The organism is Shinella zoogloeoides, assembly GCF_003574625.1.
GTDB classification, from domain to species: domain Bacteria; phylum Pseudomonadota; class Alphaproteobacteria; order Rhizobiales; family Rhizobiaceae; genus Shinella; species Shinella zoogloeoides_A.
The window spans coordinates 280,653-337,056 of sequence record NZ_QNUJ01000001.1 but is presented as its reverse complement, the minus strand read 5'-3'; the positions used below and the strand labels follow the sequence as shown (position 1 = coordinate 337,056).

Sequence of the window (56,404 nt, the reverse complement as noted above, 5' to 3'; positions counted from 1 at the left end):
CGGGAAAGCGCTTAACGTCGAAGAAGTCCGCCATCGTCGACGGCTTCTCGCCCGGGAACATGTCGTTGTTGTAGGCGATGATCATCGACCAGACGATAGTGCCGACGCCGCAGTCGTTCAGCGTACCGTCGATGAAGTCAGCCTTGCCATCGCTGCCATCGGCCGCCTTCGGCAATTCGACGTCGCTCACGGATTCGAGCAGACCGTCGTCGCAGGCGCGCACGAGATCCTGCATTTCCATATCGACGACGTCCCAGGTGACGTTGTTGGTTTCGACCTGGGCGCGCAGCTCTCCGAGCCCGCCATTATAGTCGACCATATTGGCCTTGATGCCGGTCTCCTGCTGGAAAGGGGCGAGATAGGCCTTCTTCTGGGTGTCACCATAGTGACCGCCGAAGGAGGCGACCGTGATTGACGCATCCTGCGACATTGCAGGCGCAGCCATGGCAGCGACGAAGGTTCCGAATACGCAGGCCTGAAGCACCGATTTCAACGACATGACATTCCCCTTTTTTGGTAGAGCCGCGATCAGCTATATACATCCTTACCATCTTTCCTTTTTCAGGCAAGAATATTTCGCTGATTTGTGGTGCATTTTTTATTATGCCCCATCAATCACGCTCAAGCTGTGTATAGGTGTCAGCACTTTAGGAGTTGCCACTATTGCGGACGGAGTGCCCCGCCCGCCGCTTGCGGCTCGGCGGCAAGCCGTATTTCTCCGTAAAGCAGCGAGTGAAATGGGCGGCGCTGGAAAAGCCGGTCAGCATGGCGATCTCCAGCAGCGAGAGCGCGCTCTGCTGCAGGAGCTCGTCCGCCTTGGCAAGCCGCAGGTCGCGGTAGAACACCATCATCGACACGCCGAACTGGCCGGCGAACAGCCGGTGGAGCTGGCGCACGCTCATGCCCGTCAGCGCGGCGAGCTGGGCGGGGGAGAGAGGATCGGCGAGATGGCTCGCCATCAGCTCCACCGCCGCCTCCAGTGTCGGGTGATGCAGGTTGAAGCGCTGGCCGGCTCCGGCCTGCTGCGGCTCGTCGGCCATGCGCAGGCGCGGATGGATGAACCAGTCGCTGACCTCACGCGCGAAGGCCACGCCGTGCTCGCGGGCGATCAGCGCGCCCATCATGTCCATGGCCGCAACGCCGCCGGCGCAGGAATAACGGTCACGGTCGATGACGTAGAGCGCCCGCTCGATCAAAAGGTCCGGCGCATATTCGATCAGCGCGTCGATATGCGCCCAGTGCACCGTGAAGCGCCGTCCCGCCATCAGCCCCGCCTTGGCGAGGATCGCCGCGCCGCCGGAAATCCCGCCGAGCCGCACGCCGCGCTGCGTCAGCGCCCGGAGCCCGCGCACCAGCACCGGGTCCTCGTAGAGCATGGGATTGCCCCCCGCCACGACGAAGGCGAGATCGAGTCCGCTCTCCTGCGACCGCGACAGCGGCAGCGTCTCGAACCCGCCGCCGGAGGTGGAGGCCGCAAAGCCGCCGACCACCGAATGGAATGAGCAGGGATAGAGCGTCCTGCCCGCCAAGTGGTTCGCCGCGCGCAGCGGCTCCACCGCGCTCGCCAGCGACATCAGGGCATAGCCGGGTGTGAGGATGAAACCGATCTTCATGGCCCGGCCCTTCTAGCAGCGACGGCACGCAAGGACAAGAAAATGTCCGCTCCGTGCAAATGCTTCACGCCGCGCCACGCTACAACAGTCGGCGACACCCTGCTATTCGAGGATCATCGCCCGTGCGCTACTCGGCCTTGCGAATATTGAAGGAAGCCCTGACCGGCCATCGCGGCTGGCGCCCGCTGTGGCGCAACCCCGATCCGCAACCGGCCTACGACTATGTCATCGTCGGCGGGGGCGGGCACGGGCTCGCGACCGCCTATTACCTCGCCAACACGTTCAAAAAAGCGAAGATCGCCGTTCTGGAGAAGAGCTGGCTCGGCTCGGGCAATATCGGCCGCAACACGACGATCATCCGCTCCAACTACCTGCTGCCCGGCAACGAGCCCTTCTACGAGTTCTCGATGAAACTCTGGGAGGGGCTGGAGCAGGAATTCAACTTCAATGCCATGGTGAGCCAGCGCGGCATCGTCAACCTGATCCACACCGACGCCCAGCGCGACGCCTACCGGCGGCGCGGCAACGCCATGCTGCTCGCCGGCGCGGATGCGGAGTTGCTCGACCGCGAGCAGGTGCGGGCGATGATCCCCTTCCTCAACTTCGACAATGCTCGCTTCCCGATCAAGGGCGGCCTGCTGCAACGCCGCGCCGGCACCGCGCGCCATGACGGCGTCGCCTGGGGCTATGCGCGCGGCGCGGACCTTGCCGGCGTCGACCTCATCCAGAACTGCGAGGTCACCGGCTTCCGCATCGAGAACGGCCGCCTGCTCGGCCTCGAAACCTCGCGCGGCTATATCGGCGCGAGCAAGGTGGGCGTGGCGGTGGCCGGCTCCACGGGCCGGGTGATGGCGCAGGCCGGCATGCGTCTGCCGATCGAGAGTCATGTGCTGCAGGCCTTCGTCTCCGAGGGGCTGAAGCCGACCATTCCGGGCGTCATCACCTTCGGCGCGGGCCATTTCTACGTCAGCCAGTCCGACAAGGGCGGCCTCGTCTTCGGCGGCGATATCGACGGCTACAATTCCTATGCCCAGCGCGGCAATCTTCCCGTCGTCGAGGACGTCGCCGAGGGCGGCATGGCGCTGATGCCGATGATCGGCCGCGCCCGGCTGCTGCGCATCTGGGGCGGCATCATGGACATGTCGATGGACGGCTCGCCGATCATCGACCGCACGCCGATCGAGGGCCTCTACCTCAATGCCGGCTGGTGCTACGGCGGCTTCAAGGCCACCCCCGCCTCCGGCTATGCCTTCGCGCATCTTCTGGCCACCGACACGCCCCACGACACCGCCCGCGCCTACCGGCTGGACCGCTTCCAGCGCGGTTACGTCATCGACGAAAAGGGCATGGGCGCCCAACCGAACCTGCACTGAGGTTTCTCCCGATGCTGATCCCCCATCCCCTTCTCGGGCCCCGCGACGCGCAGGAATTCACCTATCTCGGCGACGCCGCGCTCCTCAACCGGCCGGACGGCATGGCCGAAGGCGCGGCCGAGGCCTTCAACACTTACGTCTATCTGCGCGACAACCCGGCCGGTATCCATCGCGAACTCTGGTTCCATGAACAGGGCGATCGAAGCTGGCTGGTCGTCACCCGCAACACCGTGACCCATGAAATCCTCGGCGCGGAACTTGCCCGAGACGTGGCGTTCAGCGCCAAAGCAGGTGCGGCATGAGGCTCAAGGGCGGATTGATCGACCGCAGCCGGACGCTGTGCTTCACCTTCGACGGCAAGCCCTATCAGGGCCATCCCGGCGACACGCTCGCCTCTGCACTTCTGGCGAACGGCGTGCGCCTCGTCGGGCGCAGCTTCAAGTACCATCGCCCGCGCGGTGTCTTCACCGCCGGCTCCGAGGAGCCGAACGCGCTGGTCGAGCTGCGCGCGGGCGCGCGGCACGAGCCGAACACCCGCGCCACCGTCGTGGAACTCTTCGACGGGCTGGAAGCCCGCAGCCAGAACCGCTGGCCCTCGCTTTCCTTCGACGCGCTGGCGGTGAACGACTACTTTTCGGATTTCCTGACCGCCGGCTTCTACTACAAGACCTTCATGTGGCCCCGCGCGCTCTGGGAGAAATTCTACGAGCCGGCCATCCGCCGCGCGGCCGGCCTTGGAAGCCTGTCCGGCGAGGCTGATCCCGACGCCTACGACAAGGGCTTTCTGCACTGCGACTTGCTGGTGATCGGCGGCGGCGCCGCGGGCCTCGCCGCCGCCCTGACCGCGGCGCGTGCGGGCGCCCGGGTCATCCTCGCCGACGAGGACAATCGTCTCGGCGGCCGGCTTCTCGCCGAGAGCGAGACATTGGATTACGCCCCAGCGTCGGACTGGATCGCCAAGGTCGAGGCCGAGTTTGCGACCCTGCCTAATCTCAATATCCTGCGCCGCACCACCGTCTTCGGCGCCTTCGACCATGGGGTCTACGGCGCGGTCGAGCGGGTGAGCGACCACCTTGCCGAACCAGGCAAAAGGGTGCGCCAAACGCTGTGGCGCATCACCGCGAAACGCACCGTGCTGGCGGCCGGCGCGACTGAGCGGCACATTCCCTTCCGCAACAACGACCGCCCCGGCATTATGCTGGCAGGTGCGATGCGCGCCTATGCTAACCGCTGGGCCGCAAGCCCCGCCGAGACCGTGGCGATCTTCACCAATGGCGACGACGGTCATCGCACCGCCCGTGACCTACTGGCGAAGGGTGTACGGATCGCCGCCGTGGTAGATTCACGCGCCGATGCCAAAGCAACCGGCGACTACCGCCTGATCGCCGGCGCGGCCGTCTCCGACAGCAAGGGCCGGCTCGGCCTTTCCGCAATCGAGGTGACGCACGGCAATACGAAGGAATGGATCGCCTGCGGCGGCCTCGCCGTCTCCGGCGGCTGGAACCCGAACATCCATCTCGCCTCGCACCATCGCGGCCGCCCCGTCTGGGACGAGGCACGGCAAACCTTTCTGCCCGGCGACAACTTGCCGGACGGCATGACCGTCGCCGGTGCGGCGGCCGGCAAGGGCGGCACGGCGGCGGCCATGGCCTCCGGCGCGGAAGCCGGCGTGGCGGCGCTCCGCGCTTTAAATGTTAGGGCGGCAATGCCGTCGCTGCCGCGCAGCCGTGACCAAGAGGCGAAGATGGAGGCGCTCTGGCATGTGCCGGGCAAGGGCCGCGCCTGGGTCGATTTCCAGAACGACGTCACCGTCAAGGATATCAAGCTGGCGCATCAGGAGAACATGCGCCCCGTCGAGCACCTGAAGCGCTGGACCACACTCGGCATGGCGACCGATCAGGGCAAGACGGCGAACGTCACCGCGCTCGCCGTGATGGCGGAACTGACCGGCAAAGCGATCCCTGAGACGGGCACGACGATCTTCCGCCCACCCTATACGCCGGTCTCGCTCTCGGTGCTCGGCGGCGGCGATACGGGTCAGCATTTCCGCCCCCGCCGGCTCACCCCGAGCCATGAATGGGCGAAGGCTGAAGGCGCAGTCTTCGTCGAGGTCGGGCAATGGATGCGGGCGCAATATTTCCCGAAGCCGGGCGAGGCCCATTGGCGCGAGACGGTCGACCGCGAGGTGCTCGCCACCCGCAAGGGCGTCGGCATCTGCGATGTCACCACGCTCGGCAAGGTCGACGTGCAGGGCGCGGATGCGGCCGAATTCCTCGACCGGCTCTATTGCAACGCCATGAAGAGCCTGAAGGTCGGCATGGTGCGCTATGGCCTCATGCTGCGCGAGGACGGCCATGCCTATGACGACGGCACCTGCGCGCGGCTCGGCGAGCAGCACTATGTCGTGACCACCACGACGGCGCAGGCCGGCCCGGTCTATCGCCATATGGAATTCGCCCGCCAGTGCCTGTGGCCGGAGCTCGACGTGCAGCTCATCTCCACCACGGATGCCTGGGCGCAGTTCTCCGTCGCCGGACCGAACGCCCGCCGCCTGCTGGAGCGGGTGGTGGACGGCTTCGACCTCTCCAACGCGGCCTTCCCCTTCATGGCCTGCGCCGGCCTGACGGTCTGCGGGGGCTTGAGGGCCCGGCTCTTCCGCATCTCCTTCTCCGGCGAACTCGCCTACGAGATCGCCGTTCCCGCCCGCTACGGCAATGCGCTTATGGCGCGGTTGATCGAGAATGGCGCCGACCTCGGCGCTACCCTCTACGGCACCGAGGCGCTTGGCGTGATGCGCATCGAGAAGGGCCATGCCGCCGGCAACGAGCTGAACGGCCAGACCACCGCGCAGATGCTCGGCATGGGCCGCATGGTCTCCGCCAAGAAGGATGCAATCGGCACGGTCATGTCGCGGCGCGAGGGGCTGGTCGCGGAAACGCACAGCCTCGTCGGCCTCCAGCCGGTCGACCCCGCCGAGCCCGTCGTCGCCGGCTCACACCTCTTCACCGCGGATGCGGTGCAGAACACCGGAACCGACCAGGGCTGGATCACCTCGGCCTGCTACTCGCCCCATGTCGGCTCGGCCATCGGCCTCGGCTTCCTCGCGAACGGCGCCGAACGGCTCGGCGAGGTGATCGTCGCCGCCAATCCGTTGCAGGGCCAGTCCGTCCGCCTGCGTGTCGTGTCGCCCCATTTCGTCGATCCCGAGGGAGAACGCCTCCGTGCCTGACCTGAAACCCATCACAGCGCTCGGCGGCGCGACCGCCCGCACCGTGAAGCACGGCGCGCTGACGCTTGAGGAAAACACCGGCCTCGCACTCGCCTCGCTGGCGCTACGGCGTGGCAGCGCGGAGCCCGCCCCCTTCGGCCTCGCCCTCCCCGGCCCCGGCCTGTGGACGGAGAACGATAGCGCTGCCGCGCTCTGGACCAGCTCCGGCCAATGGCTGGTCGAAGGCCCCGGCCGCGCCGAAACGGACTTCGCCGCCGAAGTGGCCGCCGCCGGTCCCGGCTGCTCCGTTACCGAGCAGACCGATGGCTTCGTCGCCTTCGAGGTCCGCTCCGCCGCCGGCGAGGCGCCGATCCTCGCGCTGATGGCAAAGCTCGTGAACCTCGATCCGGCCCGCTTCGGCCCCGGCACGGCTACCCGAACCGGCCTTGAGCACATGAGCGTCTTCGTCATCCGCCGCGCGGCGGACCGGCTCGCCGTGATCGGCATGCGCTCGGCCGCCGGCACACTGTGGCATGCGCTGGAAACCTCCGTCCAGCGCCTCGCGGAACCCCGCGCATGAGCGCGGCGATGATCGACGGCAAGGCCTTCGCCGGGGCGTTGCGCGAAAAGATCGCCCGCGAGGTCGCGGAACTCAAGGCGGCGCACGGTCTCGTTCCCGGTCTTGCGGTGGTTCTCGTCGGGCAGGACCCGGCGAGCGAGGTCTATGTGCGCAGCAAGGGTACGCAGACGCGAGCGGCGGGCATGGCGAGCTTCGGGCACAGGCTGCCGGAAACCGCGTCGCAGGCGGAGTTGGTCGCGCTTATCGAGCGGCTGAACGCGGACCCGGCGGTGCATGGCATCCTCGTGCAGCTTCCGCTTCCCGGCCATATGGATGCGGCGGCGGTGATCGACGCCATCGCGCCCGCCAAGGATGTCGACGGCTTCCACATCTCCAATGTCGGCTTGCTCGGCACGGGGCAGAAGGCGATGGTGCCCTGCACGCCGCTCGGCTGCCTCATGCTGCTGCGCGACCGCCACGGCTCGCTTTCCGGGCTGAACGCCGTCGTCGTGGGGCGCTCCAACATCGTCGGCAAGCCGATGGCACAACTTCTGCTGGCCGAGGATTGCACCGTGACCATCGCCCATAGCCGGACGAAGGACCTCGCCGATCTCTGCCGCCGCGCCGATATCCTGATCGCCGCCGTCGGACGGCCCGGCATGGTGAAACGCGACTGGATTAAGCCGGGCGCGACGGTCATCGACGTCGGCATCAACCACGTCGAGCGCGACGGAAACTTCCGGCTGGTGGGCGACGTGGACGCCGCCGCCGCCGAGGTCGCGGGCGCGCTCACGCCGGTTCCTGGCGGCGTCGGCCCGATGACCATAGCCTGCCTTCTGGCCAACACCCTGACGGCATGCCGCCGCGCGCACGGCCTCGCCTGAACCGACACCCCTTCCGAGCGGAGCACCCCATGACCAAATACACCCTCACCGTGACCTGCCAGTCCAGGCGCGGCATCGTCGCGGCGATCGCCGGCTACCTTGCCGAGAACGGCTGCAACATCACCGACAGCGCCCAGTTCGACGATGCGGAGACCGGCCGCTTCTTCATGCGCGTGAGCTTCGTCAGCGAGACGGGATGCGGGCTCGCGGCGCTGCGCAAGGGTTTCGCGCCGGTCGCCGAAAGCCTCGGTATGACCACCGCCTTCCATGACGAGAGCGAGAAGATGAAGGTCGTGATCATGGTGAGCCGCTTCGGCCACTGCCTGAACGACCTGCTCTACCGCTGGCGCATCGGGGCACTGGCCGTCGATATCGTCGCGGTGATCTCCAACCACATGGATTACCAAAAGGTGGTGGTGAACCACGACATCCCGTTCCACTGCATCAGGGTCACGAAGGACAACAAGCCGCAGGCCGAGGCCGAGCAGGTGCGCATCGTGCGCGAGGCGGGCGCGGAGCTGGTCGTGCTGGCGCGCTACATGCAGGTGCTGTCGGACGAGATGTGCCGGGAGATGTCAGGCCGCATCATCAACATCCACCACTCGTTCCTGCCGTCCTTCAAGGGCGCGACCCCCTACAAGCAGGCCTTCGAGCGCGGCGTGAAGCTGATCGGCGCGACCTCGCACTACGTCACCGCCGACCTCGACGAGGGGCCGATCATCGAGCAGGACATCATCCGCGTCACCCATGCGCAGAGCCCGGAGGACTATGTCAGCCTCGGCCGCGACGTGGAGAGCCAGGTGCTCGCGCGGGCAATCCATGCTCATATCCACCGCCGGGTCTTTCTCAACGGCAACAAGACCATCGTCTTCCCGCCCTCGCCCGGCTCCTACGCCTCCGAGCGCATGGGCTGAACACGTCAGAAGATCTTCCGTGCAGCGATAACCGGAGAAATATATGAAACTTCCGCTCTATATTATCGATGCGTTCGCCGATCGCCCTATGCAAGGGAACCCAGCGGGCGTCTGCCCCTTGGAATCTTGGCTACCAACCGACATCATGCAACGGATAGCTTCAGAGATCAATTTATCCGAGACGGTCTTCTTTGTACCGAGCGAAACTGCTTCTCATGGCACGCAAGTGAGCTTTGACGTCCGCTGGTTCACCCCGACTCGAGAGGTGGACATGATCGGTCATGCCACATTGGCCGCTGGGCATCTGGTCTTGGAAAAGATATTCAAATCAGCCAATGTAGCGACATTCAATTCAGCAACATCCATTATGCGCGTTCGTCGGGTCGCTGAGCGGCTCGAGATTGAGATGCCGGCGCTTATCCCACAAAGCCTGAGCAGAAATGAAGGGCTCGCCGACGCTTTGGGCGCAAAACCAAAAGAGGTGTGGGCAGCCAAGCACTATCTAGCCGTATTCGATTCGCCCGAAGAAGTGCGAAATCTACGTCCCGATTTTGCGGCAGTCGCTGGGCTCCCGCTACCTGCGGTCATCGTCACCGCGCAGGATACCAAGTATGACTTCGTATCGAGATTTTTTGCGCCGGCGAACGGAGTACCAGAGGACCCTGTCTCGGGCGTCGCCCATTGCTGCTTGGCGCCATATTGGTCAAAGCGCCTCGGAAAAGAAGCTCTTATAGGTCGTCAATTATCGCCTCGAGGGGGAACGGTCTACTGTAAGATGTTGGCCGATCGCGTGGCTCTCAGCGGCTCCGCGTCGATATTTCTCCAAGGTGAGATTGATGTAGCGGATTGAACTGATTCTGTTTGCTCTTGAAGAGATTCGAACCCGCGACATACGAATTAAAGCTTGTGTTCTTTCAGATGGATAACCGGCATTAGGCTAACTAACATAACTGACCCGCTTGCATCGTCGTCTTCCAGCCTATTATGGACTGGATTGCCTCAAAGTCGGGTTTGGCCAGCCGGTTCGGTCCTCATAGCCAGCAACGCTACGCGAGCGGGATAAAATCGACGCTGTTTTGTATGCCCAGCTTTGGGTGCGGAGAATACCGATGATAATCTCCGCAAATATGCGGAGATAAATCTTGCTATTCTCCGCAGACGAGCTTTATCGTGGGATATGACTTATATCTGGCAAGCCACCCTATGGCCGAAATTCGATTGGCGCATTGACCGCCTTACATCAAGGATTGCGGCCGTACGCCTCGATCAAGGAAGGCTTATTGGCCGCGCCGAGAGTCTCGGATTTCGTACGCGCGAGGCAACATTTCTACGAGCGTTGACGGACGATGTTGTAAAATCGTCAGCGATCGAGGGAGAGCAACTGGATGAGCAACAGGTTCGATCCTCGCTCGCCAGGCGGCTTGGCATCGATATCGATGGATTTGTGACGCCAAACCACTCTGTTGAGGGCATCGTCCATATCACGCTCGATGCCACGATCAATTGCGCAGACCCACTGACAGCAGAACGACTGTTCCAATGGCATGCAGCTCTTTTCCCGACTGGTCGCAACGAATGGGGTCATAAGCTTCGCGTCGGCGATTGGCGTGACGACTCTGGCGGCCGCATGGAAATTGTTTCCGGCGCATTCGGGTACGAGAAAGTCCACTATGTTGCTCCGCCCGCAGACCGCGTGGAAGCTGAGATGTCAGCTTTCCTTGAGTGGTTTAACGGATCGCACGAACCGGATCCTCTCATCAAAGCAGCCATTGCTCATCTCTGGTTCGTTGCTATCCACCCTTTCGGCGATGGAAACGGCCGCATAACTCGCACAATCGCCGACATGACGCTTGCACGCAGTGGTGGGGGCGCCCAGCGGCTTTATTCCATGTCCGCAGCAATCGAGCGATCCCGCATCGGGTACTATGAAGCCCTGCAATCAATCACCAGGAAGGATAGCCTCGACATCACGAATTGGATCGAGTGGTTCCTCGATCGTCTGGGCAATGCTGTTGGCGAGGCGCTGTTGACCCTCGACAACGTGATCCTGAAAAATGATTTCTGGCAGATGCATGCCGCAAGCAATCTTAATCCGCGACAAGCCAAGGTCCTCAACCGGCTGTTAGAAGGAAACTTCCAAGGCAATCTCACATCGACCAAGTGGGCAAAATTGACAAACGCATCCCAGGACACGGCATCTCGCGACATTGCAGACCTGATGGCGAAAGGCGTCCTGCAAAAAGGCGAGGCTGGCGGACGAAGCACAGCCTACGAATTGGTCTTGAAGTTTTCTACGAACCACGCTTCTGAATCCGGGTAAATTCAAACCGGTAGGAAGCGAGGCCCACTGGATTCGAACCTTTCACCGTACCAAGGAGGTACAAAGCTAGCGGAGAACCGGCCCGCTAACATCTTGGTGGTGACCCGACAATTTGTCGCCAGTCCTGGCATCAAACACATGAGCTTGTTGTTCGTCCAACAGCAGAGCCAAGTGATCGCCAGCCTTGAAGCGTTCCTTGCCACGATAGGAAAGTGTGATGTTTCCTCCTTCAAAATGCGCCTGAATCAGTGTCTCCGCACCCATCGGTTCGACGATCGCGACCGTGGTCCTCAATGTGGGTGTCTGGTCATCCTTGGCGATTTCGATGTGCTCCGGCCGAATACCATAGACCGCGGTGCGTTCGGTCGATGCCTCGATGTCCGGCGGCAGTGGCAGCGTTTCCCCGCCGGAGGCACGGAATCCGTGTCCCGGCTCGAGTGTGCCTTCGATGAAGTTCATCGCCGGCGAGCCGATGAAGCCTGCGACAAACAGATTGGCCGGGTTGTCGTAGAGCTCGAGCGGGCTACCGACCTGTTCGACCCCGCCGCCGTTCATGACCACGATCCGATCGGCCATCGTCATTGCCTCGACCTGGTCATGCGTCACATAGATGCTCGTCGTCTTGAGCCTTTGGTGCAAGGCCTTGATCTCAGCCCTCATCTGCACACGCAGCTTGGCGTCAAGATTGCTGAGTGGCTCGTCGAACAGGAAGACCTTCGGATCTCGAACGATCGCGCGGCCCATGGCCACCCGCTGCCGCTGGCCGCCCGACAACTGCTTGGGATAGCGATCCAGCAACTGAGTGAGGTCCAGCATGTCGGCCGCAGCGCGAATTTTGCCGTCCGCTACGCTCTTCGGCGCTTTTGCAAGCCGGAGCGAGAAGCCCATGTTTTCGGCCACGCTCATATGCGGATAAAGGGCGTAGGTCTGGAAGACCATAGCGATGTCGCGGTCCTTGGGAGACACGCCGATCACGCTGCGGCCGTCGATCCGGATATCACCGCCGGTCGACTGTTCGAGCCCGGCCAGCATCCGCAGAAGCGTCGACTTTCCGCAACCCGATGGCCCGACAAGGATCACGAACTCGCCGTCGGCGACATCGAGCGTAATGCCCTTTAGAACCTCATGTGCGCCGAAGGCCTTCCGCGCCTTGTCAAAACTCACCGTCGCCATGTCTTGTCTCCCTTGCGCTGTATTTCGGTCATCCTGGTGTCGCGCCTCACATGAGGAAGACGGCTTTTTCCGTCTTACGCTCGTCGAACAGCCGGAAGGCCGTCTCGGCCTCGTCCAGGGAGAATGTATGGGTAGCCAGCTTTTCGAGATCGATCTTGCTCGTCTCGACGATATGCAGGATGTCGTCATACTCCGACACGCCGAAATACCATGAGCCCATCAGGCTGACCTGCTTGCGGATCAGTTGATCGCTCGTCTTGATTGTCGTTTCCCGGCTCTCGCCGACAAAGGCCACCTTGGCGAAGGGAGCGGCGACATCGAGCGCCATGTTCTGGGCAGCCCCGTTGCCCGAGCAATCGAGCGCCGCGGTCACCCCCCTTCCGCCGGCGAAATCCATGATTTCCTCACGAGCCATCGGCGATGTCGGGTCCAGCACCAGATCGGCGCCGAGGCTCGCCGCGAACTCGCGACGCTCCGCGATCGGATCGAGCGCGATGACCTTGCCGCCAAGCGCCTTGGCGGCAAGCACGCCGGCCGATCCCATCGGACCCAGTCCCCAGATACCCACGGTGCTGAGACCGTTGATGCCGAGTTTTCGCGCCGCGCTGCACAGCGTTCCGAAGGCATCCGTCGAGATCGCGCCCGCCAGATAGGACATGCTGTCGGGGAGACGCAGCAGGTTGCGTTCCGGCACCGCGATATATTCCGCATTGCCGCCATCCGCCGTGAAGCCCAGGCAGGTCCATTCGGCGCAGAGATGGAAGTGACCGGCGCGGCAATAGGCGCAGACGCCGCAGCCAACGGCGAGATGGATCGCCACCCGGTCGTCCTTCTTGAATTGCCGTACCGCCGAACCGACCTCGACAATGATACCCGCTGGCTCGTGGCCTGTGATGCAGCGCCCGGCCGCATCGCCGCCGACGACAGCATTGCCATAATAGAGACTCAGGTCGCTGCGGCAGATGCAGGACGCCTTGACCTGGACGAGCACCTCGTCCTGGCGCGGCTTCGGCACTTCGACGGCGCGGATTTCGACGCGCTTGTTGCCAGGAAGAAAGACAGCTTTCATGAAATGACTCCGGAATTCTCGAATGATTATTTGACGGCGCCGGCTGTAAGTCCGCGGGTGAAGGACCGCTGGAGGATCAGGAAAAGGGCGACGATCGGTGCGAAGGCGATGATGCCTGCGGCAGCGATCCCGCCATAGTCGACGCCATAGCGGCCCTGGAGCGTGGCGGCGCCGACGGTCAGCGGCTTGAGAGCTTCGTCCTGAATCACCACGAGCGGCAGCAGATATTCCTGCCAGGAGAACAGGAAGGCGATCAGAGCCAACGACAGGAGGCCGGGGCGGACCACCGGGAGCACGACCTTCACATAGGTCTCGAACAAGGTCGCACCATCGATGACCGCCGCCTCGAGCAGTTCGTCCGGCACATCCTCCATCACCGTACGCATCATGAAGATGGAGAACGGCAGCAACAGCGCCGCTTGCGGCAGGATGACCCCGATCCGGGTGTTGAGAAGCCCCAAAGCCTGCAAATCACCGTAAAGCGCGACGATCACTGAGGGTGCAGGCACAACTAGGCCCGCAAGAAAGAGCGCGAAGACCGCCTCCTTGCCCTTAAACTTGAGCTTAGCGAAGGCAAATCCCGCCAGCGGCGCCGTCAGCACGACCAGAAGGGTCGAGCCGGCACTGATCACCAGACTGTTGACGATGAATTGCGAGAAGCCGCTCTCGAACCAGACGCGCCTGAAATTCGAGAAGTCGATCGGCCAGGGCAGCGAAAGCGGCCCGGAGAACAGATCGGACTCGCTGCGAACGGAGGCAAGCAGCACCAGATAGATCGGCATCAGCGCATAGAGCGCAAAGACCAGCAGAACGATATGCTGAAGAATACGCGAGGTACGGGTCATGACTGCCTCAGGATGCGATAACTCAGGCTGCCGACAAGAAGCACGATCACCAAAAGCACCACGGAGAGCGCTGCGGCATAGCCGAAATCGCCGACCAGGAAGAACGTCTTGTAGATATGCGTGGTCAGGACTTCGGTGTCGTAGCCGGGTCCTCCCTGCGTGGTGACCCAGACCAGATCGAAGAAGCGCATGGCCTCGATCGCGGAGTAGAGGCTGAGGAACAGGGTCGTGCTCTTAAGCAGCGGGACGGTGATGAAGCGGAAGCGCTGCCCCCAGCTCGCACCGTCGAGCGATGCCGCTTCATAGAGCGACGGATCGATCGACTGGATCGCCGAGAGATAGATCAGGATGCAGAAGCCGTAGAAGGTCCAGGCGCCGGCGGCGTTGAGCGATATCAGCGCCGAGCCGGGCTCGGCGAGCCAGGCGCCGCCCCAAGAGCCGAGCCCCACCATATCGAGAAGATAGTTCAGAAGTCCGAATACCGGATTGTAGATCCATCCCCAAATGATGCCGGCAACGACCAGCGGGATCGTCCGCGGCAGAAAATAGACGGCGCTCATGATCCTGACGAGACGCGGCGAGCGTTCGGCCAGGATGGAGGCGAGGACGAGGCCGATCAGCAGCGGAAAGCACAGGGTGAGCACCGCCCAGATGGCGTTGTGGCCGAGCGCCGTCCAGAAAACGTTGTCGGACATGAGCCGGGTGTAGTTCGACAGGCCGCCGAACGCCTTGATCGATCCATTATCCCAGGAGAACATGCTGTAGGCAGCAACCTGGAGGATCGGGACTGCAACGAAAGCGCCATAGAGCAGCAGTGCGGGAAGCACAAAGAGCCAGGCTTGTCGGCTGCGGTACATCATCATATCCAATGTTTGAGGATGACGGCTCACGCCGCCATCCGGTTTTACTGCGGCGGCGTCAGGGGACCCAGCGCTCCCCCTTGTCGATGGCGGCCTTCCAGGACGCCTGCATGGCGGCAAGGAAGTCGTCCGGGGTCGTCTCGCCGCCGATCAGCTTCTGAAGCTCGGGATAGAGCACCTGTGTCACGCTCTCTGGGACCGTGGTGTGCAGGTCATAGAAGTTCGCGTCCGGAGTCTTGAGACCCTCCGCGTAGAAGTCCTTCACGACTGGCAGGGTTTCCCAGTTCTTCAGTTCGTCGGGCGTCGTGCCGATGGGGACGAGATATCCCTTTTCGACCCAGACCTTCCGGCTATCCTTGGACGTCAGGCAGTCGATGTAGCTCGCCGCGGCGTCTTTGACGTTCTGTGCCGCGGCAGCGGAAATCTGCCACTGCGAACCTTCGCCCCACATCGTACCGGCCGGAACGTCGTCGGCAATCGGCGGTAGCATGAACACGCCGAGATCGAACTTGGCGCCCCGCGCCATGTCCTGCAGCACCCAGGTGCCGGTGATGGTCATCGCCGCACGGCCGCCCAGGAACAGGGCGTTCGCCTCGTCGTAACCGATGCCGTTGAAACCCCGCGGGAAATATCCGTCATTGGCCCATCGCTGGAACGTCTCGGCTGCTAGCTTGAACTTCGGATTGCTCCAGGGCTCGTCGCCGAAGAACACCTTCTCTTCATCCGCACGTCCGGCGGTCAGGCCGAGGATCAGGCTCATCGTATTGGTGGCCGGCCAGCGGTCACGGTTACCGAACGCGATCGGAACGCGCCCGGCCGCCTTGATCCTTTCGACGACATCCTTGAACTCGGCATAGGTCGTCGGCACGGCGAGACCCAATTCCGTAAACATCGCCTTGTTGTAGTATACACCCATCAGGTCCTGCTCCATCGGAACGGCGTAGAGCTTGCCCTGATAGGAATTGCGGCCGCGGTAGAAGGCGTTGACGTTCTCCCAGCCGTACTTCTTGTAGTAGTCGTCGAGCGGTGCCACCTTGCCCGTTCGGGCATATCCTGCCAGCACCGAGGCGGCAGGCCATGTATAGCCGAGGTCCGGCGTCTTGTCGGCGGATACGGCGAGCCGGTAACTCTCGCGGATGCCGATCGACGGGACCACCGTGCGAAGGATCTTGACGTCCTTAAGCGACGCTTCGCATATCTTGATCAGTTCATCCATCGCCGGGCCGGCGGCGGTGATGCCGGCATTGGAAAACTGGTCCCATTGCGTAACGACATTCTCCTGCGCCAGCGCGGTCGACGCGGTGGCCAGCATGATCACCGACGTCGCCGCCTTGGCGAGCCCGCGTCGTCTCAATTCAAGCTTCATTGGGTTTCCTCCTCCCTACACAATCAATCCAGCGTCTTTTCGAGATCCTTCAGGTAACCGATCGCGCTGCGGGCAACCCGATCGGGATCGAAATTGCGGCCGCTGAAGCCCGCTTCCATGGTCAAGTAGCCCTTAAAGCCGATATCCTTGAGCGCCTTCATGACCCCGTACCAGTCAACCGTGCCCTCGCCCGGGGGCAGCCGGTCGGTATCGGCGAAGTGCACATGATCGAGATGCGCGGCCATTTCGTGCACGTAGTCGGAACTGATCTCGTTCCGGTAAAGCGCATGAAAGGTGTCGAACATCACCTTGACATTGTCCGACCCTGCCTGCTCCCGCAGCAGCAGCGCCTGCCCGGGCGTGTCGATCAGATTGGAGTCCGACGAGGTCGGCTCGATGCTGATGCCGATGCCCTTGTCGCGGGCATGCGCGGCAATTTCCCTAAGAGCAGTCAAGCTCCAGTCCCAAGCCTGCTGGTATCCGGTGCCGAAGGAGCGCCAGCCGGCTATATAGAGGACGCGCTCGGCGCCGAGATCATGGGCGAGATCCACCACTTCCTTGTAATGGGCAATCGTGGCCGTGCGTTCCGCCTCGAGCAGCGAGGCCGGATTGTTGCCCGGTCCGCCACCGGGGGCGGGCAGCAGCGAGACGGGCTTGAGGTTGACATCCCCCATCAGCGCCTTCAGGTCCCGACGATGCTCTTGGGAAAGGTGAGACGGCCAGGCATGCGGCGCCGCGCAACCGATCTCGATACCATCATAGCCGATAGCCGCGATGCGCCGGATCGTTTCCTCCAGCGAATAGGATGGAACCCAAGCAGGAAAACTCGAATAGGCCCATGTATTGAAAGCGTATTTGAACGCCATGATGGTCTCTCCTCCGGACGCGACTGTCCACCGGCGCGGCGCCATGCGGCGGCCGCTCCCTGTCTGCCGGCTTCTATTGATAGTGCTTGCGCGGTAATCCTTCCGGCCTCGGCCGTCAGGTCCCTGCCCTTCCCAGTGTCCGCAGCCTCCACTGCGTTCCGCAATATGCGGTTCGAATGAGCACACGCTAGGACGAGCCGCCGTCGGAGGCCAGCCTCAAATATATCCATAATGGATAAAACTGCGGCATTGCCGCATCCGCCGGCGGATGGGTTAGTAATGACCTTCCTGCCGCATCACGGCATCCGCGCGGTTCTGCGCATCGGTCAAGGCCCGCATGACCGCTTTGCGACCGCTCAAGAGATCGTGAATTTCCTCGCCTGCAATTGCGATGATTTCGGGTACGCCGACGATAGGGGGACGCGGCCACATCCCTAGATAGCCTTTCGTGTTGAAATCATCGATGGCGCCGATGAAGGGCGAGATCGAGCGGATTTCCGGATCGCGGCTGACGCTGATGCGCGAACTCGCGAGGCTCCCGTTCATGAGATAGAGCTTGACTGCATTCGACGAGGTGAGCACGCGCAGCGCCTCCCACACCGAGCCGATCCGCGAAGCCGCGATATTGGCGGGTATTCCCAGGGCATAGCCGCCGACCGGTACGATCGGCCGGCCGTTGCGGCCTGTGGGATGCGGCAGATATCCGGTCTTGCGATAGGCCGGCGATTGGGGAACGGCCTCATGCAGGTGGGCCAGCAGCGAATGCGAATAAGCCAGAGCCGCGTTGCCATTGGCATAGATGCTTGCGCGTTCGAACCAGGTGATGTCGAGGATGTTCGGCGGCGACACCTCGATCAACGCCCGCATGTAGTCCACCGTATCCCTTGCCTCCTCCGACAAAAACGTCGGGCGCAGCTCCTCGCCCCGTGCGCCTGCGACTTCGAAACCTCGTTCCGTGCGCGGAAGATCGACGATCGGGCGCCCGAACGCACCCATCATCATGATAAAGCTATGGCCCAGCGCCGTGCCGCGGCCGCCATTCCACACGATTCCGAAAATGCCCTTTGCCGGATCATGGAGCCGCCGAGCGGCTCCGATCACATCTTGCGCCGTGCGCGGTGGCTCCAAGCCCCGCTCCTGCATCAGGTCGGTGCGGTAAGCCAGCACCTCGCCTGTCATCAACATGGGAATGCCGAGCTGCCGGCCGCCATGGCGTGAGCTTGCCAGCGCATCCGGGTAGATATCCTCAAGGTCCACCGGCTTCTCAGCCATCAGCCCGTCGAGCGGCAACAGGCGCCCATGATACCCCATCTCGCCGAACCATGGCAGATCGCAGGCGATAAGATCATAGCGCGATTGCGACCGCCTGCTATTGGCCACGATTTCGGCATGCAGCGGGTCGATGGCACGGGCATGGGCTTCGATCGGCACGCCGAGAATGAGTTCGAGCTGGCGCTTGAGCGCGCTCATCGCCATGAAGGTAGTATCCGCATGCAACAGCACGCGCAGCGCCCGCCCGAGCGAGAGCTTGCTGTCCAGGACGACCGGCGGGGGAATGATGCCGGCGGCAACATCCGGCGCCGCGCGCCGTTGCGAAGGCACCCTTTCCGCATCGGCTTCGGTCGTCACGTCCCGTAACAATCTCTCCCCGCGATGGGAGAAAGCATGCCATCGCGAGATCAGGTCACCGGAAGGATGCAGCGAATAGGAAAGTCCTGTTGATGTCCGCGGTCGCGCGACGATCAGCTTCGCCCCGAGCATGGCGTCGATCGCCCGCATCGCGGTGCCATAAGAGAGCCCGGACGACGCGGCGAGAGACGATTTTGTTACCAGCACGCCCGACAGGTGATTACGCACCAGTTCGATGACGATACGCATGTCACGCTGCGCGATCTGCGCCCCGAATATACGCTCACCTTCGTCATAGAGCGCGACGACGAAATCGAGAAAACGGTTCAGATCCTGCTTCTGGAGGGTGCCCCGGACGAAATTTCCTTCATGTTCATAGGGACCCTCCGGAGACTGAGGCACACGTGTGGAACGCGGTTTCTTCATGGCTGCAGTGTAGATGCCCATGCAGCACTTCGCGAGCGGTTTTCATCATTCGAAGCTCGATGCCGACTTAGCAAAGGAACCGTGGCCGCAAGATAGCTGCCGACATTATCGGAGTTGTGCCAATTATACCGATGAGCATATGAAGATGGCGAATCTTGATCGGTCTTGCGGCAACCGGTCGATCTGAGGCAGAAGCGGCAAGAGGTGCGGCATGGCCAGGCGGGTGTCGAGATCTGCCTGGGTGGCCCGGTTTAGTAGAGCGCGAACGCGCGGGCCTGCCACATCCACATGGAAATCGTAGTTGATGCAGCCCATTTCGGCACGAGTCGGTGCAACTTGCTCACCGGGAAGCGCCGCAAGTTCGTGCCAGCTTTCCGGACGGGCGCTGACGGTTTCCACGATGGTCACGGCCATGCTCAGTTCCTCTTCTGACTGAGCGCGACGGCGAGAATAATGATGCCGCCGCGGGCGATAAGCTGCTGGCTGAATTCGAGCCCCATCAGGATAAGGCCGTTGTTGATGAGGCCGATCATCAGCGCACCGACGATGGTGCCGATCACGGTTCCCTTGCCGCCGAAGAGGCTCGTGCCGCCGAGCACCGCCGCGGCGATCACCGAGAGTTCGTCGCCCTCGCCAAGCTGGAAACGGCCGGATTGCAGGCGTCCGGCATAAAGCATGCCGGCGAGCGCCGCCGCCGAGGAGGAGATGACCAGCACCTTGAACTTGATCGCCTTCGTGTCGATGCCGGAATAACGCGCCGCCGTCTCGCCGCCACCGGTCGCCAGCACCCGCCGGCCGAAGCCCGAGCGGCGCAGCACGATATGGCCGATGCCGCCGAGAACCGCCATCCAGAGAAGCAGCACCGGCACCGGCCCGAGATTGCCGCCGCCGAAGAGCCAGGAATAGCCGGGTGAGAGGATCGGCACGGCGGCCGTCGCCGATATCCACATGGCGACGCCCTTGGCGATGCCCATCATAGCGAGCGTGGTGAGGAAGGAAGGAATGCCGATACGGGTGGTGAGCCAGCCGTTGAACATGCCGACCGCAAGCCCCGTGGCGATGCCGGCGCCGACACCGACGACCGGCCCGCCCGCCGCAATCGCCATCGCGACCGTGACGGTCGAAAGGCCTGCGACAGCACCCACCGAAAGGTCGATCTCGCCCGCCGAGAGCACGAAGGTCATGGCGATGGCCATGACGGCGATCATCGCCGTCTGCCGCACGATGTTCAGCAGGTTGTTGGGGTTGAGGAACCCCTTGTCGGCCAGCGTCACCGCAAAGACGATGAAAATGACGACGAAGCCGATATAGATGATATTCTGGCGCCAGTTGGCGAAGAAGGGGTTAGCCATGGGATATCTCCTGAAGCGCGAGGGCCTTCTGGATTTCGATCTGGAGCCGCCGTTCGGCGGCCTGGAGACGGTGAGCAAGGTCGTCGGCCGGCACGGACGGATCCTCCAGCGCCTCGCGCGGGAGATCCTGATGCACACGTCCCTCGGACATGACGAGGATGCGGTCGCAGGCGGTCAGAAGCTCGGAGAGTTCGGACGAAATCATGATGATGCCCTTACCGGCGGCGGCGAGTTCACGCACGAGCCGAATGATCTCGGACTTCGAACCGATATCGATGCCCGCGGTCGGCTCGTCGAGGATGAGGATGTCGGGATTGGTGGCGAGCCATTTGCCGATGACCACCTTCTGCTGGTTACCGCCCGAGAGCGTCGAGACGGCATGATCGCGGCTCGCCGTCTTTACGCGCAGGCGCTCGATTTGCGCGTCGGTCAGGTCGTTCGCCGCCTTCGTATCGACGAGGCCGCCCGCGGAAAGCCGGTCGATGACGGCGAGGATCATGTTGGAGGCAACCGAATGAGCGGGGATGATGCCCTGGGTCGCGCGTGCTTCTGGAACAAGCGCGACACCCTCCGCAATCGCGTCCCCCGGCTTGCGGATCACGACCGCGCGGCCCTTGATGCGGATTTCGCCCTTGAGGACCGGATCGATGCCGGCGATCACCCGTGCGAGCGACGAGCGGCCGGAACCGAGAAGGCCAGCGAGCCCCAGCACTTCGCCGCGATGCAACGTCAGGGAAATGTCCTCCGGCTTGTGGCGGCCGCTGACATTCTTCAGTTCCAGAAGAACATCGCCCCGCACGGCCGCGCCGCGCTCGACGTCCGACAGCCCTTTGGAGCGCCGTCCGACGATATGCTCGATCATCGTATCGATCGGCAATTCGCTGAGCGGAGCGGTGATGACGTGGCGGCCGTCGCGCAGGATCGTTGCGCGGTCAGCGATGCGGGCAATCTCGTCCATGCGGTGGCTGACATAGATGATCGCCACGCCCTTCGCCTTCAGCTTGCGCAGGAAGACGAAGAGCCGCTCGACATCGGAAACGGCGAGCGCCGTCGACGGTTCGTCCAGCACCAGCACCCTGGCATCCTGCGAGATCGCCTTGGCGATTTCCGTCAACTGCTTCTGCCCGGCGCCGAGATCGCCGACGAGGGCTTTCGGATCGACGAAGACATCGAGCAGCGCGAAAAGGTCCGCCGCGCGCCGCTCGGCCTCCCGGTCGTCGATAAGCCCCGTGCCGACGCGGTATTCGCGCGTGAGGAAGATGTTCTGGGCAACCGTCAGCGTCGGGACAAGGCTCATTTCCTGGTAGTTCATGGCGATGCCGGCGGCGCGCGACGCCTCCGGCGTATGCGTCGTCAGGGGTACGCCACCGACCTCGATTGTGCCCTTGTCAGGGCGATGCACCCCATTCAGCACCTTGAGGATCGTCGACTTGCCTGCGCCGTTGCCGCCCAGCAGCGCATGGACCTCGCCGGGCATGACCTCGAAGGACACGTCGTCCAGCGCATGCACCCCTCCGAAGGTCTTGGATATGCCGGTCATGCGGACGGCAGCGGCGCTCGCACTCATCCCACCTTCTCCCACAGGCCGGTTTCGCCGGAACGGATCAAGGCGTCGGCGACGAGTTCCGTCTTGAGCCCGTCCTCGAAGTTCGGGCTGGGTTGCCGGTTCTTCGCAATGGCCGAGAAGAAATCGTAGCACTCAACGATCTTCGTTTCCGAATAGCCAATGCCGAGGCCGGGGATCGGCCAGAGACCGTTGCCATAGGGGTGCGCCGGGCCTGTATAAACGGTACGAAAGCCGCGCGCATCCGCCGGGTCGTCGGCAAACATCACCTGAAGCTCGTCGCGGCGCTCGTAGTTGAAGTGGATCGAGCCCTTGGTGCCGTGGATTTCCAGCGTGATGAAGTTGTTGCGGCCATAGGCGTTGCGGGTCGCTTCGAGACTGCCGATCGCACCGCCCTCGAATTTCAGCATCGAGACGACCTCGTCATCGACATCAACCTCGCCACGTTCGGCGTCCGCAGCCTTCTCCGCAGCGCCAAGCTTATCCACGCCGCCCTGTTGCAGCGGTCGCGTCTTGTTGTAGGTGGTGGTGATCGCGTTGACCTCGGCGATCCGGCCGACGAGATAGTGGGCGAGGTCGACGACATGGGTGGCGATGTCGCCGACCGAGCCGGAGCCGGCGATCTTCTTCTGAAAGCGCCAGGAAAGCGGCGAATCCGGGTCGGCCGACCAGTCCTGCAGATAGGTGCCGCGGAAATTGAGAATACGGCCGATGCGACCCTCCTCGATATATTTCTTGGCAAGCGCCACGGCCGGCGTGCGGCGATAGTTGAAGGCGACCATATGGATGACGCCGGCGGCCTTGACCGCGTCATGCATCGCCCTCGCCTCCTCGACGGTGCGAGCGAGCGGCTTTTCGCAGATGATATGCTTGCCGGCCTTGGCCGCCGCGATGGCGATCTCGGCATGAACGTTGTTCGGCGTGCAGATATCGACGACATCGACATCCGGCCGATTGACGACCGCGCGCCAGTCCGAGGACGCCTCCTCGAAGCCGTAGCGCCGACGCGCCTCCTCCGCCATGCCGTCGGTCACGTCGACGACGACCTTGCGGTGGGGAATGGCCGGCGCGGGCCAGAAGAACATCGGCATCGCGGCATAGGCCATGGCATGCGCCTTGCCCATGAAGCCGCCGCCAATCATGGCGACGTTCATCACTTTGGTCATCGGTTTTCTCCTGAAAGGGGTCGGCTGCTGGGAGCCGCGTTCCATCTGCCGGCCAAGGCCGGCTCATGCCATGCGGCGCGGGGCACGCTCGTTGCCCCGCACCGCATCCGTCACTGTCCGAGGCTTGACTTGATGTTGTCGGTCGCCTCGGCCGAATAAACGGCCTTCCAGCCGTCGAGCAGCGTCTCGCGCGTCACCGGCAGAGCCGGCAGCGCGACGAAAGCGGGCGCCTGCTTTCCAAGCAGCGCGTAGCCGGCAAGCTTGGCTTCGACCACGCCGGCATCGTAAGGCCGCTGGGCACCGAGCCCCTTGACGAAACCGCCCTGGGCCATCGAGATCGCCACGTTCTCGCCGAGATCGATCGTGGTAATGACAAGATCGTCGCGGCCGGCAACGCGCGCTGCCGAGATCACGCCTTCTGCCGGCACGTCCCAGACCGCCCATATACCCTTGACGTTCGGGTTCGAGGTCAGGATGGCGGATGCCGCCTTTTCCGCATCACCCGAGAAGTCCGGGCCGCCGATACCCTGCTCGGCCACGATCTTGATGTTCGGATAGTCCGACGCGATCGTCGCCTTGAAGCCATCGTAGCGCTGCTTGGTGACGAAGAAATCGGCAGCATGGAAGACCAGTCCGATATCGCCTTCGCCATTCAACGCCTTGGCCATGAGATGAGCCGCAGCGACGCCGTTGCCGTAGTTGTCAGCCGAAACCACGGATACGTAATCCTTCCCGGCCACAAAACCGGTCGGCACGTTATCCATGAAAACAAGCTTGGTGCCGGCCTCCGCAGCCGCCTTGTAAGCTGCGGCGGTCGCCGTCGGATCAGTCGGGATCGAAACGATGATGCCCGGCTTCTGCGCCATGATCGTCTCGAGGTCGGATACCTGCTTTTCAGGCTTGAAGCCGGCGTCGGTCACCGCAAGAACCTTGATGCCCATGGCGGCGAACTGCGTCTGCAGGCCGTTGATCTGAGCCCGCGACCAGTCGTTGCCGCCGTAGTGCATGACGATGGCGGCCGTCGCGTTCATGGTCTGGATCTTGGCCAGCTCCTCATCGGTAAGCGTGACGTCCGAGGCCGGCGATGGAGATTCGCCTGAGGGGCCTTTTGAAAGAACGGTCTTCTGAAGCTCCGCAAGCGCGGTATCCGGATCGGCGACGGCCGGTGCGGCAAAGGCAAATGCGAGCGTCAGCACGGCGGCTGTGCCCAAAAGGCTTCGTCTTGAAATCATAACTTCCTCCTCCCGAAAGTGGGGCTTCGCCCCGGTGCGGCCGTCAGGCCGATTTGAGATAGGCCATGCTGGCCTTCGCCCCCTCCAGCGGATCGGGCCAGCTATCGAGTTCGGCACAGATCCACCCGCCGAAGCCGACTTCCCGGAGTGCGGCGACTATGCCGTCCGTCGGCACGTCACCGCGGTCGATGGGCGTGAAAGCGAAGGGCTTCCTCTGCAAGCCCTTGAGATGCACATAGGAAATGCGGGCCGCATGCTCGCGGATCAGCGCCGCCGGGTCACCGCCAGCGGCAGCGAGATGGGCGGTATCCGGGCAAAAATCGATTCCCGTGAGCGCGAAGATCTTGCGCACCTCTGCCGGTCCCTCGACGATCGTCGAAAGATGCGGATGATAGTGGGCGACAAGGCCGCGTGCCTCGGCGATTTCCTTCACGCGGTCGAGGGCCGCGGCGAGCTTGTGATAATCCGCCTCGCGGATGCCGTCGAAGCGCTTCGCCCCGCCGCCGACGATGAGATGCGGCGCACCGAGTTCGGCAGCGCGATCCGCCGCGCGGACGACCCGCGCCAGCTCCTCGGGAAGGATGTCATCGAAGATGAAGTTGCCGCCGGCATAGGTCGCGACCAGCATCAGGCCATTGTCGCCAAGCAGCGCCCGCATCTCAGCGGCGCTGAAATCCAGCAAATTGCCGTCGAACAGTTCGACACCTTCGTAACCGGCTGACGCGATATCGGCAAAGGCACGGCGCATGTCGCCGAAGGTTCGATAGGCAAGATTGGTGATCGACGTAACGCCAACGGCGTCCCCGCCAAGGTTGCCCCAGCAATTCGCATGATAGGCGAGCTTGAACTCCGACATCGGCGCCTCCTCCCAGTGACCGTCTCGACTTCAGTGGCTCCGTCTTACGGTGACAAAAAATCTATGTCAATAATTTACACGCATATCATCGTAATCTTTTGCAGATTTAATACAAAAGATTAGAGTTGCCAGCCGAAAGCTGGCTAGCTATCACATCGGGCGAGGATCGGAATCGCGGGGAAAGGATGCGGTCATGCCAAGGATGGCATCTGTGGAGGCGGACATCCGCCCGCGACGCAAGGGGCGCCCCAGCGTCTCGGAAACCGCTGCCCCGAGCCTCGTGGACATCCTCAATCTCGTCAGGACCGGCCGCGCGACGACCCGCCAGGAGATCGAGCGGCAAAGCGAACTCGGCCGCGCCGTGGTCGCGGACCGGCTCGGCACGCTGGGTGAACTCGGCCTGGTTGACGAAAGCGAACTGGGCGCCGCCACCGGCGGCCGCGCGCCGCGCCTCGTGCGCTTTGCCGCCGACCGCGGCCGCATTCTCGTCGCCACGCTCGATCAGACCGCGCTTGGCGTCGGCATTGCCGATCTCGCCGGCTCCCTCATTATGGAACACCACGAGGCGACCGAACTCACCCAGCCGGCGCCCGGCCTTGCAGACCGTCTCGTGACGCTTTTCCGCTGGATTCTGGAGCGGCAGGCAAACCCGCCGCTTTATGGCATCTCGATATCCGTTCCCGGCGCCGTGCCCGATGGTGGGGAAGTGTTTTTCCAGCGCACCACGCCCGCCGTATTGCCGGGCTGGGACAGTTTTCCCCTGGTCGAGACGCTCGTCGCCACCTTCGATGCACCGGTATGGCTGCGCTCCAGCGTCGAAACGATGACGATGGGCGAACTGCATGCGGGCGCTGGTGAGAGCAACCGCACCATGCTGTTCGTCAAGGTCGGCAAACGCATCGGCGCCGGCCTCGCCAGCAACGGTGAACTCTTCCGCGGCGCGCAGGGCGCGGTCGGCCTCATCGGCTCCGTACCCGTGACGGCGGGCGAGCGGAGCGGCACGCTCGAGGCCATGGCCGGATCAGACCATATCGCGCAGGAGGGCAGGCTTGCCGCCGAACGCGGCCTTAGCCCCACCCTTGCCGATCATCTGCGACGAGGCAGCCCCGTCACTGCACTCGAGGTCGCGCAGGCCGCGCAGATGGGCGACGTAGCGGCGATCGACATTCTATCCCAGAGCGGGCGCCTGATCGGCCAGGTCGTCGCCACGCTCGCCAATATGCTCAATCCCGAACTCATCGTGCTCTCGGGCTCGATTGCACAGACGAACGACATCCTGCTCGCCTCGGCCCGCGAGGCGATCTACGGCGCCTGTCATCCGCTGGTAAGCCGCGACCTGCAGATCGTGCGCTCCCAGATGGGCAATTCGTCGGGCCTCGTCGGCGCCGCGATCGTCGCCGCCGAAGGCCTCTTCGGGCCTTCGCTGCTGCGCGATTGGATCATGGCAGGCAGGCCGCAGGCCCATCCACTGTTCCAGCAGATGAAGGCCCAGATCATGGACCGCAGGACATTTGAGGGAAATACTGTCCGTCCCCCGGACATGTGAGGAGGATGCAATGACCATTACCGGTCTCGGACCGCATGGAGAGCGGGCCTCGGCGCCCGAGCGGGTCCTGCTTTTGCCCGAGGACATGGCGCGGGCGCGGGCCGGCGGCTTCCGGGTGGCGATTGTGCTGCATACGCTGGCCAGCGACTGGGCGAAACAGCAGATTTCCGGCATCGTCGGAACACTCGGCAATTGCGGTATCGCCGTCATCGAGGTCGTCGACTGCGCGTTCACGCCGGAGGTGCAGATCGAAGCGCTGGACCGGTTGATCGGCGAGGTGCCGGACGCCATCATCTCGCTGCCTGTCGCCAATTCGAAGGTCGCCGCTGCCCACGCCCGAGTCGCGGCGGCCGGCATCAAGCTCGTCCTTCTCGACAATGCGCCGACAGGCCTCCTGCCGGGCAAGGATTACATCTCGCTCGTCTCGGCAGACAATTTCGGCCTTGGCAAAATCGCCGCCGAGGGGCTTTCGCCGCATGTGCCTAACGGCGCCGAGGTTGGTGTACTCGGCTACGACGCCGACTTCTTCGCGACGAACGAGCGCGAGATAGCCTTCGTGAAATGGATGCAAGTCAATCGCCCGGATGTGAATCTACGCATCCGGCGGTTTTCGACCTTGGCGGATGCTGGCCTGACCACCCACGCCCTTCTTACCGAGCGCCCCGACCTCGCAGGCCTCTTCGTCGTCTGGGATACGCCCGCCATCGCCGCGATAGAGGCGCTTCGCGCATTGGATCGTCGCCTTCCGATGGTAACGGCCGATCTCGGCCACGATGCGGCGATCGCGCTTGCGGCGCACGAACCGCTGGTCGCCATCGCCGCCCAGCAGCCTTTCCGCCAAGGAGAAACAGCCGCCTCCATTGTGGTGAGCACCCTCCTCGGTCGATTACCGCCGGCCTGGATTGCTCTTCCCGGCCTCGCCGTAACCTCCGCCAATGTCGTCGAGTGCTTCCAGACCGTTTGGCGCATGCCGGCGCCCCGAGAGGTTCTTCAAAAGCTCAGCCTCGTCCGGACCACAACCTAACGAGCTATTCGCTTCGCTGTTCTCAATGCTCTTGAATAGATCCGAACCGACGTCATCCGTCGGCCCCCCTAACTCGCGATTAGCTAGCTTGCGAGACTTCTGACATCACGCAGTTGCTGCCACCTCCCCCATCAGTTCATCCCGGCTAACGGTATCGACCAGGAACTCCAGAACGGCGCGGACACGCAGCGGGAGATTGCGACGCGAGGCGTAGACGACGGAGATCGGCAACCGTTCGGGTCGAAAGGCGGGCATCACTTCGACAAGGCACCCTGTGGCGATGTCATCGGCTGCCAGAATGTGGGACAGCACAGCCAGCCCGCCGCCGGCGAGCGCGGCCCGGCGCACCGCTACCGTATTGTTGAACATCAACCTGGGAGTGAGCTTGACCCTCTCGATGTCGGCCCCGTTCGAAAAGCTCCAGGACCGTTCCTCGCCGCCCCGGTTGTAGCAGATGCAATCATGGCTCGGGATTTCAAACGGATGGCCCGGAATACCGCGCCTTTGGAGATAGCCGGGCGCCGCGACGAGGAAGGCGGTCGTCCAGCCGATCCGGCGACAGATCAGACTGCTATCGGATACATCGCCTATGCGAACTTCGAGATCGATGCCCTCGCCAACGAGGTCAGAAGAATGTTCGCGAAAGACGATATCGACTGACAAACCAGGCCGGCCCGCCAGGAAGGCGGGAAGCTGATCGCTGATGTAGAGGCCAAGCGCTGCTGGCAGGCTCATCTTGACCCTACCAGAAGTCACGATGCCGTCCGGCGAGGCCGTTTCGCCAAGCGCTTCCACCGCGTCGATAACCTTTTGCGCCATCGGGATCATCTGCTCTCCCTCGACGGTCAGGCGCAGTGCGTTGGTTGTCCGGTGAAACAGTCGGGTGCTGTAGTGCTCCTCGAGCGAAGACACCTGCCTCGACACCGCCGGCTGGGTCAGCCCGAGATCAAGCGCTGCAGCAGAGAACGACCCGGTCTCCGCAACTCGGAGGAACGATCTCAGCGCTGAAACGACATCCATCCCGATCGCCTTTCTGTGCCCCATACCAATACGAATAAGCGTTATGCCGAAACCTTAGACCGGTTTCGATTGCGCGTCCATCCATTACGGATATTCTATATCCATAAGGATATTTTAAGTCCTTAATAGAGGAGAACGCCATGACGCAGCGCCTGAACTATGCCGCCCAGTCGCCTGAATTTTTCAAGAAAGTCTCTGAACTCAGCATGTCGTTGAAGGACAGCGTGATCGAGCAGTCGATCCGCGACCTCGTCAATATTCGTGCTTCCCAGATCAATGGCTGCGGCTTTTGCCTCGACATGCATGTGAAGGAAGCGAAGATCCACGGCGAGAGCGAACTGCGCCTCTATCACGTCGCGATCTGGCGTGAATCCAACTTGTTCGCGCCCCGTGAGCGGGCGGCGCTGGCCTGGACCGAAGCCGTCACCGAGCTGCCCAAGGGCGGCATTCCCGACGAACTGTACGAACGGGTCCGTGGCCAGCTTTCCGAGAAGGAAATTTCCGACCTGACTTTCTCGATCATGGCCATCAATGCCTGGAACCGCGCCAGCATCGCCTTCAAGGCCGTACCCGGCTCGGCGGACAAGCTTTACGGCCTGGAAAGGGCCGGCCTCAACTGAGCATTTCCAGTCGACACGGTGGCGCTTCTGCGCCGGATAATGATGTAAAAACAGCAGACAGAGGGAAGATCATGAAAATCGTCATCATCGGCGGAACCGGCCTGATCGGTTCGAAGACCACGGAACGTCTGCGGGCAAAAGGCCACGACGTGATCGCTGCCTCGCCGAACACCGGGGTCAATACAATCACCGGCGAAGGTCTCGCCGAAGCGCTCGCCGGGGCCGAGGTCGTCCTCGATCTCGCCAATTCCCCGTCGTTCGAAGACAAGGCGGTGATGGAGTTTTTCGAGACTTCCGGTCGCAACCTGCTTGCAGCAGAAAAGCGCGCCGGCGTGAAACACCACGTCGCGCTGTCCGTCGTAGGGACGGAGCGCCTGCAGGAAAGTGGCTACTTCCGGGCCAAACTCATTCAGGAAAAGCTGATCCGCGAGGCCGGCATTCCCTACACGATTGTCCACTCCACCCAGTTCATGGAGTTTCTCGCCGGGATCGCCCAGTCGGCCCTGATCGAGGGCAAGGTTCATCTGTCCCCGGCCTTTGTTCAGCCGATCGCCTCCGATGACGTCGCGGACGCGATGGTCGACGTGGCGCTTGGAAACCCCATGAATGGACTGATCGAGATTGCGGGCCCCGAGCGCTTCCGGCTCAACGAGCTGGTCGCCCGCTATCTGGAATCGACGGGTGATACCCGGCAGGTCGTTGCCGATCCGCAGGCCAGATATTTTGGCGCGCACCTGGAAGATGGCTCGCTCGTCTCCGACGACAATCCACGCCTAGGCAAAATCGGCTTCGAACAGTGGTTCGCCACCGCGCCACGCAAATGACCCGTCTTGAAAGGAAGAATATCATGATCAGTAAGACATTTGCCGCGATGGCCATCACGGCGCTCGCCGCTGGTGGCGCCGCCGCGCACGATGCACCGGGCGGTTCGGCATCCAAGGTCACCCTTGTCTATGAGCATCAATTGCCCACTGTGCCGGGCAAGAGCCTCAAAGGCGTTCTCGTCGAATACGGTCCGGGTGGCTATTCGGACGCGCACACGCATCCTGAAAGTGCCTTCATCTATGCCACGGTGCTGGAAGGATCGATCCTCAGCCAGGTCAATGACGGTCCGGTCAGGGAATACAAGGCCGGCGAAAACTTCTCCGAGATGCCGGGCGACCGCCACGGCGTCAGCAAGAATGGCAGCGACGAGAAGCCCGCCAAGCTCCTTGCCGTCTTCGTGGTCGACACCGATCAGAAGGACCTGACCTTCCCGCTCAGGAAGTGACGGCCTCAGCAGGGTCGGATGCAACAACCACATCCGGCCCTTCTTCCTCATCATCCCGGAGCGACCCGCATGGCCGGCGACCTGCCCTCTCTCACATTCCCAATCGTCGATCTCCTTGGTGTGATCGGCATCATTGTCTGGCATGCGCAGGGCAAGGGTCGACCGACGGCGCGCCTTATCGTTCAAATCCTTTTTTTTACAGCGATGACAGTCACCCTGCTGTCGTCCGGTATTCTTCCGCATCGGGGAACGGCAGGTGAACTGGACGGCGTGAATGCCTATCTCGGCACATCCGCGCGCATTCTCTGGTGGGTTCATCTCGCATGGGCGACGATCGGATTTGTGCGCCTCTACATCGTCCTCGATCGCAGGCCGCAGGAGGCGAGGTTGATCCAGGATCTGATCGTCGCCGGCGTTTACCTCGGCGTCACTCTCTCCATCATCGGCTTTGTATTTGGCGCACCGATCGGGACACTCGTCGCGACCTCCGGTGTCGTCGCCATCATCCTGGGCCTTGCATTGCAGAACACCTTGGGCGACCTGTTTTCAGGCGTGGCCCTCACGCTTGGCCGCCCGTTTTCGATAGAGGACTGGATCCAGCTCGCGGATGGTACAGAAGGACGCGTCATCCAGAACAACTGGCGCTCGACGCAAATCCTCACGCCGGCACACAACGTCGTCATAGTGCCCAACAGCGCTCTCGCAAAACTCAGCCTCACCAATCTCACGCGCCCGGATGAATCGCATCTCGTCACGCTGGTCATCCGCATTGTGGCCGACCGGCATCCTTCTGCAATCGGTGCTGTTCTGACATCCGCACTCAAGGATTGCCGGTACATCGTCCAGGAACCGCCTCCTGTGGCCGCGTTGAAGGGCATCGATGCGATCGCGGTGGATGTCGAATTGCAGTTCCGCGTTCTCAGCCCGGCCGATCGCACACCGGCGCGCAACGAGGTCATCGATGTCGTCAGCCGCCATTGTGGGTCGCATGGTCTTCACTTCGCCGTGCCGGCCCACGCCTACCTCGTTGTCCCGAACGAGATGCGTGATGACAGCCAGGCAAGACCACTCGCCATTCTACCCGGCGCGTTTTAACACCCAGTCGAAGGTTCCGGCCCAGATGCCCGGATCGATCTCCTGCTCCAGTATCGTCGCAAGGTCGGCAAGCGTGACCCTGCGAAGAGCTGCCCGCCAGGCTTCGTCAGCCTCCCACATGATCCTCGCCACGGCGCATGGGCCACTCTCGCAGTAGCCTTTCGGTCGGCAGGGATTGTTGGCCCGGATGTTTTGGCAAACGAATGTCCGCCCGGTCCCCTCGACCGCCTCGACGACATCCAGAAATGTAAGCTCTGCCGGCGGCTTCGCCAGACGGTAGCCCCCCGACGGGCCAAGCGTCGTGTGAACAAGACCTGCCTGTGACAGGCTTTGCAGGGCTTTGGAAAGATATTCCTTTGGAAGCCCGTGGAATTCCGCCAGCGCTTTGGTCGACAGATATCGCCCTTCAGGCAGGCCAGCGAGAATGGCGCAACAGTGGAGCGCCCATTCGACTTGGCTCTTGAGAATCATGCGGGAGCGCCCAAGCTTTTGAATTACGGATAAATCTTATCCCTATTTGGTAGCCTTGTAAATGAGCGCGTCCCGTCCGGGGTTTCCGAGTTTCAGCCCGCTCTTGAAAGGAATCGAACCGGCGACCAGCCGATTAGAACCGTAGCCGCATTGAAAACCTGCTTCAAATCATCGGCTAAGGAGAAACCGAAACGTCACGCCTGCACCCGCCACGACCGTTAGCACGCGAACAATGTGATGCAGAACGACGAAGGGCACCTCGACATTGAGCGAAAGCGCGATCAGGCTCATCTCAGCAACGCCACCGGGGGAGTAGGCCAGCACATAGGCAATGAAGCGATCCCCGCCGACAAGGGCGAGTGTCGAGGCGAATGCGGCTGTGCCGAGCAACATAATGAAGGTGGCGCCCACCGAGAACACCATGGCCTGCAGCACGATGCGAGGCGAGGCCCCCGCAAAGCGGCAGCCGATGGTCGCGCCGATGACGACCTGCGCGCCCGCGAGCGCCACTGCCGGCAACTCGAAATCCGTGACGCCGGCAAGATGCAACGCTGCACTCAGGAGCATGGGGCCGACGAGAAAGCGGGCCGGCAACCGCAGGACAGTTCCGAGTGTCACCCCTCCGATCACGGCGGCGGCGAACCACAAGAGATCGTCAAACGCGACGGTCGCCGAGGCCGTAGACGTTGCGCCCGTGCGGCCGATGTCGAAACCGGTCAAAGTCTCGATCAGGAACGGCAGGGTCAGGACCACCAGAAAAATCCGGGCGGCATGGATGAGCGCAATCATACGCTCATCGCCACCCTTTTCAGAGCCAAGCGTTATCATCTCCACAAGCCCGCCGGGCATCGCCGAGAAATAGGCGGTGACCGGATCGAGCCGGGCGACACGTCGGAAATAGAGGAAGGCCAGCCCACCGGTCACAGCAATGAAAACGACAAGGCCGGCAAGAGAAACGATCCAAGAGCCAGCGTGCTGGAAGATGTCCGGGGAAAACGACGTGCCAAGCATCGCACCGATCACCGCTGTCATGGGTGGCCGGGCATGTTTCGGCAAGGACACCGGGATTCGCAGGAATGCGGACAGAGCCGTGACCAGCATTGCCCCGATCAACCACGCGAGCGGCATATGCAACAGCCACATCAGGTAACCGCCAATGGCGGCTATGGCGAGCGTCAGCGCAAACAGACCCGCTGACCTCATGACGTTCGGCCTCATCACCTGTAGCACGCGACCTCTTGCGTGTGCGTGACGACCGGGGGCGCGGCAAAATATGTACCGACCAATCCACGCCATGTCTGAAAGTCGGCAGAACTGCGAAAACCGATCATATGGTCCTCGACGGTCTCCCATTCGACGACGAGACGATAGATGCCGGGGTTTTCCATCACGCGCTGAAGCGACACACCGTGGCACCCTTTCGCGCGCAGAAAGAGTGGTGCGGCTTTTTCGACGCCGCGCTCGAAATCGATCTCCTGTCCCGTCGTGATTGTCAGTTCGGCGATTTCTCGGATCATTCCGTTTCTCCCCGCCTATGACCATGCTCAGCATCGATCGAGTGCTCCTCGCCAGTCGCGATCATCGTGCGGGTGGCATCGATCGAGGCATAGACCCAGAAGATCCGCATCGGTTCGGTGTCCGACGCGTTGATGAAGCGATGCGGCACGTTCGCAGGGATCCATGTCGTGTCATTGGGGCCGAGCGGATAGCGGACGCCATCGATCTCGGCGATGGCCTGACCGTCGAGGATCGTCACGCTTTCCTCGCAATTGTGTTTGTGCAAACCAATTGCCGCGCCCGGATCGAAGGCTGTAATGCCGTTGATCATGCTGGTGGAGCCGCATTTGCGCGTGACCAACGGGGTGGTGCGCGCACCGTTTCCACGATCGTTCGTCTTGAGTTCACGCGGGCGCAGGATAGCGGGTTCAGACATACGGGACCTCACTTGGCTGGACCGATCCAGACGGTCTTGATGTTGACGAATTCGCGGATGCCGTAGACGCCAAGCTCGCGCCCGTAACCGGAACGCTTGATGCCGCCGAAGGGGTAGCGTGGATCCGAAGCGGTCATGCCGTTGATGAAGACGGCGCCGGACTCGATGCGGGAGGCAAGATGGCGGGCGCGAACGAGATCGCCCGTCCAGAGTGCGGCGCCAAGACCGTATTCGCTGTCATTGGCCATGGCCACGGCCTCGTCGGCGTCCTTTGCCCGGATGATGGCGGCGACCGGACCGAAGGTCTCCTCACGGAACGCGGTCATGCCGGGCTTGACGTGGTCGAGCACCGTCGGCGGATAATAGAAGCCATCGCCCTCGATCGGCTCGCCGCCGAGCTTCAGCACCGCTCCTTCGGCGAGCGAGCGCTTCACCTGCTCGTGCAGGCTGGTGCGCAGGTTCTCGCGGGCCATCGGGCCGATCTTCGTATCGCGCTCCATGGGATCGCCGATCTTCAGCGCGGCGGCTTTCTCCACGAAGAGATCCGAGAAGTGGTCGGCCACCGCCGCCTCGACGATGAAGCGCTTGGCGTTGACGCAGGACTGGCCGACATTGATATAGCGCGCCTTGACGGCGGTCTCGGCCGCCGCCTCGAGATCGGCATCGGCGAGCACGATGAAGGGGTCGGAGCCGCCAAGTTCCAGAACCTGCTTCTTCAGCGCCTTGCCGGCCTGCGCCGCGACGATGGCGCCAACCTCCGTCGAGCCGGTCAGCGTGACTGCGGCGATCCGCTCGTCGGCGATGATCGAGGCAACCTTGGAATTGTCGATGAGCAGCGTCGCCGTCAGACCGACCGGCGCGCCCGCCGCCTCCATGATCTGCTGCACGGCGAGTGCACATTCCGGCACGTTGTTGGCGTGCTTGAGAATTGCCCCATTGCCAGCGGCGAGCGCCGGGGCGGCGAAGCGGAAATACTGCCAGAACGGATAATTCCACGGCATGATCGCCAGCACCACGCCGAGTGGCTCGAAAGCAACAACGCTTTCACTCGCATTGGACGCGACCGGTTCGTCGGCAAGATAGCTCGGCGCGTGCTCCGCGTAGAAATCGCAGTTGTAGGCGCATTTCTCGATTTCGGCCTCGGCTTCGACGAGCGGCTTGCCCATCTCGCGCACGATCATCTCGGCGTAGCGGACCTTGCCGGACCGCAATGCAGCCGCCATGCGGACCAGCAAGGCGGCTCTCTCGGTCACCGGCACCTGGCGCCAGGCGTGCTGTGCGCGGGAGGCCGCTGCCAGCGCAGCATCGATGGCGGCATCGTCCTGCAGGTCGAAGATCCTGATCGGCGTGTTGGTGGCGGGGTTGACCGAGGTGATCGTCGTCATGGGGAAACCTTTTCGGAAAGAAGCCGCTTCCAGCCCGGCAGAAAGGCTGCGCTTGCGGATGTCGTGACGGAGGGGATGTATTCGAAGCCGATGGCGCCCGCGTAGCCGGCCCCCTGCAAGGCCGCCAGGATGCGGTCGAAGGCGAGCGCGCCGGTTCCGGGCTCATGGCGGCCCGGATGATCGGCAGCATGGACATGGCCGATGCGTTTCGCGTTCTGTGCAACCCAGCGCACCGGATCCTCACCGAGGACAGCTGCATGATATGTATCGAACAGTAAGTCGAAACAGCCGTGGAACTGATCCTGCAATTGCGCGGTCAGAGCAAGGCTGCCCATATGATAGCCGGGAATAGTGATCGCCTCGACGAGGACACGCACGCCGCTGCCCTGTGCCCGGATCAATGCCCAGGACAGGTTGAGCCGGTAGGTCTCCGCGGCATCCAGAACATCACCCTTCGGCACGCCGGCCATCGGATGGACAAAGGGGCAACCGATCGCCACGGCATAGTCAAGCGCGCGATCAAAGCCGGCGCGGAATTCGGCCTCGCGACCGGATAGCGCGGCAAGGCCTTTCTCTCCCCTGTTCGCATCGCCCATGCCTGACGTGACCTGCGAGAAGGTGAGGCCGAGATCAGCGAGAAGCGCCCGCATATCCTTCGCCGGGATCGACCAAGGTTCGGGATGCTCGATGGCGGTGAACCCATCGCGCGCGGCCGCCGCCGGCCGCTCGACAAGCGGCAGATCAGTGTAGAGATAGCCGATGTGGGCCGAGAAACGCTGTCGAGTCATGGTGCCTGATCCTCAACGCAGATCGCGGGCGCTCACCAGCACGCCGTCGGCGTCCGCATAGAGGTAAAGGTCAGGGGTGAAGGCAACGCCGCCGAAGTGGACCGGGCCACCGGCCTTTCCCGCACCGTCCTTCACAGACTTCTTTGGAGTCACCGAAAGGCAGAAGACGGCGACGACCATCTCGTTGATCTCCGCGCTGTCACGCACCGCGCCATTGATGACGATGCCGGCCCAACCGTTATCTCGCAGGATCATCGCGATCTGGTCGCCGAGAAGCGCGACACGGCTCGACGCCCCACCGTCGACAACCATGACCCTGCCCTCACCCGGCTTCTGCAGCTCGGCTTTCAGGAGCGCGTTGTCCTCGAAGCATTTGACCGTCATGATCGGTCCGGAGAACGACTTCTTCTTTCCCAATTTCACGAAGGGAAGGTCGCAAAAATGTACTTCTTCGCCATGGGCGTCGACGAGATCTGCGGTTTTCATGGGTACTCCTTCAATAGCCGCTAAAGACGGCCTTCAACTCTTCGACATTTTCAGGGGACAGCATTCGCTTCGGCGCATCACGCAGGAGGACAAGTAACTTTGCGGTCTCTTCGAGTTCCTCGGCGGCGTAGACGGCTGAAGTAATGTCCTTTCCAGTGACCACAGGCCCATGATTGGCGAGCAGCACGGCTGCATATCGTCCGCCGAGATCCCGGATCATATCGCCCATTCCTTCATCGCCAGGCTTGACGTAGGGCAGCAACTTCACCTCGCCGACGCGCATCACGACGTAGGGTGTAAGCGGCGGAATGCAGTCCTGCGGATCGATATCCGTTAGGCAGGAAAGGGCGGTGGCGAAGGTCGAATGCAGGTGAACCACCGCGCCTGTCTGCGGACGCGTTTCGTAGAATGCCCGGTGCAGGAACACTTCCTTCGATGGCTTGTCGCCGGCGATATGGTTGCCGTCCCGGTCGAGCTTCGAGATTTTCGCCGGATCGAGAAAGCCGAGGCACGAATTCGTCGGTGTCATCAGGATCCCGTCGTCGACCGCCGCACTGACGTTTCCGGCGGATCCAACGGAGAAACCACGATCGAACAGCGATTTCGAAAGACGGGCGATCTCCTCACGCAGCCTGCTTTCCGAACTCATTTGCCAGCAAGCCTTTCCAGCGCCTTGTTGAAGAAATGGGGCGTGCCGAAATTGCCGGACTTCAGGGCGAGCGCCACGGGCCTGTCCCCGCCGGAAAGCAGTACCGGCACGCCCGGGTCAATCTCGGCTCCAATCGTCAACGCGCCGAGATCGAGCGCCGAGACAACCGCGCCCGACGTTTCCCCGCCTGCAACGACCAGCCGGCGAATGCCGGCCTTGATGAGTTCTCGAGCCGTGGAGGCGAAAAGCGCGTCGAGCGCTGTCGCGACGTTTTCCCGACCGAAACGCTCCTGGATGGCCCGAACCTCGTCAGGCGTGCCCGACGAATAAACCAGAGGCGCGCTACCTTGGTTTTGCAGAAGGAAGGAAACAAGGTTGGACATGGTCACCGAGCCGTCCATGACGCCGGCGACGTCGATGGCGAGGGTCGGATGACTCTTACGATGGAGATCAACCTGTCCGCGGGTCGCACCCGAGCAGCTACCGGCGAGGATGGCCTCCGGCCCCTCAAGCCCGATCACCTCCGCACCCATACCGGACGCAAGGCCCTGCCCGATGAAGTGCGCGGCAAGGCCTATTGCGATACCTGAGCCACCGGTGACAAGGCGGTGGGAAGCTGCGGCGCGACCAATGGCGACGAGATCATCATCGGTGATCGCGTCGACGATGACGAGCGTGCGTCCTTGCCGTGCATTCTCCGCCAAGGCCTCTTCGACGGCCACAGAGCCCTCGTAGACGACGCCGATATCGACATGCCCGACATCAGCCGTCGTCTGAAGCCTTAGCCAACGGCGGATATCCGCATCCGTCATCGGGTTGAGTGGGTGGTTTTGGAGGCCCGATTCGTTGAGAAGCTGATCCTTCACGAAGAGGTGGCCCTGATAGATCGTCCGGCCAGCGCCAGGGAACGCCGGGCATACGATCACGCCTTTGACGCCCAGTTCCCCGGCAAGCGCTTCCGCAACGGGACCGATGTTTCCGGCCGGCGTCGAATCGAAGGTCGAGCAATACTTGAAGACGATCTGCCTGCAGCCCTGATCCAAGAGCCAACGAAGGGCGGCAAGCGATTGTTCGATAGCAGACGCCGGCTCGATCGAGCGGCTCTTCAGCGCAATCACGCCGGCCTCGACTTCTGCGGCGGCCTTGTCCCTTGGCACGCCGAGATATTGCACGGTTCGAAGACCACCCTGCCCTGGCAGGCCCTTGGCGAGCGTGTTGGCGATATCGCTCGCTCCGGTAAAATCGTCAGCTATGACGCCAAGAAGCATTTCCGTCTCTCTTTCTTTCGAGCGCTCGGGATTTTCAACCGATAAGGTTTTTCAACTTCGCCACGGCAGCGTCCGGGCTCGTCAGGACCGGGATGGAGGTTGCTGCCGCCACAGCGCTACGCGCCCGGGCCGTCGAGAAATGGGCAAGGGTGATCGCGTCGAAACCGGAAATCCCGGCGGCAGCGTTCGCGACAAGCCGGTTGTGGGTTTCGATATCGCCCGCCCTGACCGCTTCGATCGCGCCTTCGACAAGAAAGCTTGCAATCGTCGCACCGGGATTGAGCCGCGCCGCTTCCTCGTGGAATTCCACCTCCATCCCCTCGCGCGCCGGCGGGAAGGTGTAGAGCATGGCAGTCCGGCCGCCCTTGCGGATGGCGGCCTCGAACATCGCCTCGTTCGGTTTCAGCACCGGAATGTCGACCGCGGTGGCAGCGTGCTCGATGGCCCGGCCAAACGCTGAACAGGTGAAGAGAACGGCGGCGCTGCCGATCTGTCTGGCATATTGCGTCAGCGCCACGACACGGTCCGTCAGGGCATCGGTGATGTCGCTGCTTTTGGCACGGTCGGGCGAGAGGCTGTCTTCGAGCAAATTGACCACATCGGCCTCCGGCCAAGCGGAGGCGAAGGCCAGTCTGATCGGCTCCATCGCGATCGGCGTCGCATGGACGAGCGTGATACGGGGCTGTCTGGACATGTCGTTCCCTTAAAGAGGAGCGGTCGCCGGGAGGAGCGGCGACCGCCAATGGCGGCCTTGCTAGCGCTGGCCTGCCGAGAAGACCCAGACGCTTTCGGAGGGAATGCGCGCCCAGACAGTGCCGGTTGAGAGCTGCTTTGCGCCATGCGCCTTGGCGACGAAATCGCCGCGACGCAGGCGATATTCCCAGCGGTCGCCGAGATAGATGCTGTCGTCGAGGTTCATTTCGAGACCGCCGGCCTGCGGCTGGTCGCTGACACTGATCTGCTCGACGCGAATGACCGCGCGTGCCTCGTCCGATGCCGCAATCCCCGCGGCCTCGCGCACCGTGCCGTCGAGGCTCCAGTTCTCCCCGCCGATGACGGCACTCTTGCCATCGACCGATTTGACCTTGGCCTTGACGATGTTGTTCGCGCCGAGGAAATCCGCCGAATAGAAACTGTTCGGGTTGGAGTAGATTTCCTGCGGCCCGCCCTGCTGGACGATGCGGCCATCCTGCAACAGCAGGATATTGTCGGCGGCGGCAAGCGCCTCGCTCTGGTCATGCGTCACGAGGATCGCGCAGATTTCGAGGTCGAGGATCAGCTTGCGGATCCAGTAGCGGGCCTCCTCGCGCAGTTTGGCATCGAGGTTGGAAAGCGGCTCATCGAGAAGCAGCACACGCGGCTCATAGACCAGCGCCCGGCAGATTGCGACGCGCTGCTGCTGGCCGCCGGAAAGCTGCGAGGGGAAGCGATCGGCAAGGTGGCCAAGACCCATGCGGTCGAGGATCGCCTGGACGCGCTTCTCGATGTCGGCCTGCGTGACGCCACGCAACTTCAGGCCATAGCCGACATTTTCCTTGACCGTCCGGTGCGGCCAGAGTGCGTAGGACTGGAAGACGAGGCCGATATTGCGCTGCTCGGGCGGAAGCGCCAGCTTCTTCTCGCCATCCAGCACGGTCTTGCCGCCGATGACGATCTGGCCGATTTCCGGTTGTTCGAGGCCGGCGATGCAGCGCAGCAGGGTGGTTTTGCCGCTGCCCGAGGCTCCGAGCAGGGCGACGATGGAGCCGCGCTGCGCGGTAAACGACGCGCCCTTTAGGATCTGCAGACCGCCCAGCCATTTCTGGACATTGCTGACGACGAGTTCAGTCATGGATTTTTGCTCCCAAACGGAGGGCGAGTGCGAGGCCTGCGCCCGTCAAGACGATGCTGATGAGGGAAAGGGCGGCGATCGTGTTCATGGCGCCGGTCTGCAGGAGCGAGACCATCAGCGAGCCGATGACTTCCGTGCCAGCGCCCATGAGATAGACGCCCGTCGCATATTCACGAAGGAAGATGATCATGATCAGCGCCCAGGCGCCGGCAAGACCGGGCCGGACGATCGGGATAACCACGTCCTTCCAGGTGCGGCCGATGGTGGCGCCTGTGGTGCGGGCGGACTCTTCCAGTTCTGGCGCAACCTGGATCAGCGTGCCTTGGAGGAGACGCAGGCCATAGGACAGACCCACGACGACATAGGCGATGAAGAGGCTGACCAGCGTCGGGCGCAGCGGCGTAAGCAGCGGCACGAACAGGAAGACCCAGAAGAAGGCGAGGCCGATCACGAGGCCTGGGAGGGCGCGCGGAAGAAGCACGATATAGTCGAGCACGGTGTTCGACAGGCCCCAGTTGCGATGTCCGGCAAGGCCGACCATCAGATAGATGCCGACCGCGACGGCGCCGCCGACCACGGAGAGCAGTACCGTGTTGATGATGCCACGCACGAGGCTCGGGACTTCCAGCATGCGATCGAAGTTCGAAAAGGTAAGCTGGTCCCAAAGATTGACGCCCTCGCCCCAGGCATCGACGAAGGCACGTACTGCAATGCCACCGATCGGCAGGACAACGGAGACGAAAAGCCAGAAGCCGATGATCGAAAGCGCGATGACCTGGCCGCTCGTGCCGAGCTTCAGGGTCGAGACGCGGGCGCCCTTGCCACCCATCGCGGCATATTTGCGGGCATTTCGGAGCAGCCGGCGCTGCATCCAGACGAGCGGCAGCGTGATCAGCACGAGCACGACGGCGACAACGGCCATCAGTTGATAGGTTGGCGTGCCGAACAGGGTGGTGAGCTTGTAGATATAGGTCGTCAGCACCATGATGCCGTTCGGATCGCCCAGAACAAGCGGAATGCCGAAGGTCTCGAAACCGAGCAGGATGTTGAGCGACGCGGCGAAGATCAGCGCCGGCAGCACCATGGGGAGCGTCACGTCACGCGACACCTGCCAGATGGAGGCACCGGTCGTGCGGGCAGCCTCTTCGAGGTCCGACGGCAGGTTTCGCATGGCCGAGGAAACATAGAGATAGACATGCGGCACATGGCTGAGGCCGGCGATCAGGATCATGCCAGGCAAGCTGTAGATGTTCCACGGCACGAAGCCTATGAGGCCGCGAATGAAGAGCGAGACGAAACCGGTCGGGCCGACGGAAACCGTGTAGCCGAAGGCCAGCACGATCGAGGAAATGAACATAGGCACAAGCACGAAGATTTCGAGCAGGCGCTTACCCTTGATGTCAGTGCGCGTAATCAGGAAAGCGAGCAGCCCTCCAAGCGGCACGGCGATCGCGACCATGCCAAAGGAGAAGACCGCGGTGGTCCCGAGAGCCTTGTAGAAATTCTTGTCGGTGAAGACGTATTTGTAGGCATCGAGGCCGAATTTCGCCCGCGGACTGAAGAAGGCGGCCGTCAGGAAACTCTGGTAGATTATCAGGCCGACGGGGGCCAGGACGGCAATCGCCAGAAGCCCGATGACGATACGCCGATACAGGCCGGCATTTCCGTGCCGCGGCATCCTGGCCGGATATTTCTTTTCGGCCGCGGCTTTGGTCAGGTTGACGGCAGCCGGTGCTTGGATTTGGGTGGACATTCTATGCCTCTCGCAAACGGGGGCGGAGCCGCGGCGCGCAACAGACGCCGCGGCCGGCTAAGCATCAGCGGCCGAGGGCAGCTTTCCAGTCGTTGAGGAACTGCACGCGCTTGGTCGGCTCCATATATTCGAGCACGCCTTCATCGACAGCGATCGGCTTCAGGCCACCGCCGACACGCTCGTTCAGCGTCTTGATGTTGAGGCCGGCGGTCACGTCTTCACGCACCGACGGCAGGCCGCCTTCGGCGAGAAGCGACTGCCCTTCAGCCGACAGCATGAAATCGACGAAGAGCTTCGCGGCATTCGCATGCGGCGCATCCTTGGTGATCAGCGCAAGGCGTGAGAAGGCTGGCGTGTAGTCGGCGGCGAAATGCACGCCGAGGTTCGGGCTCTCCTTTACCCAGTCGAGCGCATAGGAGCCGATAATGTTGATGGCGATGACGTTCTCGCCGGAAACCACGGTTTCCTTCATGCCGCCGGAGCTGGAATAAATCTTCGCGCCGTCATCGCCCATGGCCTTGGCCAGATCCCAGAAATCCGGGCGATTGCGCGCATCGTTGGAGTGGTGCAGGAAACCCGAACCGCTCTTTTCCGGATCGAAGGTCGCGACCTTGCCCTGAAGCTCGGTCTTGTTGTCCTTCAGGAAGGCGATCATCTCGGCATAGGTCTTCGGCAGCTTATCTTCGGAAAGCGCCTTGGTGTTGTAGATGACGCCGACCGGCTCGACCGTCGTGCCGAACAGCGTGTTCTTGTAATTGGCCCAGGCCGGCAGATGGCTGGCTTCCGGCGAGGCATATTCGGCGGCATAGCCTTCCTGGACCAGCGTCATCTGCAGGTCCATGGCCGAGCTCCAGACCACGTCGGCCGTGGTCTGGCCGGCGGCGGCCTCCGATATGACCTGATTGTACGCGCCGTTGGTGCCGAGGTCGTTATAGGCGATCTTGATGCCGTATTTCTTGGTAAAGGCGTCCTGCAGCTTCTGCGACTGGGCGGCGTCCGTCGAGGTATAGACCGAGACCGTGCCCTCCTGCTTTGCCGCGGCGATGACCTCGGCATAGTTGGCCGGATAACCGGCGGGAACGTCCTGTGCAAAAGCGGATGCGCCGAAAGCGGTCATGAGCGCCGTGCTAATGGCAAAGACGGCCGAGCGGGCGGATATCGTGCAATTCATCTCTCATCTCCCAAAGATTGGCCCGCGCGTCCAGCGCCTGCGGGCAGGTCATGCGAGGGCCACTCCCTGCCCTCGCCTCCTTCATGCTTTGCATTTTGGATTTCATAAATTCAAAATGCAAATACTCTTGTCAGGCACTTGCGACTTTCCGCTCGCCGCCGGCCCGTACCGCACCCGCGACAAACGCGCCGAACGCATCGGTGTTGGTGGTGCCGCCGAGATCGCGCGTGCGGGTCGCCGGATTGGCGAGAACCTCGTCGACGGCGCGCTCGATTTCCGCCCCCGCCGCCTCGAAATGTGGCAGGCCCCGCTGCTCGCCGAGCCAGCTCAGCATCATCGCCGCGGAAAGGATGAGCGAGGTGGGATTGGCGATGTTCTGGTTTTCGATATCGGGCGCCGAGCCATGCTGTGCCTGGGCGCAGACGAGCCCAGTCTCGGCATTGGCATTGATCGAACCGGCGAGGCCGAGGCTGCCGGAAAGCTCGCTGGCGAGATCCGACAGGATGTCCGAGTAGAAGTTGGTCGCGACGATCACGTCGAAGCGGGAGGGGTCACGCACCAGATGGGCGGCCATCGCATCGATGATGAATTCGTTGAGCGTCACTTCGGGGAATTCCGCGGCGACCTTGCGCACCTGCTGCAGGAACAGGCCGTCCGTCAGGATGAAGTTGTTGGCCTTGTGGACCGCCGTCACCTTCTTGTTGCGCTTCATGGCAAGCAGGAAAGCCTGGCGGGCAATGCGTTCGCAGGCCGATGCCGTGATCTTGCGCACAGAGAGTGCGACGTCGGGGGTGGGCATGAATTCGCCCGTGCCGGCATACATGTTCCGGTCTGGATAAAAGCCTTCCGTTGCCTCGCGCATGATGACGAGGTCCATCTTTTTCGCATCGTTGAGGAACGGGCGCGAGCGGGCCGGACGGACATTGGCATAGAGGTCGAGCTTGACGCGAAAACCGGCGGAGACGTTCACGCCGCCCTTGTCGCGCGCCGGATAATCCATGTGGGACTGCGGCCCGAGGATGACGCCGTCGAAGGTGCGCGCGCGCTCGATGGTCTCGTCGCGCAGTGTCGTGCCGAACTTTTCCAGGCTCGTGAAGCCGGTGTCCTCGAAGTGGTATTCGAGGCCCAGACCGAACGCCGCATCGGCGACCTTAAGGACCTCCATGGTTGCCGCGGTGATTTCCGGGCCGATCCCGTCACACGGCGTCACGAATATTTTCATCAGATACATCTCCCATGAGGCGGCGAGCGACATCGCCCCGTTTCATCACGAGCAGATTATTGGCTTTTTAAATCTGAAAATGCAATCCCTATTTTTCGAGATTGTCTTTTTCGTGCGCCTGGTGCGACCACGACCAAGTGATCGGCGACTTCTTGGAGAGCGCGCCGCTGAGATGCCGGCGCATGGCGTAGGAGGCCTCGACGACCTCGCCGCGCTCAAGAAGATCAAGAATTTCGAGATGTTCCTGGCACTGGCGCACCGTGCGGCTGCGGTCGACGCGGGAGCGGTATTCGAGCAGGCGACGCATCCGGTTCACCCGCACCAGGGAGATGTGGAAGAACGGATTGTTCGCCATCTTGATCAGCTCCTCATGGAAGAGCGCACCATTGTGCAAAAGGCGTTCGGCCGGCAGCCGCTCGATATCCGTATCCAGCATGCGCATCTGAAGCCGGCGTTGCTCCTCGATGATCTTGCGGTCGAGCCGGAATTCGGGCTCCAGCATCGCGGCCGGCTCGATCAGCATGCGGAACCGGTAGATCTGCTCGAAAGCTTCCGGTGTTTTCGCCACGGGCAGGAATCGCCAACCGTATCCCTGCTTGCGCTCCGCCCAGCCTTCGCGGGTCGCACGCATCAAAACGTCGTTGAGCTGCGACTTGGTCAGTTCGTACCGCTCGCGCAGCATCTGCTCGGTGACTTCGGCGGGGATACGGTCCGTAAGCCAGTCTTCGGCCAGCCGCTGGTAGTCGTTGGCGACCTCGAAGGGCTCGGCATCGTCACGGACCTGCTCAACGACGCCACCCGCGGTCTCCCGGACGAAAAAGCCGCGGTTTTCCTTCTGCTCCAGCAGACCCTGCGTCGCCAGCATGTCCATCGCCTCGCGCACCGGCGAGCGGGAAACACCGAAGCGATCGGCCAATTGCTGCGTCTTCAGATGATCACCCACCGAAAGCTCGCCGGAGGTGACGAGTAGCGTGATCTCGTTCGCGATGGTCTGGGCGAGCTGGCTGGAGCGCATGGGTTTCATCCGGTCTTCTGAAGCAATCGGCGGGAGGTTATTCCATGGCGAGCACAAAGGAAACAACAAGCGGCAAATTTTGCATATCACGCCGGTTAAAAGCCAAAGGTCTCGCTATATTTCGTTGACATTCTCCAATAATTGGTTTTTTAAGCATTAAAAATCATATTTGGAGTTGTGCATGGCCATACAGATCGAAACTGCGACTGGTGCCGTCGGGGCCATCGATCTTCGCGCGGCATTCGCGGATGTCGAGCGCCTGCCGTTCGTATTGCGCATCCTCCTCGAAAACGTCGCCCGCCGCGATCCCGACCGGCTGCCCGCCTTCACCGATGCGCTGTGGAATTGGCTCACCGAAGGTACGAGCGAGGCCGAGGTGGATTTCCATCCCTCCCGCGTCCTCATGCACGATACGACCTGCGTTCCGGCGCTCGTGGATATCGCCGCCATGCGCGACGCGATCGCGGAGGCCGGCGGCGACCCATCGAGCCTGACGCCCATGCTTCCCATCGATGTCTCCGTGGACCACAGCGTGGCGGTCGACTGGTATGGCCGCAGCGGCGCCCGCGAACACAATATGAGCCGCGAGATGGAGCGCAACGGCGAGCGCTACAGGCTGATGAAATGGGCAACCACCGCGCTTCCGGGCGTGCGCGTGCATCCACCCGGTACCGGCATCATGCACACGCTGAACCTCGAACAGCTCGCGACCGTGATAGATGTCGCGGAGCGCGATGGCCGGCGCTTTGCCGCGCCCGACACGCTGATCGGAACGGACAGCCATACGCCGATGATCAACGGCATCGGCGTGCTTGCCTGGGGGGTCGGGGGCCTCGAAGCCGAAAGCGTCTTCTTCGGGATGCCGGTGACGATCCGACTGCCGGATGTTGTCGGCGTCCGGCTCACCGGTCGGCTCGGGCCGGGCGTGCTGTCGACGGACCTTGCCCTTGAGGTCACGCACCTTCTCAGGAAACACGGCGTTTCGGGAGAGTTCGTCGAGTTTTTCGGTGAAGGCCTTTCTACGCTCTCCTGCGGCGATCGCGCCGTGGTCGCCAATATGGCACCCGAATACGGCGCTTCGACAGGCTTCTTCCCGATCGACAGACAGACTGTCGCCTATTTACGCCAGACGGGTCGCAGCCCCGAACACTGTGCCTTCGTTGAGGCCGCTGCAAAGGCCCTGGGCCTTTGGTTCACGCCAGCAGCAGTACCACGATACAGCCGCGTGATTGAGCTCGAGCTTTCGGCGATCACACCCCTTCTCGCTGGACCGCGCCGGCCGCAGGACAAGGTGGCGATCTCCGCCGCCGCCGAGGCGCTGGAGGCCGCAAGCGGTCGCCCCTTTGAACCGGGAAAAACCATCCCGGACGGTGCGATCGCCATCGCCGCCATCACAAGCTGCACCAACACCTCCGATCAGCGCCTGTTGGCTGCCGCGGGGCTCGTCGCGCGAAACGCGCGTCGCCTGGGCCTGCGCCCACCGGCCTGGGTCAAAACCTCGCTCGCCCCCGGCTCGCCATCTGCGGAACGCTTTCTCTCCCGCAGCGGCCTGCTTGCCGACCTGGAAGCCCTCGGCTTCGGCATCGTCGGCCATGGCTGCACGACCTGCATCGGCAATTCAGGCCCGTTACAGGCCGACATGGCAGAGGCGATCGCCGAGGGCACGGTCGCCGCCGCCCTGCTCTCCGGCAACCGCAATTTTCCCGGCCGCGTCCATCCCGCCCTTCAATTCGGCTTCCTTGCCGCGCCGCCGCTCGTTGTCGCGCTGTCGCTGTTGGGGAAATTCGCCGTCGATCCGATGAATGCGGACGTTGCACGGGGGCCGCAGGGCGAGGTGATCCGTCTTTGCGACCTCCTGCCTTCCGCCGATGAGATCGACACCGTCGTGCAGCGCTTTTCCGAGCCGGCCGATTTCCGGCAGGCCTTTTCGCAAGCCGCCGAAAACAAGGCCTGGCAGGCACTCGATGCCCCTGCATCCGCGCTCTTTCCCTGGAATGACGCCTCCACCTATCTACGTCGTCCGCCCTTTGCCTCGGCACAGCCAGCCAGCCGCCTCGGCGCCTATAGCGCGCACCCCCTGCTCGTGCTCGGGGACGACATGACGACCGACCATATTTCCCCGGCCGGCCAGATCAGCGCCGCAAGTTATGCCGGTCGTCACCTCGTTTCGCGCGGCGACCCCGCCGACGATCTCAATGTCTATGCCGCCCGGCGCGGCAATTGGGAGGCAATGGTGCGCGGCCTCTTCGACAATCGCGCCGCCCGCAATCTCCTGATTGATGGTCACCCCGCGTCACGCACCATTCATGCGCCGAGCATGGAGGAAGGCCCACTCTGGGAAATCGCCGAACGCTACCGGCAGGACGGCCACTCTGTTGTCCTTGTTGCCGGCGAGCGATACGGCGCCGGCTCCTCGCGCGACTGGGCGGCGAAAGGTGTCGCGCTGCTCGGCGTGCGCGCCGTCATCGCTCGCAGCTTCGAACGGATCCATCGCACGAACCTGATCGGCATGGGCGTACTTCCCATCGCGATCGATACTGCCATTCCCATATCCATCGGCCCGCAGTGTAGGATCGAAGTTGATGCGACCGACGTCGCACCACGAGGTGAAGTTAGCGTGGTCATTCAAAATGCCGATAAGCACCGCACGCGACTTGTCGGAACGGCTGCGGTTCAAACCCAGCGGGAGGTGGAAATTCTCCAAGCTGGAGGCATGATCCAAGCAATCTTATCAGATAGGTTTTGAGCACGCCCGAAACCACCTTCCCGTCACCTCGCGCGGGCCCAGCTCCGTCACGATCCGACGCGCCACCTGCGGCGTGACCCCGAGCCGTCGCGTCGGATTCGGCAAGTGTCGGCTTGCCGCTCAATATTGCAGTGACGATCCACTCGTCGTTAATCGAGGTGTGCTTTCCTGCCCTGAACGATGACTCATTCGTGAAAACTCACCACTTGAAATAAGTGGCAAGGAAGCATCTTGTTAGGCTAGAGGTCGCGCCATGGATATCGTCAATTCTCGTGCCACCGAGGCCACGCTAAAAGCGAAATTTTTGGAGTTCTTGCTGAGTGACGGCAAGATCACTCGCCGCTCGTTGGTTTCGAACGAGTATCAGGTGCACGGGGCGACGCGTCGGGCTGATCTTGCAATCCTTGAACGCGGGCGGTTCGTAGGTGTGGAGATCAAGAGCGAGTTCGATTCTTTATCGCGCCTACAGGGTCAAACGGCCGCCTATCTTCAAGTGTTCGACGATGTCTATGTACTCGTCGCGGAAAAGCACCGCGCGTCCGCGGCAAAAATGCTTTGTGCGGCGGTTTCGCTGTACTCTATTTCCGACGCGGGATTCATAACTGAGGTTCGAGGTCGACAGTCGCTTGACCGGCCTGACGAAGAGACCAGGAAGTCCGCAATTCTCCACGCGTTGCCGAAGACGACGCTGCAACGGCTCGCTATGCGGTTCGATGGGCGCCATTCGCGTCGCGAACTTATGGAAGTTCTACGAGGACACCCGTTAGATGAACTACGCTCAGCTCTCCTTGCTGAGTTTAAGCAGCGCTACAGCGCAACCAGCAAATCGTTCTGGGCACTCGTTTCGCGACGTAGGACGGTAGCAGCTAGCTACCTCCCGGTTCTCAGCCGCTTCGCATCGACCCGCAAGCGCGCAAATGATCATAGCGAAGAACAGAAATCGCGGTGGGAACTCTGGTTATCGCGTCGGCAGTCTGCGCATCCGAGCTAAGATCATTTCAATCGTCGCTCCAATCCTCGTCGGTGTCATATTTACTATTTGGGTCGTCATAAAAGAGTTGCTGCTGAAGATGTATGTTGATTCGCGCAGCGGTTGAGCGCGCCGGCGACACGATGGCTGTTTCATCTCCCGCCGCGGTTCTCTGCACCATCTGCGTTCCCCATACATGGAGATCCTCGTCCCAGTATGGGGAGTTGATGGCACGGGTAGCAGCATCGAAGTAGGCTTGGTCACGGTCGCCAACATCGATCTCTCTGAAGAAGCCCCATTGTCCCACCGTGGCGAGGTCAACCCGAGGGGCGGGAGCTCCGCCGCCGCCATTCTGACGTTCAGCCCGTGCGCTGCCGCGATCGCTGTAGATGAGATTTGAGCCCGGCAGCTGTTCTCGAACTTCGTTGAAGAAACGCCGCTCGTATATCTCCTGCTCGGTACGGTCTGTAAAATCCATAGGGAACGACGAGGCTGAAATCGATACCGCACACGCGGGAACGGCCTCAAGTATGTTTTCGATCGTGTTCTTCGTAGTCAATGCTTGAGTAAGCAAATGCCGGCTAGCCTGCTCAAAATCGAGGACGATGCAAATTTGATCACCGGGCACATATTCCCCGATTGCCTGGGCGACACCCGCCGCCGTCCCAAACAGGTGACTTGGAAACCTCGCGGCTATCCCACGGCCGAGCGACGCCAACAGTTCGATTTGTCGCTCGAGCTCGTCCGGATCCGACAACTGCAAGGCAGGAACGAAATTCTCCCTGCCTTCAAGGAATTCAAACCAATTCCGATAGCCATCGGTCGGTTCTCGCAACTCCTGCAACTCCAAATGCACTGGCCGTGTCCCCGTCTCCCCCGCATCCGGTAAACCAGCATCGACGATCAGCGGACGATCAGGGTAGGCCTCGTCGATCTTGGAAAGAACAGTGTCGAGGTGGCGCGCGCTCGTCCAAGGGCGCAATGTAGAATATGGAAAGAGACGGTCTTTGCTCCTATTCGGAAGCTCTTTCAGTGCGCGAAGCTCCGCCGGCCGGACAGACAATAGAGGTACGTAACTGACGTCATGTAGATCGCGCAACTAGCTCGCCCCTCCCGCTATTTCAAACCGAGTCGAATTTTCATCGCAGCATCTGATACTTCAAATTGACGAGCAAGGTACTCAGGGACGTCATCCACACCAATAAGTTTTGCTCTGTCAAGAGCCTGGTTGATTAAGCGATCAGGCATCAATATGTCGGCAGCAATTCGATTGGCCTCTGCCTCCCTTCGATCGGAAAGCGTTGAACGATAGAGTACATCGTCAGTGATGCCGTCCCCAATCTGCTCTCTGTGCAGTAGGAAGTGTCCAATCTCATGAGCGATGGTGAAGCGCTGCCGCTCAGGTGAATCATGCCGATTGACCCTGATGACGTACCGACCCGGATTAGCCGGATCCGGGCGTATCTCCCCGGAAATTCCTGCGGCCAGCGTCGCAGATTTAATCGTCAGCCCCAGAAGTCGTGCGAGAGCCGACAATTTGACAGGCACGGCTGCTTGGACTTCTTCGAGCGAAGCTCTGGTGGCAGGTGGCAGACTTGACCACTCCCTACTCATCATTTTCGAACCTCACTCGCCATATTCTTTTTCCTCATCGCCGATCAGATCAGAGGCCTGCTCTGCCGCGCGTTGACTCGCGCCTAGCATTCTCTGTCGGTCGACGCGCTCCTCCATAATCTTGCGAAGCTTGCCGTCGTCCATTTGCTTGGTAACTTCCGCCACGATCAAATGGCTGATTTGGTCACGGAGTACTCCTGCCTTTAGTTCGTCATCTACGTGATCGTGGGCAGCCTTCGCGGCTGATTGCTTAAACTGCGCATACCCCCATAGGGCCAGCACAGCGATCCCCACACCAAGCACCGTGACGATGACTGACACGGCTCCCAACATTATCGCAGCTAAGTCAGCATAGGACATTGTCACGCTCTGAAGATCCTCCGGCCCCAAATGGAACCCAACCAATACGCAGATTGCAAAGATCAGTCCCGCCAGGACGCCGACGGCAAACATCAAGCCTTCATATGAAGAATGGCCGCCCTTTGACACTAAAGATATGTTCCCCGTTCGTTCTTCGCAAGCCATTCTAGCCAAATTAGGAGCCATTTCGTCAAGCCCAACGAGTACCGATAATCACGCGATACCGACCCTTGACAACGCTACCTATACATCTTGGGGCTCTTCATCATCCCCGATCAACTTGGCCGGCGCTCGCTCACCATAGTGCAACGTTCCTCGACCTAAGAGCCCCGCATCCTCCAGCGCCTCAATATCCGGCAGGTCGCGCAGCGTCTCCATAGCAAACGCGGTGAGGAACTGTTTCGTCGTGACATAGGTATAGGGCGCACCCGGCGTCGGGCTGCGCGGGCCGGAGGCGAGGAAGCCGGCGCCACGCAGCGCACCGATCGTGTCGCGGCTGACCTCCTTGCCGAAGATTTTCGACAGGTCGCCGCGGGTGATCGGCTGGAAATAGGCGATCGCCATCAGCACCATGGCCTCGAAGTCGGACAGCGCCGGCGCCGCGCTCCGCGTCGAGGCCTGCGACGCCCTGATCGAAACGGCGAAACGCGAGCGCGTTCGGTGCTGCCAGCCGCCGGCGACGAAGACGATCTCGTAGGGCCGGTCACGGAGTTCCTCCTGCAGGTCGTCGATCAAGAGGTCGATGCTGCAGTCCTTGCCGACGACGCGCGCCAGCGTCTCACGGCCGACCGGCTCGGCCGCGGCAAAGATCACCGCCTCGACCCTCAGCATCCATTCGCGCCAGCGCAGGTCCGGCGGCAGATCCACCAGTTCTCGATCCAGGAGGACTTCGTCCTCCGATGTCGATCTGCGGCCTCGTCGCGTGCTGGCCGTCTCTGGTTCGCTCATCATCATAACCCATAGATCCGGAACGAACTGCGACCGGACAATTCGCGGACGGCGCCAAAGCCTTCCAGCCTGTCGAACAGCCGGGTCGCTGCCCAGCGCGAGAGATTGCTGCCGGGCGCCGAGGCCGCCACGGCGTCCTCATTGAGAAGCGCCTGGATGACGGCGCCGGCGCCCTTGGTGCGAACCTTTGGTGCGGTGACGATCAGCGTCTCGGCGCGGCGAGAAATCTCGCCGGCGGTGCGCAGGGCGGCGCCTGTTGCCTCGACGAGAGCAAGGCAGACGGCGCGGGCAAAGGCGGGTTCCCCCGGGCGCACGCGGCCCCTGCCCCCAAGCGTCTTGAAGGCCGGCCCGTAGCGCTCCGCCATCAGCAGCGGCACGGCACAATCCCATTTCAGCAACGCGGCGATCAGCAGGTCGGCAAGCATCCAGGCGAGCGGCTCGGCATCCGGGCGCGCGGCGTGGATGGCCGTGACCAGGTCCGCAGCCGCGAACGGCGCCGGACGGCCGGATTGCAGCGCGTCGTCGGCATGGTCGACGGCCGCGGTGAGCCGATCGTCCCAGGCCAGCCCCAACAGATCGGCGAGCTCCGCCACCGCCTTCGAGGAGAAGGCGGGCTTTCGGACGGAAAGTCTTTTGGTAGCCAAAAGCATCCGGCCGGCCGGCCCCGGATCGTCGCCGGCGCCCGTCAGCAGAACGGCATCGCGCAACGCCGGCTCGTCCTCGCTGCGACCCATCAGCCGCACCGCGACGGCGGCACATTTGAGGGCCTGGCGGGAGCGCCAGCAGCCGGCCCAGGCGGGCGCGGAGCGGACAAGATCATCCAGCGATTTCAACGCGATGCCGGCAGAAAAGGCCGCCGCAAGCGCGTCCGGCTCGCGCCCGCGCGGCAGCGCCCAGCCGGGCAGGGCGGCGGTGAAGGCCGGGACGGCAACGGGCGAGGCGACGGGCAAATCCATGACCGGCATCCTAGGCCAGTTGTGCGGATTGTGCCAGAGATTTGTACGTTAACCGCACAGCTTGTCTTTCGTGTATAATGATGGATAAGATTGCATTATCAATCATTTACGCGATATTAAATTCCCAATTGGCGACTAAACTGGCGATAACTCCCAACTCTTCGAGAGGCCTAACGTCACCAATAATCTGAGACAATGATACGAGTCATTTGGCTCGGCAAACGAGACCTCCTCCTCCGAGATCATTGAATGACCCTCACCCTTTTATGAAGGGGTCGCCCGCATCCTTTTGCAAACGTCGTTTTGCGAAGTAATGGGGAGAGAGCGCAGAATATTAGACGACATCGTTTGCCGAGAGGATGCGGGGGGCATGCCGGATCAATCGCCTAGAAGGCGGCCTGGACACCGACAGACAGCGCATCACTGCTGGTCCCCGCGGGTACAAGCCTTCCCCTCCAGATATCGCTTGATACGGAAGGGCCTTATGTCGGGCTCGTACTTCTCCGCCAGCGCCTCGAACACGACCTCGCTCTCGCACATATCGAAGCCCTGGAGCACCAGTTCGGCGACGATCTCGTCGCAGAGCCTGTCGAGTATCTCGTCGCGTTTTTTCTTCTGTTTCGCCGTCACGATCATCTGCCACAATAACGTGCGGGCGATATCGTCCCGCGTCGGCCGCCTGTTCTCCCGGGCATCGTCCCTCACCCTCTGCTGGCGAACCCGCTGCTCGGCATTCCTCTGTCGTATCGATTTCCTGGCCATATGCTTGTCTCCTTGTGTTGGAGACCCAGCCTCGCCGGCGGCGATGCAAGTGACAAACGAGGTTTGCAGACCGCGCTTCCCCTCGCCCGCAAACGCCGTTTCCTGCAAACGGGGTTTGCCACTGAATCGCGGTTTCCCAATCCGGCAACGCGGATTTCCTGCCGGGAATCGCGTCAGGGTAAATTGAGATGATGTGTTTCAACATGCCCGCAACCCACATCGGATCGGCGCAAATCGACTTGATGCAGAACGACGTGCGGACACGGCGCAATGCCGCCCCCGCACGTTGATCGACCATGTCGGCGACGTATTCGAGTCAGCCAGCCTCGCACTTTGCGGCGTTGATTATTTCCCGCAGTTCGTCGCCCGACATGATCCCGACTGCACTCAGACGTGTGGCGATCTCGCGGTGCAGGTTCCGATGCTCCTCCAGCAGTTGCCTTGCAATGGCCTCGGCAGCAAGGAGCCGTGCATGAACCCGCTCGGCTAGGTCGCGATCAAGGGCGAGCTCGTTCATCGCCGCGGTGGGCGGGCGGTAGAGCAGCGGTTGATGGCGGGAGAAGCCGAGCCGCGTCTCCGCGGCCAGCGCCATGTCCGTCGCCCGCGCCAGATCGCTCTCATCTGCACCGCCAGCCCCTGCAAGCGTTTCGCCGAACAGCAACAGCTCCGCCGTCCGCCCCGCCAGGATCGCGGCCATCGCGTTCGTCAGCCAGGTCTCGTTCTGCGGCAAACAATCGTTCGCGACGGTTGCGACCATACCGAGGCCGTGGAGACCGATGCTCGCGGCCTGCACCTCGGCAATGCCGGTCAACGTGTAGACCAATGCATGTCCCGCCTCATGCACGCTTGCCCGCCGGCGCAGATCGTCGGACATCGCCGCCTGTCCATCGCGCAGGGCCGTTTCGAGATCGTCCCAGACCATCGCTCGTCCTTCACGCCGCAGCTTGCTCCTGACTTCGCGAACGAGACGCTCGATATCGGCGCCCGTCCGGCCAAGCGCCAGCAGTGCGAGCGGACGCAAGCTACCCGGAGACCGGGAATGATCGGCAGCTTCAGTCATGACGGCGTCCTTTCTCTGCTTGCGGCTTGTAATCCGGCTCATGCCGGACTGGCGGCTTACCATTTATGGGCGGCGGCGGGCGCAGACGTCGCCGTGCGTACGCCACAGGCGCGGAAGCGAGCACCGCATGGAGATCGGAGCCGAGGTGATGACCGAGGATGCCCACCAATGCCTCCAGGTTGGGCATTGGAATCTGGACGTGGGTTTCCAGCCGGCCGGAGCGCAACAGCGCCGGATCGATCCTCTCCGGAAGGTTGGTGGCCCCGACGACGATGATGCCTTCCGTCTTCGAAGCCCCGTCCAGCAGTTCGAGCATGCGGTTGATCAGCGACGCCCAGTAGTCGTCGTAGTTTCTGCTGCCCGCGCCCTGCCGCCTGCCAATATTGTCCAACTCGTCGATGAACAGGATTGACGGCGCGCGCTCCGTGGCGACGATGAAGGATGCCGACATGCGTGTCAGCACATCGCCGAGATAGCCGGGCTCGAGCCAGCGGGCGACCGATGTCGCCAGCAAGGGAACCTCGAGCGTGTTGCAGAGCGCCCGGGCAAAGATCGTCTTGCCGGTTCCGGGCGGCCCCGACAACAGAAGCTTCGTCGTCATCTCGTCCCAGCGCAGTTTCCCCTGCTTCCAGAGCAGCAAATCAGCCTTGAGGTTGAGCGCCCAGTCACGCGCCGGGCCGTAACCGGCAAGCGTCTCGACGGACAGCAGACGATCCTGCTGTGACGGTGTTCCCGCCGCATCAGCCGCGGCCGCGTCGCTATCCGGCGGGGTGACCGGCTCGATCACTTCGATACCGACATCCTGCGGCTTCTTCTTTCCGGCATTCCTTTGCGACGTCGTCTCGCTGGCCCGCCCCTTTCCCGACCGCTGTTTCCGGCCTCGCTCATCCTTGCCCTCCCGCTCTTCCTCTTCCTCGGCCGCCGAGCGCTCGGCGAGCATGGCCAGCACCGACAGCGTCTGCTCGACCGCCCTCCCCGGGCGAACTGCAAGCGCGACGTCGTCGAGGGTCAGGCTTTCCGGATCGAACGCCATGTCATCCATGGCGATCAGGCTTTGCTTCGGGGGAGTGCCACAGCAGACATGCAGCAGCTCCGCGAGCATCTCATAATCGATCCCACCACATTCGAGGACGAGATCGGCGGTCTCGGTGACGACCGGCGTCAGG

Annotated in this window: 55 protein-coding genes and 1 pseudogene (2 of these 56 only partly in view); 16 read left to right on the top strand and 40 right to left on the bottom strand. The window is 62.4% G+C overall.

Going from position 1 to position 56,404, the window contains the following annotated elements; genetic code table 11:
- Positions 1-499, bottom strand: the start of a protein-coding gene (locus DSD28_RS01630) for an ABC transporter substrate-binding protein (RefSeq protein ID WP_119254609.1). Its footprint begins 578 nt before the window's first position; 499 of the gene's 1,077 nt are visible here — the first part of the coding sequence; the start codon lies at positions 497-499; its stop codon lies off the left edge, out of view.
- 148 nt (positions 500-647) lie between these two features.
- The gene (locus DSD28_RS01625) at positions 648-1,613 is read right to left on the bottom strand and encodes a GlxA family transcriptional regulator (protein ID WP_119254608.1); all 966 of its coding nucleotides are present in this window, start codon (positions 1,611-1,613) and stop codon (positions 648-650) included.
- A gap of 122 nt (positions 1,614-1,735) precedes the next feature.
- Here DSD28_RS01625 and DSD28_RS01620 point away from each other — a divergent pair, with 122 nt between their 5' ends.
- The 8 genes from DSD28_RS01620 to DSD28_RS01585 all read left to right on the top strand — a co-directional run bounded on the left by DSD28_RS01620 (position 1,736) and on the right by DSD28_RS01585 (position 10,871).
- The gene (locus DSD28_RS01620; protein WP_119254607.1) at positions 1,736-2,986 is read left to right on the top strand and encodes a sarcosine oxidase subunit beta family protein; all 1,251 of its coding nucleotides are present in this window, start codon (positions 1,736-1,738) and stop codon (positions 2,984-2,986) included.
- 11 nt (positions 2,987-2,997) lie between these two features.
- Positions 2,998-3,288 carry a sarcosine oxidase subunit delta gene (locus DSD28_RS01615; RefSeq protein WP_119254606.1) on the top strand — a complete coding sequence of 97 codons (291 nt, stop codon included), beginning with the start codon at positions 2,998-3,000 and terminating at the stop codon, positions 3,286-3,288.
- Complete coding sequence (locus DSD28_RS01610; protein ID WP_119254605.1) at positions 3,285-6,215, top strand: sarcosine oxidase subunit alpha family protein; 2,931 nt, start codon at positions 3,285-3,287, stop codon at positions 6,213-6,215. Before DSD28_RS01615 ends, DSD28_RS01610 begins: the two co-directional genes overlap by 4 nt.
- Complete coding sequence (locus tag DSD28_RS01605; protein WP_119254604.1) at positions 6,208-6,774, top strand: sarcosine oxidase subunit gamma; 567 nt, start codon at positions 6,208-6,210, stop codon at positions 6,772-6,774. Before DSD28_RS01610 ends, DSD28_RS01605 begins: the two co-directional genes overlap by 8 nt.
- Positions 6,771-7,637, top strand: coding sequence for a bifunctional methylenetetrahydrofolate dehydrogenase/methenyltetrahydrofolate cyclohydrolase FolD (folD, locus tag DSD28_RS01600; RefSeq protein WP_119254603.1), 867 nt, complete (start codon positions 6,771-6,773; stop codon positions 7,635-7,637). Before DSD28_RS01605 ends, folD begins: the two co-directional genes overlap by 4 nt.
- A gap of 29 nt (positions 7,638-7,666) precedes the next feature.
- Positions 7,667-8,551, top strand: coding sequence for a formyltetrahydrofolate deformylase (gene purU, locus DSD28_RS01595; protein ID WP_119254602.1), 885 nt, complete (start codon positions 7,667-7,669; stop codon positions 8,549-8,551).
- A 43-nt stretch (positions 8,552-8,594) separates the two neighbouring features.
- Entirely contained in the window at positions 8,595-9,401 is an 807-nt protein-coding gene (locus DSD28_RS01590; protein ID WP_119254601.1) for a PhzF family phenazine biosynthesis protein, read from the top strand.
- 327 nt (positions 9,402-9,728) lie between these two features.
- Entirely contained in the window at positions 9,729-10,871 is a 1,143-nt protein-coding gene (locus tag DSD28_RS01585) for a Fic family protein (RefSeq protein ID WP_119254600.1), read from the top strand.
- A gap of 66 nt (positions 10,872-10,937) precedes the next feature.
- Here the strand turns inward: DSD28_RS01585 and DSD28_RS01580 are convergent, their stop codons facing one another.
- From DSD28_RS01580 to DSD28_RS01520, 13 genes are all read right to left on the bottom strand, one after another.
- On the bottom strand, positions 10,938-12,044 hold the full coding sequence (locus DSD28_RS01580) for an ABC transporter ATP-binding protein (RefSeq protein ID WP_119254599.1): 1,107 nt from the start codon (positions 12,042-12,044) through the stop codon (positions 10,938-10,940).
- 46 nt (positions 12,045-12,090) lie between these two features.
- Positions 12,091-13,113 carry an alcohol dehydrogenase catalytic domain-containing protein gene (locus DSD28_RS01575; RefSeq protein WP_119254598.1) on the bottom strand — a complete coding sequence of 341 codons (1,023 nt, stop codon included), beginning with the start codon at positions 13,111-13,113 and terminating at the stop codon, positions 12,091-12,093.
- 26 nt (positions 13,114-13,139) lie between these two features.
- A complete protein-coding gene (locus DSD28_RS01570) occupies positions 13,140-13,958 on the bottom strand; it encodes a carbohydrate ABC transporter permease (protein WP_119254597.1) in 819 nt (272 codons plus the stop codon).
- Positions 13,955-14,848 (bottom strand): carbohydrate ABC transporter permease, encoded by an 894-nt coding sequence (locus DSD28_RS01565; RefSeq protein WP_205536134.1) that lies wholly within the window; start codon positions 14,846-14,848, stop codon positions 13,955-13,957. Before DSD28_RS01565 ends, DSD28_RS01570 begins: the two co-directional genes overlap by 4 nt.
- Before the next feature lie 28 nt (positions 14,849-14,876).
- Positions 14,877-16,184 carry an ABC transporter substrate-binding protein gene (locus DSD28_RS01560; RefSeq protein ID WP_119254595.1) on the bottom strand — a complete coding sequence of 436 codons (1,308 nt, stop codon included), beginning with the start codon at positions 16,182-16,184 and terminating at the stop codon, positions 14,877-14,879.
- Positions 16,185-16,207: 23 nt separating this feature from the next.
- The gene (locus DSD28_RS01555; protein WP_119254594.1) at positions 16,208-17,050 is read right to left on the bottom strand and encodes a sugar phosphate isomerase/epimerase family protein; all 843 of its coding nucleotides are present in this window, start codon (positions 17,048-17,050) and stop codon (positions 16,208-16,210) included.
- A gap of 273 nt (positions 17,051-17,323) precedes the next feature.
- Positions 17,324-19,126: an extracellular solute-binding protein gene (locus tag DSD28_RS01550; RefSeq protein WP_119254593.1), complete on the bottom strand. Its 1,803-nt coding sequence runs from the start codon at positions 19,124-19,126 to the stop codon at positions 17,324-17,326.
- 102 nt (positions 19,127-19,228) lie between these two features.
- Complete coding sequence (locus tag DSD28_RS01545; protein WP_119254592.1) at positions 19,229-19,519, bottom strand: putative quinol monooxygenase; 291 nt, start codon at positions 19,517-19,519, stop codon at positions 19,229-19,231.
- 2 nt (positions 19,520-19,521) lie between these two features.
- Entirely contained in the window at positions 19,522-20,457 is a 936-nt protein-coding gene (locus DSD28_RS01540) for an ABC transporter permease (protein WP_119254591.1), read from the bottom strand.
- Positions 20,450-22,024 carry a sugar ABC transporter ATP-binding protein gene (locus DSD28_RS01535; protein ID WP_119254590.1) on the bottom strand — a complete coding sequence of 525 codons (1,575 nt, stop codon included), beginning with the start codon at positions 22,022-22,024 and terminating at the stop codon, positions 20,450-20,452. Before DSD28_RS01535 ends, DSD28_RS01540 begins: the two co-directional genes overlap by 8 nt.
- Entirely contained in the window at positions 22,021-23,187 is a 1,167-nt protein-coding gene (locus tag DSD28_RS01530; protein ID WP_119254589.1) for a Gfo/Idh/MocA family protein, read from the bottom strand. The genes DSD28_RS01535 and DSD28_RS01530 overlap by 4 nt, the downstream gene beginning before the upstream one ends.
- A 110-nt stretch (positions 23,188-23,297) precedes the next feature.
- The gene (locus DSD28_RS01525; RefSeq protein WP_119254588.1) at positions 23,298-24,419 is read right to left on the bottom strand and encodes a substrate-binding domain-containing protein; all 1,122 of its coding nucleotides are present in this window, start codon (positions 24,417-24,419) and stop codon (positions 23,298-23,300) included.
- Between the two features lie 43 nt (positions 24,420-24,462).
- Positions 24,463-25,275 (bottom strand): sugar phosphate isomerase/epimerase family protein, encoded by an 813-nt coding sequence (locus DSD28_RS01520; RefSeq protein WP_119254587.1) that lies wholly within the window; start codon positions 25,273-25,275, stop codon positions 24,463-24,465.
- A gap of 193 nt (positions 25,276-25,468) precedes the next feature.
- Between DSD28_RS01520 and DSD28_RS01515 the strand changes: the two genes are divergently transcribed.
- Together DSD28_RS01515 and DSD28_RS01510 are read left to right on the top strand one after the other, a co-directional pair.
- Positions 25,469-26,821, top strand: coding sequence for an ROK family protein (locus tag DSD28_RS01515; RefSeq protein ID WP_119254586.1), 1,353 nt, complete (start codon positions 25,469-25,471; stop codon positions 26,819-26,821).
- 10 nt (positions 26,822-26,831) lie between these two features.
- Positions 26,832-27,845 (top strand): substrate-binding domain-containing protein, encoded by a 1,014-nt coding sequence (locus DSD28_RS01510; RefSeq protein WP_119254585.1) that lies wholly within the window; start codon positions 26,832-26,834, stop codon positions 27,843-27,845.
- A gap of 105 nt (positions 27,846-27,950) precedes the next feature.
- On the opposite strand, the gene DSD28_RS01505 is transcribed toward DSD28_RS01510, so the two are convergent.
- Positions 27,951-28,865, bottom strand: coding sequence for a LysR family transcriptional regulator (locus DSD28_RS01505; protein WP_119254953.1), 915 nt, complete (start codon positions 28,863-28,865; stop codon positions 27,951-27,953).
- Positions 28,866-29,005: 140 nt separating this feature from the next.
- Here DSD28_RS01505 and DSD28_RS01500 point away from each other — a divergent pair, with 140 nt between their 5' ends.
- The 4 genes from DSD28_RS01500 (at position 29,006) to DSD28_RS01485 (ending at position 31,850) form a co-directional block, all read left to right on the top strand.
- The gene (locus DSD28_RS01500; protein ID WP_119254584.1) at positions 29,006-29,485 is read left to right on the top strand and encodes a carboxymuconolactone decarboxylase family protein; all 480 of its coding nucleotides are present in this window, start codon (positions 29,006-29,008) and stop codon (positions 29,483-29,485) included.
- A gap of 71 nt (positions 29,486-29,556) precedes the next feature.
- Positions 29,557-30,309, top strand: coding sequence for an SDR family oxidoreductase (locus tag DSD28_RS01495; RefSeq protein WP_119254583.1), 753 nt, complete (start codon positions 29,557-29,559; stop codon positions 30,307-30,309).
- A gap of 23 nt (positions 30,310-30,332) precedes the next feature.
- The gene (locus DSD28_RS01490; protein ID WP_119254582.1) at positions 30,333-30,755 is read left to right on the top strand and encodes a cupin domain-containing protein; all 423 of its coding nucleotides are present in this window, start codon (positions 30,333-30,335) and stop codon (positions 30,753-30,755) included.
- A 69-nt stretch (positions 30,756-30,824) separates the two neighbouring features.
- On the top strand, positions 30,825-31,850 hold the full coding sequence (locus DSD28_RS01485; protein ID WP_119254581.1) for a mechanosensitive ion channel family protein: 1,026 nt from the start codon (positions 30,825-30,827) through the stop codon (positions 31,848-31,850).
- Here DSD28_RS01485 and DSD28_RS01480 read toward each other — a convergent pair.
- The 15 genes from DSD28_RS01480 to DSD28_RS01410 all read right to left on the bottom strand — a co-directional run bounded on the left by DSD28_RS01480 (position 31,833) and on the right by DSD28_RS01410 (position 45,831).
- Positions 31,833-32,321: an RrF2 family transcriptional regulator gene (locus DSD28_RS01480; protein WP_119254580.1), complete on the bottom strand. Its 489-nt coding sequence runs from the start codon at positions 32,319-32,321 to the stop codon at positions 31,833-31,835. The two genes, DSD28_RS01485 and DSD28_RS01480, sit on opposite strands and share 18 nt — an antisense overlap.
- 168 nt (positions 32,322-32,489) lie before the next feature.
- Positions 32,490-33,551, bottom strand: coding sequence for an AbrB family transcriptional regulator (locus DSD28_RS01475; protein ID WP_162911178.1), 1,062 nt, complete (start codon positions 33,549-33,551; stop codon positions 32,490-32,492).
- The gene (locus DSD28_RS01470; RefSeq protein WP_119254578.1) at positions 33,539-33,838 is read right to left on the bottom strand and encodes an antibiotic biosynthesis monooxygenase family protein; all 300 of its coding nucleotides are present in this window, start codon (positions 33,836-33,838) and stop codon (positions 33,539-33,541) included. Before DSD28_RS01470 ends, DSD28_RS01475 begins: the two co-directional genes overlap by 13 nt.
- Positions 33,835-34,254, bottom strand: coding sequence for a cupin domain-containing protein (locus DSD28_RS01465; protein ID WP_119254577.1), 420 nt, complete (start codon positions 34,252-34,254; stop codon positions 33,835-33,837). Before DSD28_RS01465 ends, DSD28_RS01470 begins: the two co-directional genes overlap by 4 nt.
- An 8-nt stretch (positions 34,255-34,262) precedes the next feature.
- The gene (locus tag DSD28_RS01460; protein WP_119254576.1) at positions 34,263-35,639 is read right to left on the bottom strand and encodes an NAD-dependent succinate-semialdehyde dehydrogenase; all 1,377 of its coding nucleotides are present in this window, start codon (positions 35,637-35,639) and stop codon (positions 34,263-34,265) included.
- The gene (locus DSD28_RS01455; protein ID WP_119254575.1) at positions 35,636-36,427 is read right to left on the bottom strand and encodes a hydroxypyruvate isomerase family protein; all 792 of its coding nucleotides are present in this window, start codon (positions 36,425-36,427) and stop codon (positions 35,636-35,638) included. The genes DSD28_RS01460 and DSD28_RS01455 overlap by 4 nt, the downstream gene beginning before the upstream one ends.
- Positions 36,428-36,439: 12 nt before the next feature.
- Positions 36,440-36,913 (bottom strand): ribonuclease E activity regulator RraA, encoded by a 474-nt coding sequence (gene rraA / locus DSD28_RS01450; RefSeq protein WP_119254574.1) that lies wholly within the window; start codon positions 36,911-36,913, stop codon positions 36,440-36,442.
- Positions 36,914-36,923: 10 nt separating this feature from the next.
- Positions 36,924-37,562 carry a 3-oxo-tetronate 4-phosphate decarboxylase gene (otnC, locus tag DSD28_RS01445; protein WP_119254573.1) on the bottom strand — a complete coding sequence of 213 codons (639 nt, stop codon included), beginning with the start codon at positions 37,560-37,562 and terminating at the stop codon, positions 36,924-36,926.
- Positions 37,559-38,830, bottom strand: coding sequence for a 3-oxo-tetronate kinase (gene otnK, locus DSD28_RS01440; protein ID WP_119254572.1), 1,272 nt, complete (start codon positions 38,828-38,830; stop codon positions 37,559-37,561). The genes otnC and otnK overlap by 4 nt, the downstream gene beginning before the upstream one ends.
- A gap of 34 nt (positions 38,831-38,864) precedes the next feature.
- On the bottom strand, positions 38,865-39,524 hold the full coding sequence (locus DSD28_RS01435) for an arylsulfatase (protein ID WP_119254571.1): 660 nt from the start codon (positions 39,522-39,524) through the stop codon (positions 38,865-38,867).
- A 60-nt stretch (positions 39,525-39,584) separates the two neighbouring features.
- Positions 39,585-40,661: an ABC transporter ATP-binding protein gene (locus DSD28_RS01430; RefSeq protein ID WP_119254570.1), complete on the bottom strand. Its 1,077-nt coding sequence runs from the start codon at positions 40,659-40,661 to the stop codon at positions 39,585-39,587.
- Positions 40,654-42,414, bottom strand: a complete 1,761-nt coding sequence (locus DSD28_RS01425; protein WP_119254569.1) for an ABC transporter permease — start codon at positions 42,412-42,414, stop codon at positions 40,654-40,656. The genes DSD28_RS01430 and DSD28_RS01425 overlap by 8 nt, the downstream gene beginning before the upstream one ends.
- A 64-nt stretch (positions 42,415-42,478) precedes the next feature.
- Positions 42,479-43,585, bottom strand: coding sequence for an ABC transporter substrate-binding protein (locus DSD28_RS01420; protein WP_119254568.1), 1,107 nt, complete (start codon positions 43,583-43,585; stop codon positions 42,479-42,481).
- 130 nt (positions 43,586-43,715) lie between these two features.
- Positions 43,716-44,807, bottom strand: a complete 1,092-nt coding sequence (locus DSD28_RS01415) for an isocitrate/isopropylmalate dehydrogenase family protein (RefSeq protein ID WP_119254952.1) — start codon at positions 44,805-44,807, stop codon at positions 43,716-43,718.
- A gap of 88 nt (positions 44,808-44,895) precedes the next feature.
- The gene (locus DSD28_RS01410; RefSeq protein WP_245424702.1) at positions 44,896-45,831 is read right to left on the bottom strand and encodes a GntR family transcriptional regulator; all 936 of its coding nucleotides are present in this window, start codon (positions 45,829-45,831) and stop codon (positions 44,896-44,898) included.
- A gap of 172 nt (positions 45,832-46,003) precedes the next feature.
- Here DSD28_RS01410 and acnA point away from each other — a divergent pair, with 172 nt between their 5' ends.
- A complete protein-coding gene (gene acnA, locus DSD28_RS01405; protein ID WP_119254566.1) occupies positions 46,004-48,568 on the top strand; it encodes an aconitate hydratase AcnA in 2,565 nt (854 codons plus the stop codon).
- Here acnA and DSD28_RS26355 read toward each other — a convergent pair.
- Positions 48,554-48,658: pseudogene (locus DSD28_RS26355) on the bottom strand (helix-turn-helix domain-containing protein); the annotation flags it as partial. The gene acnA and the pseudogene DSD28_RS26355 sit on opposite strands and share 15 nt — an antisense overlap.
- Positions 48,659-48,821: 163 nt before the next feature.
- Between DSD28_RS26355 and DSD28_RS01395 the strand changes: the two are divergent.
- Positions 48,822-49,559, top strand: coding sequence for a sce7726 family protein (locus tag DSD28_RS01395; RefSeq protein ID WP_119254564.1), 738 nt, complete (start codon positions 48,822-48,824; stop codon positions 49,557-49,559).
- Between the two features lie 7 nt (positions 49,560-49,566).
- Here the strand turns inward: DSD28_RS01395 and DSD28_RS01390 are convergent, their stop codons facing one another.
- From DSD28_RS01390 to DSD28_RS01355, 8 genes are all read right to left on the bottom strand, one after another.
- Positions 49,567-50,637 carry a beta family protein gene (locus tag DSD28_RS01390; RefSeq protein ID WP_119254563.1) on the bottom strand — a complete coding sequence of 357 codons (1,071 nt, stop codon included), beginning with the start codon at positions 50,635-50,637 and terminating at the stop codon, positions 49,567-49,569.
- Positions 50,638-50,654: 17 nt separating this feature from the next.
- Positions 50,655-51,155, bottom strand: a complete 501-nt coding sequence (locus tag DSD28_RS01385; protein ID WP_119254562.1) for an ImmA/IrrE family metallo-endopeptidase — start codon at positions 51,153-51,155, stop codon at positions 50,655-50,657.
- 9 nt (positions 51,156-51,164) lie between these two features.
- Positions 51,165-51,605, bottom strand: coding sequence for a hypothetical protein (locus DSD28_RS01380; protein WP_119254561.1), 441 nt, complete (start codon positions 51,603-51,605; stop codon positions 51,165-51,167).
- Between the two features lie 150 nt (positions 51,606-51,755).
- Entirely contained in the window at positions 51,756-52,466 is a 711-nt protein-coding gene (gene scpB, locus DSD28_RS01375; RefSeq protein WP_119254560.1) for an SMC-Scp complex subunit ScpB, read from the bottom strand.
- Positions 52,463-53,416: a DUF1403 family protein gene (locus DSD28_RS01370; RefSeq protein WP_119254559.1), complete on the bottom strand. Its 954-nt coding sequence runs from the start codon at positions 53,414-53,416 to the stop codon at positions 52,463-52,465. Before DSD28_RS01370 ends, scpB begins: the two co-directional genes overlap by 4 nt.
- A gap of 420 nt (positions 53,417-53,836) precedes the next feature.
- A complete protein-coding gene (locus DSD28_RS01365) occupies positions 53,837-54,178 on the bottom strand; it encodes a hypothetical protein (protein ID WP_162911176.1) in 342 nt (113 codons plus the stop codon).
- Positions 54,179-54,494: 316 nt separating this feature from the next.
- On the bottom strand, positions 54,495-55,238 hold the full coding sequence (locus tag DSD28_RS01360) for an ATP-dependent Zn protease (RefSeq protein WP_162911175.1): 744 nt from the start codon (positions 55,236-55,238) through the stop codon (positions 54,495-54,497).
- A protein-coding gene (locus DSD28_RS01355) for an ATP-binding protein (RefSeq protein ID WP_162911174.1) crosses the window boundary here: on the bottom strand, positions 55,231-56,404 show its 3' portion. Its footprint extends 857 nt past the window's final position; 1,174 of the gene's 2,031 nt are visible here — the last part of the coding sequence; the start codon falls outside the window, past its right edge — the gene reads right to left on this strand; the stop codon is at positions 55,231-55,233. Before DSD28_RS01355 ends, DSD28_RS01360 begins: the two co-directional genes overlap by 8 nt.

Bases quoted from the DNA above. Each gene is read 5' to 3' on its own strand.
- DSD28_RS01625 (WP_119254608.1), bottom strand. From the start codon at position 1,613: ATGAAGATCGGTTTCATCCTCACACCCGGCTATGCCCTGATGTCGCTG.
- DSD28_RS01615 (WP_119254606.1), top strand. From the start codon at position 2,998: ATGCTGATCCCCCATCCCCTTCTCGGGCCCCGCGACGCGCAGGAATTC.
- DSD28_RS01610 (WP_119254605.1), top strand. From the start codon at position 3,285: ATGAGGCTCAAGGGCGGATTGATCGACCGCAGCCGGACGCTGTGCTTC.
- folD (WP_119254603.1), top strand. From the start codon at position 6,771: ATGAGCGCGGCGATGATCGACGGCAAGGCCTTCGCCGGGGCGTTGCGC.
- purU (WP_119254602.1), top strand. From the start codon at position 7,667: ATGACCAAATACACCCTCACCGTGACCTGCCAGTCCAGGCGCGGCATC.
- DSD28_RS01590 (WP_119254601.1), top strand. From the start codon at position 8,595: ATGAAACTTCCGCTCTATATTATCGATGCGTTCGCCGATCGCCCTATG.
- DSD28_RS01585 (WP_119254600.1), top strand. From the start codon at position 9,729: ATGACTTATATCTGGCAAGCCACCCTATGGCCGAAATTCGATTGGCGC.
- DSD28_RS01580 (WP_119254599.1), bottom strand. From the start codon at position 12,044: ATGGCGACGGTGAGTTTTGACAAGGCGCGGAAGGCCTTCGGCGCACAT.
- DSD28_RS01575 (WP_119254598.1), bottom strand. From the start codon at position 13,113: ATGAAAGCTGTCTTTCTTCCTGGCAACAAGCGCGTCGAAATCCGCGCC.
- DSD28_RS01570 (WP_119254597.1), bottom strand. From the start codon at position 13,958: ATGACCCGTACCTCGCGTATTCTTCAGCATATCGTTCTGCTGGTCTTT.
- DSD28_RS01560 (WP_119254595.1), bottom strand. From the start codon at position 16,184: ATGAAGCTTGAATTGAGACGACGCGGGCTCGCCAAGGCGGCGACGTCG.
- DSD28_RS01555 (WP_119254594.1), bottom strand. From the start codon at position 17,050: ATGGCGTTCAAATACGCTTTCAATACATGGGCCTATTCGAGTTTTCCT.
- DSD28_RS01550 (WP_119254593.1), bottom strand. From the start codon at position 19,126: ATGGGCATCTACACTGCAGCCATGAAGAAACCGCGTTCCACACGTGTG.
- DSD28_RS01545 (WP_119254592.1), bottom strand. From the start codon at position 19,519: ATGGCCGTGACCATCGTGGAAACCGTCAGCGCCCGTCCGGAAAGCTGG.
- DSD28_RS01540 (WP_119254591.1), bottom strand. From the start codon at position 20,457: ATGGCTAACCCCTTCTTCGCCAACTGGCGCCAGAATATCATCTATATC.
- DSD28_RS01535 (WP_119254590.1), bottom strand. From the start codon at position 22,024: ATGAGTGCGAGCGCCGCTGCCGTCCGCATGACCGGCATATCCAAGACC.
- DSD28_RS01530 (WP_119254589.1), bottom strand. From the start codon at position 23,187: ATGACCAAAGTGATGAACGTCGCCATGATTGGCGGCGGCTTCATGGGC.
- DSD28_RS01525 (WP_119254588.1), bottom strand. From the start codon at position 24,419: ATGATTTCAAGACGAAGCCTTTTGGGCACAGCCGCCGTGCTGACGCTC.
- DSD28_RS01520 (WP_119254587.1), bottom strand. From the start codon at position 25,275: ATGTCGGAGTTCAAGCTCGCCTATCATGCGAATTGCTGGGGCAACCTT.
- DSD28_RS01515 (WP_119254586.1), top strand. From the start codon at position 25,469: ATGCCAAGGATGGCATCTGTGGAGGCGGACATCCGCCCGCGACGCAAG.
- DSD28_RS01510 (WP_119254585.1), top strand. From the start codon at position 26,832: ATGACCATTACCGGTCTCGGACCGCATGGAGAGCGGGCCTCGGCGCCC.
- DSD28_RS01505 (WP_119254953.1), bottom strand. From the start codon at position 28,865: ATGGATGTCGTTTCAGCGCTGAGATCGTTCCTCCGAGTTGCGGAGACC.
- DSD28_RS01500 (WP_119254584.1), top strand. From the start codon at position 29,006: ATGACGCAGCGCCTGAACTATGCCGCCCAGTCGCCTGAATTTTTCAAG.
- DSD28_RS01495 (WP_119254583.1), top strand. From the start codon at position 29,557: ATGAAAATCGTCATCATCGGCGGAACCGGCCTGATCGGTTCGAAGACC.
- DSD28_RS01490 (WP_119254582.1), top strand. From the start codon at position 30,333: ATGATCAGTAAGACATTTGCCGCGATGGCCATCACGGCGCTCGCCGCT.
- DSD28_RS01485 (WP_119254581.1), top strand. From the start codon at position 30,825: ATGGCCGGCGACCTGCCCTCTCTCACATTCCCAATCGTCGATCTCCTT.
- DSD28_RS01480 (WP_119254580.1), bottom strand. From the start codon at position 32,321: ATGATTCTCAAGAGCCAAGTCGAATGGGCGCTCCACTGTTGCGCCATT.
- DSD28_RS01470 (WP_119254578.1), bottom strand. From the start codon at position 33,838: ATGATCCGAGAAATCGCCGAACTGACAATCACGACGGGACAGGAGATC.
- DSD28_RS01465 (WP_119254577.1), bottom strand. From the start codon at position 34,254: ATGTCTGAACCCGCTATCCTGCGCCCGCGTGAACTCAAGACGAACGAT.
- DSD28_RS01460 (WP_119254576.1), bottom strand. From the start codon at position 35,639: ATGACGACGATCACCTCGGTCAACCCCGCCACCAACACGCCGATCAGG.
- DSD28_RS01455 (WP_119254575.1), bottom strand. From the start codon at position 36,427: ATGACTCGACAGCGTTTCTCGGCCCACATCGGCTATCTCTACACTGAT.
- rraA (WP_119254574.1), bottom strand. From the start codon at position 36,913: ATGAAAACCGCAGATCTCGTCGACGCCCATGGCGAAGAAGTACATTTT.
- otnC (WP_119254573.1), bottom strand. From the start codon at position 37,562: ATGAGTTCGGAAAGCAGGCTGCGTGAGGAGATCGCCCGTCTTTCGAAA.
- otnK (WP_119254572.1), bottom strand. From the start codon at position 38,830: ATGCTTCTTGGCGTCATAGCTGACGATTTTACCGGAGCGAGCGATATC.
- DSD28_RS01435 (WP_119254571.1), bottom strand. From the start codon at position 39,524: ATGTCCAGACAGCCCCGTATCACGCTCGTCCATGCGACGCCGATCGCG.
- DSD28_RS01430 (WP_119254570.1), bottom strand. From the start codon at position 40,661: ATGACTGAACTCGTCGTCAGCAATGTCCAGAAATGGCTGGGCGGTCTG.
- DSD28_RS01425 (WP_119254569.1), bottom strand. From the start codon at position 42,414: ATGTCCACCCAAATCCAAGCACCGGCTGCCGTCAACCTGACCAAAGCC.
- DSD28_RS01420 (WP_119254568.1), bottom strand. From the start codon at position 43,585: ATGAATTGCACGATATCCGCCCGCTCGGCCGTCTTTGCCATTAGCACG.
- DSD28_RS01415 (WP_119254952.1), bottom strand. From the start codon at position 44,807: ATGAAAATATTCGTGACGCCGTGTGACGGGATCGGCCCGGAAATCACC.
- DSD28_RS01410 (WP_245424702.1), bottom strand. From the start codon at position 45,831: ATGAAACCCATGCGCTCCAGCCAGCTCGCCCAGACCATCGCGAACGAG.
- acnA (WP_119254566.1), top strand. From the start codon at position 46,004: ATGGCCATACAGATCGAAACTGCGACTGGTGCCGTCGGGGCCATCGAT.
- DSD28_RS01395 (WP_119254564.1), top strand. From the start codon at position 48,822: ATGGATATCGTCAATTCTCGTGCCACCGAGGCCACGCTAAAAGCGAAA.
- DSD28_RS01385 (WP_119254562.1), bottom strand. From the start codon at position 51,155: ATGATGAGTAGGGAGTGGTCAAGTCTGCCACCTGCCACCAGAGCTTCG.
- DSD28_RS01380 (WP_119254561.1), bottom strand. From the start codon at position 51,605: ATGTTTGCCGTCGGCGTCCTGGCGGGACTGATCTTTGCAATCTGCGTA.
- scpB (WP_119254560.1), bottom strand. From the start codon at position 52,466: ATGATGATGAGCGAACCAGAGACGGCCAGCACGCGACGAGGCCGCAGA.
- DSD28_RS01370 (WP_119254559.1), bottom strand. From the start codon at position 53,416: ATGGATTTGCCCGTCGCCTCGCCCGTTGCCGTCCCGGCCTTCACCGCC.
- DSD28_RS01365 (WP_162911176.1), bottom strand. From the start codon at position 54,178: ATGGCCAGGAAATCGATACGACAGAGGAATGCCGAGCAGCGGGTTCGC.
- DSD28_RS01360 (WP_162911175.1), bottom strand. From the start codon at position 55,238: ATGACTGAAGCTGCCGATCATTCCCGGTCTCCGGGTAGCTTGCGTCCG.